The 57,671-nt window shown below is 74.6% G+C and carries 47 protein-coding genes, 1 pseudogene and 3 riboswitches (1 of these 51 running past the window's edge); of the genes and pseudogenes, 19 read left to right on the top strand and 29 right to left on the bottom strand.

Features of this window, described 5'->3' with window-relative positions:
• The 3 genes from gap to AB0L25_RS35560 all read right to left on the bottom strand — a co-directional run.
• Nucleotides 1-967 carry part of the coding region annotated (gene gap, locus AB0L25_RS35570) for a type I glyceraldehyde-3-phosphate dehydrogenase (protein WP_500177347.1) on the bottom strand (this coding region is incomplete at its 3' end). Its footprint begins 94 nt before the window's first position, so 967 of the 1,061 annotated nt are shown.
• 205 nt (nt 968-1,172) lie between these two features.
• Nucleotides 1,173-2,036 (bottom strand): hypothetical protein, encoded by an 864-nt coding sequence (locus tag AB0L25_RS35565; RefSeq protein WP_500177345.1) that lies wholly within the window; start codon nt 2,034-2,036, stop codon nt 1,173-1,175.
• Nucleotides 2,029-2,571, bottom strand: a complete 543-nt coding sequence (locus tag AB0L25_RS35560) for an RNA polymerase sigma factor (RefSeq protein ID WP_500177343.1) — start codon at nt 2,569-2,571, stop codon at nt 2,029-2,031. The genes AB0L25_RS35565 and AB0L25_RS35560 overlap by 8 nt, the downstream gene beginning before the upstream one ends.
• A 143-nt stretch (nt 2,572-2,714) precedes the next feature.
• Here AB0L25_RS35560 and AB0L25_RS35555 point away from each other — a divergent pair, with 143 nt between their 5' ends.
• From AB0L25_RS35555 to AB0L25_RS35535, 5 genes and pseudogenes are all read left to right on the top strand, one after another.
• Nucleotides 2,715-3,737, top strand: a complete 1,023-nt coding sequence (locus tag AB0L25_RS35555; protein WP_500177341.1) for a hypothetical protein — start codon at nt 2,715-2,717, stop codon at nt 3,735-3,737.
• Nucleotides 3,738-3,950: 213 nt separating this feature from the next.
• Nucleotides 3,951-4,553: pseudogene (locus tag AB0L25_RS35550) on the top strand (hypothetical protein); the annotation flags it as partial.
• Between the two features lie 92 nt (nt 4,554-4,645).
• On the top strand, nt 4,646-5,347 hold the full coding sequence (locus tag AB0L25_RS35545; RefSeq protein WP_500177339.1) for a hypothetical protein: 702 nt from the start codon (nt 4,646-4,648) through the stop codon (nt 5,345-5,347).
• Nucleotides 5,344-6,618 (top strand): DUF2062 domain-containing protein, encoded by a 1,275-nt coding sequence (locus AB0L25_RS35540; protein ID WP_500177337.1) that lies wholly within the window; start codon nt 5,344-5,346, stop codon nt 6,616-6,618. Before AB0L25_RS35545 ends, AB0L25_RS35540 begins: the two co-directional genes overlap by 4 nt.
• A complete protein-coding gene (locus tag AB0L25_RS35535; protein ID WP_500177335.1) occupies nt 6,615-7,856 on the top strand; it encodes a hypothetical protein in 1,242 nt (413 codons plus the stop codon). The genes AB0L25_RS35540 and AB0L25_RS35535 overlap by 4 nt, the downstream gene beginning before the upstream one ends.
• A 25-nt stretch (nt 7,857-7,881) precedes the next feature.
• Here AB0L25_RS35535 and whiA read toward each other — a convergent pair whose 3' ends face one another.
• From whiA to uvrC, 4 genes are all read right to left on the bottom strand, one after another.
• Nucleotides 7,882-8,862, bottom strand: coding sequence for a DNA-binding protein WhiA (whiA, locus tag AB0L25_RS35530; protein ID WP_500177334.1), 981 nt, complete (start codon nt 8,860-8,862; stop codon nt 7,882-7,884).
• 61 nt (nt 8,863-8,923) lie between these two features.
• Nucleotides 8,924-9,883 (bottom strand): gluconeogenesis factor YvcK family protein, encoded by a 960-nt coding sequence (locus tag AB0L25_RS35525; RefSeq protein ID WP_500177332.1) that lies wholly within the window; start codon nt 9,881-9,883, stop codon nt 8,924-8,926.
• Nucleotides 9,884-9,937: 54 nt separating this feature from the next.
• The gene (gene rapZ, locus AB0L25_RS35520) at nt 9,938-10,816 is read right to left on the bottom strand and encodes an RNase adapter RapZ (protein ID WP_500177330.1); all 879 of its coding nucleotides are present in this window, start codon (nt 10,814-10,816) and stop codon (nt 9,938-9,940) included.
• Complete coding sequence (gene uvrC, locus AB0L25_RS35515) at nt 10,813-12,951, bottom strand: excinuclease ABC subunit UvrC (RefSeq protein WP_500177328.1); 2,139 nt, start codon at nt 12,949-12,951, stop codon at nt 10,813-10,815. The genes rapZ and uvrC overlap by 4 nt, the downstream gene beginning before the upstream one ends.
• Nucleotides 12,952-13,152: 201 nt before the next feature.
• On the opposite strand from uvrC, the gene AB0L25_RS35510 reads away from it, so the two are divergent.
• Nucleotides 13,153-14,286, top strand: coding sequence for a mechanosensitive ion channel family protein (locus tag AB0L25_RS35510; RefSeq protein WP_500177326.1), 1,134 nt, complete (start codon nt 13,153-13,155; stop codon nt 14,284-14,286).
• Here AB0L25_RS35510 and AB0L25_RS35505 read toward each other — a convergent pair.
• The 7 genes from AB0L25_RS35505 to gcvP form a co-directional block, all read right to left on the bottom strand.
• Nucleotides 14,273-14,755, bottom strand: coding sequence for a Rieske (2Fe-2S) protein (locus AB0L25_RS35505; protein WP_500177324.1), 483 nt, complete (start codon nt 14,753-14,755; stop codon nt 14,273-14,275). The two genes, AB0L25_RS35510 and AB0L25_RS35505, sit on opposite strands and share 14 nt — an antisense overlap.
• Before the next feature lie 80 nt (nt 14,756-14,835).
• Nucleotides 14,836-15,294, bottom strand: coding sequence for a Rieske (2Fe-2S) protein (locus tag AB0L25_RS35500; protein ID WP_500177322.1), 459 nt, complete (start codon nt 15,292-15,294; stop codon nt 14,836-14,838).
• A 211-nt stretch (nt 15,295-15,505) separates the two neighbouring features.
• The gene (gene uvrA / locus AB0L25_RS35495) at nt 15,506-18,343 is read right to left on the bottom strand and encodes an excinuclease ABC subunit UvrA (RefSeq protein ID WP_500177321.1); all 2,838 of its coding nucleotides are present in this window, start codon (nt 18,341-18,343) and stop codon (nt 15,506-15,508) included.
• A 223-nt stretch (nt 18,344-18,566) separates the two neighbouring features.
• Entirely contained in the window at nt 18,567-19,733 is a 1,167-nt protein-coding gene (locus AB0L25_RS35490) for a tetratricopeptide repeat protein (protein WP_500177319.1), read from the bottom strand.
• A 133-nt stretch (nt 19,734-19,866) separates the two neighbouring features.
• Complete coding sequence (locus AB0L25_RS35485; RefSeq protein ID WP_500177349.1) at nt 19,867-20,529, bottom strand: response regulator; 663 nt, start codon at nt 20,527-20,529, stop codon at nt 19,867-19,869.
• Entirely contained in the window at nt 20,517-21,650 is a 1,134-nt protein-coding gene (locus tag AB0L25_RS35480) for a sensor histidine kinase (RefSeq protein ID WP_500177317.1), read from the bottom strand. Before AB0L25_RS35480 ends, AB0L25_RS35485 begins: the two co-directional genes overlap by 13 nt.
• A 74-nt stretch (nt 21,651-21,724) precedes the next feature.
• Nucleotides 21,725-24,613 carry an aminomethyl-transferring glycine dehydrogenase gene (gcvP, locus tag AB0L25_RS35475; protein ID WP_500177315.1) on the bottom strand — a complete coding sequence of 963 codons (2,889 nt, stop codon included), beginning with the start codon at nt 24,611-24,613 and terminating at the stop codon, nt 21,725-21,727.
• A gap of 62 nt (nt 24,614-24,675) precedes the next feature.
• Nucleotides 24,676-24,787: riboswitch (glycine riboswitch) on the bottom strand.
• Nucleotides 24,788-24,882, bottom strand: a riboswitch (glycine riboswitch).
• A gap of 313 nt (nt 24,883-25,195) precedes the next feature.
• Between gcvP and AB0L25_RS35470 the strand changes: the two genes are divergently transcribed.
• The gene (locus AB0L25_RS35470; RefSeq protein ID WP_500177313.1) at nt 25,196-27,643 is read left to right on the top strand and encodes a flippase-like domain-containing protein; all 2,448 of its coding nucleotides are present in this window, start codon (nt 25,196-25,198) and stop codon (nt 27,641-27,643) included.
• A gap of 36 nt (nt 27,644-27,679) precedes the next feature.
• On the opposite strand, the gene AB0L25_RS35465 is transcribed toward AB0L25_RS35470, so the two are convergent.
• From AB0L25_RS35465 to AB0L25_RS35440, 6 genes are all read right to left on the bottom strand, one after another.
• Nucleotides 27,680-28,279, bottom strand: a complete 600-nt coding sequence (locus tag AB0L25_RS35465) for a MerR family transcriptional regulator (RefSeq protein WP_500177311.1) — start codon at nt 28,277-28,279, stop codon at nt 27,680-27,682.
• 470 nt (nt 28,280-28,749) lie between these two features.
• The gene (locus AB0L25_RS35460; RefSeq protein ID WP_026406115.1) at nt 28,750-29,220 is read right to left on the bottom strand and encodes a bifunctional nuclease family protein; all 471 of its coding nucleotides are present in this window, start codon (nt 29,218-29,220) and stop codon (nt 28,750-28,752) included.
• A 154-nt stretch (nt 29,221-29,374) separates the two neighbouring features.
• Entirely contained in the window at nt 29,375-30,097 is a 723-nt protein-coding gene (gene ftsR, locus AB0L25_RS35455; RefSeq protein ID WP_500177309.1) for a transcriptional regulator FtsR, read from the bottom strand.
• Between the two features lie 63 nt (nt 30,098-30,160).
• Nucleotides 30,161-30,691: an FHA domain-containing protein gene (locus AB0L25_RS35450; RefSeq protein ID WP_500177307.1), complete on the bottom strand. Its 531-nt coding sequence runs from the start codon at nt 30,689-30,691 to the stop codon at nt 30,161-30,163.
• 373 nt (nt 30,692-31,064) lie between these two features.
• Nucleotides 31,065-32,621 (bottom strand): sensor histidine kinase, encoded by a 1,557-nt coding sequence (locus tag AB0L25_RS35445; protein ID WP_500177305.1) that lies wholly within the window; start codon nt 32,619-32,621, stop codon nt 31,065-31,067.
• Complete coding sequence (locus AB0L25_RS35440; RefSeq protein ID WP_500177304.1) at nt 32,621-33,334, bottom strand: response regulator transcription factor; 714 nt, start codon at nt 33,332-33,334, stop codon at nt 32,621-32,623. Before AB0L25_RS35440 ends, AB0L25_RS35445 begins: the two co-directional genes overlap by 1 nt.
• Before the next feature lie 149 nt (nt 33,335-33,483).
• Between AB0L25_RS35440 and AB0L25_RS35435 the strand changes: the two genes are divergently transcribed.
• Entirely contained in the window at nt 33,484-35,646 is a 2,163-nt protein-coding gene (locus tag AB0L25_RS35435; RefSeq protein ID WP_500177303.1) for an MMPL family transporter, read from the top strand.
• Between the two features lie 63 nt (nt 35,647-35,709).
• Here AB0L25_RS35435 and AB0L25_RS35430 read toward each other — a convergent pair whose 3' ends face one another.
• Nucleotides 35,710-36,360, bottom strand: a complete 651-nt coding sequence (locus AB0L25_RS35430; RefSeq protein WP_500177301.1) for a LysE family translocator — start codon at nt 36,358-36,360, stop codon at nt 35,710-35,712.
• A 100-nt stretch (nt 36,361-36,460) separates the two neighbouring features.
• Between AB0L25_RS35430 and AB0L25_RS35425 the strand changes: the two genes are divergently transcribed.
• Nucleotides 36,461-37,801 carry an aminotransferase-like domain-containing protein gene (locus AB0L25_RS35425; RefSeq protein WP_500177299.1) on the top strand — a complete coding sequence of 447 codons (1,341 nt, stop codon included), beginning with the start codon at nt 36,461-36,463 and terminating at the stop codon, nt 37,799-37,801.
• Between the two features lie 25 nt (nt 37,802-37,826).
• Here AB0L25_RS35425 and AB0L25_RS35420 read toward each other — a convergent pair whose 3' ends face one another.
• The 3 genes from AB0L25_RS35420 to AB0L25_RS35410 form a co-directional block, all read right to left on the bottom strand.
• Complete coding sequence (locus AB0L25_RS35420; RefSeq protein WP_500177297.1) at nt 37,827-40,325, bottom strand: sugar phosphate nucleotidyltransferase; 2,499 nt, start codon at nt 40,323-40,325, stop codon at nt 37,827-37,829.
• On the bottom strand, nt 40,322-41,059 hold the full coding sequence (gene clsA / locus AB0L25_RS35415; RefSeq protein ID WP_500177295.1) for a cardiolipin synthase ClsA: 738 nt from the start codon (nt 41,057-41,059) through the stop codon (nt 40,322-40,324). Before clsA ends, AB0L25_RS35420 begins: the two co-directional genes overlap by 4 nt.
• 91 nt (nt 41,060-41,150) lie before the next feature.
• Nucleotides 41,151-42,428 carry a sensor histidine kinase gene (locus AB0L25_RS35410; RefSeq protein ID WP_500177293.1) on the bottom strand — a complete coding sequence of 426 codons (1,278 nt, stop codon included), beginning with the start codon at nt 42,426-42,428 and terminating at the stop codon, nt 41,151-41,153.
• A gap of 273 nt (nt 42,429-42,701) precedes the next feature.
• On the opposite strand from AB0L25_RS35410, the gene gdhA reads away from it, so the two are divergent.
• From gdhA to AB0L25_RS35395, 3 genes are all read left to right on the top strand, one after another.
• Nucleotides 42,702-44,078, top strand: a complete 1,377-nt coding sequence (gene gdhA / locus AB0L25_RS35405) for an NADP-specific glutamate dehydrogenase (RefSeq protein ID WP_500177292.1) — start codon at nt 42,702-42,704, stop codon at nt 44,076-44,078.
• A gap of 173 nt (nt 44,079-44,251) precedes the next feature.
• Nucleotides 44,252-44,366: riboswitch (TPP riboswitch) on the top strand.
• Entirely contained in the window at nt 44,358-46,106 is a 1,749-nt protein-coding gene (thiC, locus tag AB0L25_RS35400) for a phosphomethylpyrimidine synthase ThiC (RefSeq protein ID WP_500177291.1), read from the top strand. It overlaps the preceding riboswitch by 9 nt.
• A 236-nt stretch (nt 46,107-46,342) precedes the next feature.
• Nucleotides 46,343-46,978: a TetR/AcrR family transcriptional regulator gene (locus tag AB0L25_RS35395; RefSeq protein ID WP_500177289.1), complete on the top strand. Its 636-nt coding sequence runs from the start codon at nt 46,343-46,345 to the stop codon at nt 46,976-46,978.
• Here the strand turns inward: AB0L25_RS35395 and AB0L25_RS35390 are convergent, their stop codons facing one another.
• From AB0L25_RS35390 to AB0L25_RS35380, 3 genes are all read right to left on the bottom strand, one after another.
• Entirely contained in the window at nt 46,979-47,821 is an 843-nt protein-coding gene (locus tag AB0L25_RS35390) for a metallophosphoesterase family protein (protein ID WP_500177288.1), read from the bottom strand.
• A 19-nt stretch (nt 47,822-47,840) separates the two neighbouring features.
• Nucleotides 47,841-48,344 carry an anthrone oxygenase family protein gene (locus tag AB0L25_RS35385; protein ID WP_500177286.1) on the bottom strand — a complete coding sequence of 168 codons (504 nt, stop codon included), beginning with the start codon at nt 48,342-48,344 and terminating at the stop codon, nt 47,841-47,843.
• Between the two features lie 90 nt (nt 48,345-48,434).
• Nucleotides 48,435-49,307, bottom strand: coding sequence for an NAD(P)H-binding protein (locus AB0L25_RS35380; protein ID WP_500177284.1), 873 nt, complete (start codon nt 49,305-49,307; stop codon nt 48,435-48,437).
• A gap of 81 nt (nt 49,308-49,388) precedes the next feature.
• On the opposite strand from AB0L25_RS35380, the gene AB0L25_RS35375 reads away from it, so the two are divergent.
• A complete protein-coding gene (locus tag AB0L25_RS35375) occupies nt 49,389-50,339 on the top strand; it encodes an AraC family transcriptional regulator (protein WP_500177283.1) in 951 nt (316 codons plus the stop codon).
• 100 nt (nt 50,340-50,439) lie between these two features.
• Here the strand turns inward: AB0L25_RS35375 and AB0L25_RS35370 are convergent, their stop codons facing one another.
• Entirely contained in the window at nt 50,440-51,570 is a 1,131-nt protein-coding gene (locus AB0L25_RS35370) for a carbohydrate kinase family protein (protein ID WP_500177281.1), read from the bottom strand.
• Nucleotides 51,571-51,714: 144 nt separating this feature from the next.
• Nucleotides 51,715-53,046, bottom strand: coding sequence for a hypothetical protein (locus AB0L25_RS35365; protein WP_500177279.1), 1,332 nt, complete (start codon nt 53,044-53,046; stop codon nt 51,715-51,717).
• Between the two features lie 184 nt (nt 53,047-53,230).
• On the opposite strand from AB0L25_RS35365, the gene AB0L25_RS35360 reads away from it, so the two are divergent.
• From AB0L25_RS35360 to AB0L25_RS35335, 6 genes are all read left to right on the top strand, one after another.
• The gene (locus tag AB0L25_RS35360) at nt 53,231-53,962 is read left to right on the top strand and encodes a GntR family transcriptional regulator (RefSeq protein WP_500177278.1); all 732 of its coding nucleotides are present in this window, start codon (nt 53,231-53,233) and stop codon (nt 53,960-53,962) included.
• A gap of 172 nt (nt 53,963-54,134) precedes the next feature.
• Nucleotides 54,135-55,592 (top strand): PTS ascorbate transporter subunit IIC, encoded by a 1,458-nt coding sequence (gene ulaA, locus AB0L25_RS35355; RefSeq protein WP_500177277.1) that lies wholly within the window; start codon nt 54,135-54,137, stop codon nt 55,590-55,592.
• A gap of 61 nt (nt 55,593-55,653) precedes the next feature.
• A complete protein-coding gene (locus AB0L25_RS35350) occupies nt 55,654-55,956 on the top strand; it encodes a PTS sugar transporter subunit IIB (protein ID WP_500177275.1) in 303 nt (100 codons plus the stop codon).
• Nucleotides 55,953-56,402 (top strand): PTS sugar transporter subunit IIA, encoded by a 450-nt coding sequence (locus AB0L25_RS35345; RefSeq protein ID WP_500177273.1) that lies wholly within the window; start codon nt 55,953-55,955, stop codon nt 56,400-56,402. Before AB0L25_RS35350 ends, AB0L25_RS35345 begins: the two co-directional genes overlap by 4 nt.
• A complete protein-coding gene (locus tag AB0L25_RS35340; RefSeq protein ID WP_500177272.1) occupies nt 56,395-57,171 on the top strand; it encodes a sugar isomerase domain-containing protein in 777 nt (258 codons plus the stop codon). Before AB0L25_RS35345 ends, AB0L25_RS35340 begins: the two co-directional genes overlap by 8 nt.
• A 135-nt stretch (nt 57,172-57,306) precedes the next feature.
• Complete coding sequence (locus AB0L25_RS35335; RefSeq protein WP_500177270.1) at nt 57,307-57,564, top strand: EF-hand domain-containing protein; 258 nt, start codon at nt 57,307-57,309, stop codon at nt 57,562-57,564.
• The last annotated feature ends 107 nt before the right edge of the window (nt 57,565-57,671 follow it).

Here is a 57,671-nt window from a genome sequence, read left to right as displayed (position 1 = left end):
CGACGAGGCGGTTGGAGTAGCCCCACTCGTTGTCGTACCAGCCGACGACCTTGACCTGGTCGCCGATGATCTTCGTCAGGCCGGCGTCGAAGATGCAGGACGCCGGGTCGGTGACGATGTCGGCCGAGACGATCGGGTCCTCGGTGTAGGTCAGGTAGCCCTTGAGCGGGCCTTCGGCGGCGGCCTTGAACGCGGCGTTGACCTCTTCGACGGTCACGTCGCGGGAGACCTTCGCGGTGAGGTCGGTGGCGGAGCCGGTCGGCACCGGGACGCGCAGCGCGTAGCCGTCGAGCTTGCCCTTCAGCTCCGGCAGGACCAGGCCGATCGCCTTGGCGGCGCCGGTGGAGGTCGGGACGACGTTCAGCGCGGCGGCGCGGGCGCGGCGCAGGTCCTTGTGCGGGGCGTCCTGCAGGTTCTGGTCCTGCGTGTAGGCGTGGATCGTCGTCATCAGGCCCTTCTCGATGACGAAGTTGTCGTGCAGGACCTTCGCCAGCGGGGCCAGGCAGTTGGTGGTGCAGGACGCGTTCGAGATGACGGTGTGGGCCGCCGGGTCGTACTTGTCCTCGTTGACGCCGAGCACGACGGTCAGGTCCTCGTTCTTGGCGGGCGCCGAGATGATGACCTTCTTCGCGCCGTTGTCGGCGTGCACCTTGGCCTTGGTGGCGTCGGTGAAGAAGCCGGTGGACTCGACCACGACGTCGACGTCGCCCCACTTGATGTTGGCGGGGTCGCGCTCGGCGAACGCCTTGATCGTCTTGCCGCCGACGACGATCTCGTCGGCCGTGGCGTGCACGTCCTCGGGGAAGCGGCCGAGGATGCTGTCGTACTTCAGCAGGTGGGCGAGCGTGGCGTTGTCGGTCAGGTCGTTGACCGCCACGATCTCGATGTCGGCCCCGCTCGCCTTCACGGCGCGGAAGAAGTTACGGCCGATCCGGCCGAACCCGTTGATGCCTACTCGGATGGTCACGGAACGGCTCTCCTCGTACGTCAATCGCCCGGCGCGTCGTCCAGGACGGTTACGGTCGGTGCAGGGATCTCCCCGGGGATCTCCCCGCCTCCGACCCTATCCAATGACCCGCCGGTAGCTTGACACCGGTCGCAGGGGAAACGCGGGGTGACCGTGTCTCCCCCGCGTGAGGGAGGCGGCGACCGCGCCGGCGCGCCGCCGGTGCTCACCCGGGGAACGGCATCGAGTCGATCACGCGGCCCCGTCCGTCCAGGGCGCGGACGACGCCGGGGCGGTTCTCCCCGCCGCCGCCGGGCGCGTCCGGGCGCGGCCGCGTGGCGAACATGAGGCGGGACCGGCCGCCCGACGTCCAGCGGTGGCAGTTCACCTCCGCCGTGCGGTCGCCGCTCCCGCAGCGGAACTCCAGCTCGGCGCCGTCGCGGTACGTCATCAGGAGGGACCTGGCGCCGGAAACCGTGGTGCCCACCCACGCCGCCGACCCGTCCTCCGCGGTCCAGCGGATCGCAGCGGACGACCGCGGCATGTGGTGGTGGGTCCGGCACTCCCGCGTCTCCGGGGCGCGCCGCATGACCAGAAGCGCCAGGCCGTCGGCGCCGCCGTCCAGGACGGCCGCCGTCCCGCCGCCGGGGATGTCGATCGACTTGCTCCCCTCCACCGGCGTCCCCCAGTTCGCGACCGCGCTCTCCAGGCACCTCCTGCGTTCCCCGATGGGCAGATCGTTCGGCCCGGGGCCGGAGGCCGGCCGCGTGGAGGCGGCCTCCGGTGCCCCGCCGCCCAGGCCGTCGGTGACGGCCGTGCCCGCGAGCACCGCGATGCCGGCCGCCGCGGCGGCGACGGCGGGGGCGGCCCGGCGACGGCGGCGGCGCCGCTCCACGTGCGCCCGGACGCCCGCCCAGGCGTCCGCGTCCGCCGCCGGGCCGGGCCCGTGGGCCCGCCGGTGCTCGTCGTCCGCGGCCCGCATGGCCGCCCGCAACCCCCGCTCGACCCCTGCGGTGCCCGCGTCCTTCATGCCGGCGTCCTTCATGCCCGCGTCCGTCCCGTCGGCGCCGGGCGTGCCCGTGTCAGTCATCCCGTCGTCCTCCTCCCATGGCGCGCTGGAGCGCGCCCAGTCCGCGCCTGATGTGCGTCTTCGCGGCGCCGAGGGACACCTGCATCGCCTCGGCCACCTCCCGGTCGTCCAGGTCGAGCCAGTAGCGCAGGACGAGCGCCTCCCGCTGCCGCCGCGACAGGCGCCCCAGCCGCGCGACCAGTTCCCGGTGGTCCTCCCGGTCCAGCACCACCGCCTCGGCGGCCGCCGCGGGCTCGGGCGGCGGGGGGTGCCGAAGCCGGACGATCCGCAGGTGCCGGAGCCGGTTGCGGGTGAGGTTGCAGACGGTCGCGCGCAGGTAGGCCGCGGCGGCCCGCGGGTCGCGCAGGGCCCCGCGCCGGTCGTGCAGGCGGGCGAACGCCTCCTGCGCGACGTCCTCGGGGTCGTCCGCGCCGAGCCAGCGGGCCAGCCCGACGAGCCGCGGGTACTGCTCGGCGAACAGGTCCTCGAACTCGGGCGGCGGGGCCGCGCGCACGTCCGGGCCGTCCTCCAGGGACTCGGCCCTCTCAGTGGTCACCACGTGTGTGGTGACACCCGGACGGCGCGCCGGATGACACCCCGGTCACGAGTTCACCGGTCGTTCTCCCGGACGTACGGGACGTTCGCCGTCCCGACATCGGCGCAGGTCATCCCTACGAGGTCTTCCGTTGTCTCTGCCGCATGATGATCCGCTACCCACGCGCGGCGACCATCGCCGCGACGGCCGCACTGCTGGTGGCCGCGTCCGGATGCCGTGACGCCGCGCCGCAGATCGCCGTACCGCCCGCGAAGGCCGTCGCCGCCGGCGCCGGCGAGGGCGTGTGCCTCGGCTACAACGGGCTCGACCGGCTGAATCCGCTCGCGGAGGCGGCGGCCGGGCGGTTCCGGACGGTTGGCAGGGACCCCGTGCGGGTCGCGTCCGGGACGGACGTCGACTGGAGCCTGAACCCGTACGGCGACCGGACCTGGCTGCTGTGGTTCCACTCCCTCGAGTGGCTCGGCGGCGCGATCGGGGAGCACGAGCGGACGGGCGACGCCGCCGCCCTCGATCTCGCCGCGGGGATCGTCCGGGACTGGCTGGCCGACAACGGCGATCCGGAGCGGTTCGGGACGGACCGGCGCGAGGCGATCGCCGAGGGGACCAAGTTCCGCCTCGCCACGCTGGTGTGCCTGCGCGCGCACCGCGCGGCGCCCTGGCTGGACGCGGCGATCGCCCGGCACGCGGCCTGGCTGGCGGATTCCGAGCACTACTCGGGCCCCTGGAACCACGGCACCGACGAGTCGATGATCCTGCTGACCGCCGCCTGCTCGATCGGCCGCGACGACCTGGCGGACCTCGCCGCGGGCAGGCTGCTGGACTCGGTGTTCGACCCGCCGGGCGGGGTCCGGCCCGCCATCGACGCGCAGGGCGCCAACAACGAGCAGTCGACGCACTACACCGTCTACAACCGGTCGCGGTGGCGGAAGGCGATGACCGTGATGCGCGCGTGCGGCCGGGCCGTCCCGCCCGAGCTGGAGCGCCGGCACGCGCTGATGGACGAGTTCATCCGGCCGGGGACCTCGTGCAGATCGGCGAGTCGCAGGCCGGGAGGGCCGAGGACACCGGGGCGTCGGGCGGCGGGCCGCTCGCCTACGTCGTCGCCCAGGGGAAGAAGGGCGCACCGCCGGACGCGCGGGCGCGCGTGTACGAGGCCGGGTACGTGATGGGCCGCTCCGGCTGGGGGAACGGCGAGCGGGCCTATGAGGAGGAGATGGCGTACACGGCGCGGTTCGGGCCCGGGCGGTACGCGCACGGCCACAACGACCACATGGCGCTGACGTTCTTCGCCCTCGGGCGCGACGTCCTCGTGCCGAGCGGGCACGTCGGCTACAACGACAAGGCGTGGCGGGAGTGGCTGCACTCGCCGCGCGCACAACACCTTCGTCGTGGAGGGCGCGGCCTTCGATCCGGGCGCCGAGACGAGGCTGACCGGGCACCGGTTCCGGGACGGCGCCGACACGTTCGCGTTCTCCGACACGGCGTTCGCCGGGACGACCCGGACCCGCTCGGTGCTCGCGGCGTCCGGTCCGGACGCGCTCGCGGTGCTCGACGAGGCCCGTTCGGCGACGTCCCGCGGCGTCACGCAGTCCTGGCATCTTCCGGCGGCGTTCACCGCGAAGGCCGAGGGGACGGGCGCGGTCGCCGAGGCGGACGGCGTCCGCGTCCACTTCGTCCGGATCCCGCTGCCGGGGGCGGCGGCCCCGGGCCCGGCCGAGGCGGTGCGGGGCAGGCCGGCCCCGCCGCAGGGCTGGATCTTCCCGGGGCCGGGGAAGAAGGTCGCCGCGCCCGTCGTCGAGTTCCGGGCCCGCGGGGCGCGGGCCCGGATCCTGACGCTGATCGCCCCGGTCCGGGGCGAGGCCCCGCCGGAGATCCGGACGGCGCCGCTGCCGGACGGCGGGGTGCGCGTGGAGGCGGTGCTGGACGGACGGCCGCTCACGTTCACGGCCGCCGCCGACGGCACGCTCGTCCGCGAGCGGTGACCGGAGCCCGCGGACGGCCGCCGCCCGTCGACCTTGGGGATATTTAGCATCCCAAACGCCTTTTATGGGGCCGCCCCCTAAGATCCCATGCCATGCTGCGGATCGCGTTCGTGCTGATGGCCGCGGTGCTGCTCGCCCTCGCGACGCCGGCCGCGGTCCTCGCCGACCCGGGCTCGAGCGCGTCCGCCGACGGGTTGCGGGCCGACCGGATCGCCCGCGCACTGCGCGAGAACCCCGTGTACGTCACCGACCACATGCTCCGTGCCGTCACGCCCGACACCGGCCCCCGCATCGCGCGGGCGCTCGACCGGCTCGACGTGCCCTACCACGTCGCCCTCCTCCCGTCGTCGCTGGAGACCTACCTCGACCAGGAGAAGTTCGCCGCGCTGCTGTACGACCGCCTGGGCCGTCCCGGGCTGTACCTCGTGCTGGACGACGACAGCGGGACGGCCCGGATGTTCGGCGGCGGGCGCTCGGTGCCCGCCGAGGACGCCTGGCGGTCCGCCGAGTCCCGGCTGCCCTCGGACGCGGGGGCGGTCGCGCTGGTGGAGAAGTTCGTCCAGGTGATCGGCGACGGCACCGCCGGGGAGTACCTGCCGGCGGATCGGCGGCCGAAGTCGCGGGTGCGCATCGAACTCGACCGGCGCGAGGGGCAGGAGGCCGCGGCGGCCGACGCCGAGCGCACCGCCCGCCTCGGCGGCGCCGCGCTGGGCGCCCTCGCCACGATCGGGCTGCTCGCCGGACTCGGCGCCGCACGGGCGCGGAGCCTCGGGAAGCGGGGCGGGAACCGATGAGAGGGACGTTCCGGCGCCTCGCCGCGCTGCTGGTGGCGCTCGCCGCCGCCGTCCTCACCGCGCCCCTCCTCGCGCCGCCCGCCCGGGCCGACGCGGACGACCCGCCGCCCCGGCTCCCCGCGCACGGCTACGCGCGCGTGGACCGGATCGGCGCCGCCCTCGCGCGCGACCCCGTCTTCGTCGACCCCGACCTGCCGACGGCGCTGCGCGGCGCGGACCTCGCCCGCGTCCGGGAGGCGGTCCGGGGCGCCGCCGCGGAGCTGGACGTCCCGGTCCGGGTGGTCGTGGTCCCCAACCCGTCGGAGTCGGAGTCGCAGGGGCAGGGCACCCTGCTCGCCCGCCTCCTGCGGGAGCGCACCGGGAAGGGCGGCCTCTACGTCGTGGCCGACGCGCGCGGGAACGTGGAGACGGTGGCGTTCGGCGTCCGCCGCCGGTTCTCGGCCCTGGACACCGAGTACGAGCCGCCGCCCGAGGGCGACCGGCTCGCCGGGCTCGGCGGGCGGATCGTCGACCGGATCCAGGAGATCCGGAACCTGCCCGTCACCGAGTCCCCGCAAGGCCACCGCCTCTACGGGCGGCTCGACCCGTTCGGCGCGGAGGACCGCCCGCTGCGCGACGTCGAACCGGAACGCGCCGGGCCGTTCTTCGTGGGGCTGCTGCTCATCGGCCCGGCCGTCGGCGCCGTCCTGTACACCGCCGTCCGGCTCGTCCTCCGGTGGCGGCGCGGCGGCCGCACGGAACGGAAGCGGCCGGAGGCCCCCGCCAGGCCGGGCACGCGGCGGCTCCGCCGGCTCGCCGAACGCGAGCTGACCGCGCTGCGCACGGCGCTCGCCGACGGCCCGGGCCCCGGCGGCGAGCGCGAGCGGCGCGCGACCGAGGCGTTCGACGCCGCGCAGATCCTGTTCGACGACGCCGGATCCGATTCCGGCCGCGCCCACGACCTGGTCGTGGTGATCGTGCTCTCCCGGGAGGGGACGGCGGCGCTCGACGGGGACGGGCGGCCGTCCCCGCCCTGCTTCGTCAACCCGCTGCACGGCCCGGCCTCCGGGCGCCGGCGGGTCCGCGCCGCCGACGGGAACGGGCGGCGGCACGTGTGCGCGCAGTGCGCCGACGCGCCGCAGGACCGGCTCGCGTCCCTGACCCTGCGGATCCCGCGCCCCGGCGGGAAGGTCCCCCACCACGACCTGCGCGGCCCGTGGGTCGCCGCCGAGTACGGTGCGCGCGCTCCCCTGGCCGCGAAGGTCCTCACCCACCTGGGAGTCGAGTCATGACCGCCCCCTCCCCCGGCGAGGAGATCGCCGCGGCCCTGCGCCGGTCCCCGCTGTACGTCGACCGGTCGCTTGAGTCGGCGCTGCCCGCGGACCGCAGGCGGCGTGTGCTGGACGCGCTGCGCCGGCAGCCGCGGCCGACGTACGTCGTCCTCGTGCCGATCATCGCGGGCGGCACCTGGCAGGAGCCCGACCAGCTCGCCGCCGTCGTCCAGTCCCGGCTGGGACGCCCCGGCGCCTTCGTCACGCTCGGGAGGTACGCCGACGACCTGTCCGCCCGGCTCCTGCCCGACGACCCGGGGAGCGACGCGGGCACCGGGGTGCGCCGCGCGGCCCTCGCGGTCTCCCTCGACCCGGACTTCCGGAAGGCGCCGCTCGCCGACCGGCTCGACCGGACGCTGGAGCTGCTGCGCACCGGTAAGGGCGACGAGGAGTACCGGCGGCAGTCGGCGGCGCTGGACGCCCGGGCCCGCGCGCGGTCCGCCACCGCGCGGCCCGGCGGCGCGGACCCGGCGGACGGCGACGGCGGGATCCTCGGTCCCGCGCTGGGCGGCGCGGCGGTCGCGGCGGCGGCCGTCGGCGGGCTGCTGCTGTGGCGGCAGCGGCGGATGGCGGCGGCCGCCGCCCGGGCACGGACGGCCGCGGCCGACGCGCTGCTGCTGCCCCGCGCGGTGTTCGCGACGGCGGACCGCGCCTCCCGCGACGAGCTGCGCGCCCAGGCGTCCGCCGAGGTCATCGCGTTCGGCGAGCTGCTGGACCGCACCGACCTGCCGGGCGGCGACCCCGCGGTCCGCGCGCCGCTGGGCCGCGCGCTGGACGCCTACTCCGCCGCCGGGAAGGTGCTCGACGCCGCCCGCGGCGTCCCCGACCTCGCGGGGGTGCTGGTGCTGGTGGACCAGGGGCGGGACGCGCTCGCCTCGGCGCGGTCCCTCGCCTCCGGCGGCCCGGAGATCCCGCCCGAGCCGCTGTGCTTCTTCAACCCGCTCCACGGCGACGCCGCCGAGCGGCTCACCTGGCGCCCGCCGGGCACCCGCCGCAGCCTGCACGTGCGGGCCTGCCGGGAGTGCGCCCGCGCCGCGAAGGACCGCATCTCCCCGAAGTACCTGCTGGACGAGCGCGGCGACCGTCCCGTCCCGTACTTCGAGGCGGACCCGGAGACGAGCGTGTGGGCCGCCACCGGGTACGGCCAGCTCCGCGACGACCTGATCGAACGGATCCTGCGCGGCGACCACGCCCGCTGACGCGCCGTCCGCCGGCGGACGCGGGTCAGGGGGCGAGCATCTCGGCGGTGAGGTTCGCCTCGGTGCCGGGGACGCCCTGGTCGCTCGCGCGCTTGTCGGCCATGGCGAGCAGACGCCTTATACGGCCGGCGATCGCGTCCTTGGTCAGCGGCGGGTCGGCGAGCTGGCCCAGCTCCTCCAGGGACGCCTGCTTGTGCTCCAGCCGGAGCCGCCCGGCGTTCACCAGGTGCTCGGGCGCGTCGTCGCCGAGGATCTCCAGCGCCCGCGCCACCCGGGCGCCCGCCGCGACCGCCGCGCGCGCCGAGCGGCGCAGGTTCGCGTCGTCGAAGTTCGCGAGCCGGTTCGCGGTGGCGCGCACCTCCCGGCGCATCCGCCGCTCCTCCCACTGCAGCACGGCGCCGTGCGCGCCGAGCCGGGTCAGCAGGGCGCTGATCGCGTCGCCGTCGCGGACGACGACGCGGTCCACGCCGCGGACCTCGCGGGCCTTCGCGTGGATCTTGAGCCGGCGGGCGGCGCCGACCAGCGCGAGCGCCGCCTCCGGCCCCGGGCACGTCACCTCCAGCGACATCGACCGGCCCGGCTCGGTCAGCGACCCGTGCGCCAGGAACGCGCCCCGCCAGGCCGACTCGGCGTCGCAGGCCGCCCCCGCGACCACGTGCCGCGGCAGCCCCCGCACCGGACGGCCGTTGTTGTCGATCAACCCCGTCTGCCGCGCCAGGGACTCGCCGTCCCGGAACACCCGGACCACGTACCGGTTGCCCTTGCGCAGCCCGCTCGGCGCGAGCACCACCACCTCCGAGGTGTGCCCGAACACCTCCGAGATGTCCTTGATGAGCCGCCGCGCGGCGACGTTCGTGTCGATCTCGGCCTCGATCACGATGCGACCGCTGACCAGGTGCAGACCCCCCGCGAAACGCAGCAGCGTCGAGACCTCCGCCTTGCGGCAGCACGGCTTCAGCACCGTGAGCCTGCTCAGCTCGTCCTTGACCACACCGGTCATCGCCATCTGTTGACCCCTCCCCCTATCGGACTTCCAGCAGTGTGGCCGAAAACGGCCGCGCCGGTCGTCACTCGCTGAATATCTGTACGAAGGCTTGGGCCAGGCGGGCGGGTTCATGACGTGCGGAACCGTCGTCGGCGGCGACCCCGGCGAGCACGAGGCGCCCGCCGAGTTCCCGGACGGCCTTGTCGAGCGCGTCGGGATCGTCCACCACGCCGTCGTCGGCCAGGACCACGTCGACCGTCAGGTCGGGGGCGTGCGCCTGGAGCACCTCGAGGTGGCGCTGGGGGGAGAAGTCGTCGGTCTCGCCGGGCTGCGGCGCCAGGTTCAGCGCGACGACGCGGCGGGCCTTGGACGAGGTCAGGGCGCGGGCGAGCGCGGGCACCTTCAGGTGCGGGAGCACGCTGGTGAACCACGAGCCGGGGCCGAACACGATCCAGTCGGCGTCCTCGACCGCGGCGATCGTCTCCGGGCAGGCGGGCGGGTCGGCCGGCACCAGCGACACGCCGAGGACGGCGCCCGGGGTGCTGGCGCACGCCACCTGGCCCCGCACCTGGCCGATCTCGTCCGGGCGGGACGGGTCGGCGCCGCGCACCTCGGCGACGATGTCCATCGGGACGGCCGCCATCGGCAGCACCCGCCCGTGCGCGCCCAGCAGCCGCCCCACCCAGTCGAGCCCGGCGACGGTCGAGTCGGGGTTCTCGGCGAGCAGCTCCCACAGCGCGACGATCAGCAGGTTCCCGACGGCGTGGCCGCGCAGGTCGCCCTCGCTGCGGAAGCGGTGCTGCACGACGTCCCGCCAGGTCTGCCCCCACTCGTCGTCGCCGCACAGCGCCGCCAGCGCCATCCGGAGATCGCCGGGCGGCAGCACGCCCAGTTCGCGGCGGAGCCGTCCGCTGGAACCGCCGTCGTCGGCGACCGTGACCACGGCGGTCAACCGGTCGGTGACGCGGCGCAGCGCCGACAGGGAGGCGTACAGTCCGTGGCCGCCGCCGAGCGCGACGACCTTCGGCCCGAGGGGCTTCACCGTGCCGTTTCTCTCCTCGTCCGGGACCCGCGCCGGGTCACCGCGGCACGGGTCTCACTCACGGCCGAGATCACGATGGGCGACCTGCACGTCGAGGCCCTCGTCCCGCAGCCGGGCGGCGATCTGTTCCGCCATGGCCACACTACGGTGTTTGCCGCCGGTACATCCCACGGCGAGCGTCACGTAGTGTTTGCCCTCACGCTCGTACCCGTCGGCGAGCAGCCGCAGGACGTCGGTGTAGGCCTCCAGGAACTCCTTCGCGCCGCGCTGCCCCAGCACGTAGTCGCGGACGGCGACGTCCCGTCCCGTCTTCGGGCGCAGCTCGGGCACCCAGTGCGGGTTCGGCAGGAACCGGCAGTCGACGACCAGGTCGGCGTCCACCGGCAGGCCGTACTTGTACCCGAACGACACCACGGTCGCCCGCAGCCGCGACTCCCCGGTGTCCGTCCCGAAGTAGCCGATGATCTTCGCGCGGAGCTCGTGCACGTTCAGCCCGCTGGTGTCGATCACCAGGTCGGCCTCGGCCCGCACCTCGCGGACCAGCTCCCGCTCCCGGGCGATGCCGTCGACGAGCCGCCCGTCGCCCTGCAGCGGGTGCGGGCGCCGCACGCTCTCGAACCGCCGCACCAGGTCGGCGTCGCTCGCCTCCAGGAACACCACCCGCGGGTGGACGCCCCGCGCCTCGAGCTCGGCGATCGAGGAGTGGAGGTCCTCGGTGAACGCGCGGCTGCGCACGTCCACCACGACCGCGATGCGCGGCACCGCGTCCTTCACCCGCCCGCCGAGGTCGGCCATGGTGGCCAGCAGGCCCGGCGGGAGGTTGTCGACCACGAACCAGTCGAGGTCCTCCAGCGACTTGGCCGCGGTGCTGCGGCCCGCCCCGGACATCCCGGTGACGATGACGATGTCCGGAATCTTGGTCTCGCTGGTCACGCCCGTCTCCCCCTGTGCTCCCCGTCGGCCGCGGACCCGCCCGCGTCCGTGTTCCCGGGCGCTTCGCCCGGTTCCTTCCCCGTCGTGCCCCCCGGGCCCGTGCCCGGGGCCGTGCCGTGCTCTGTAGTTCCGTGCTCTGTAGTTCCGTGCTCTGCCGTGCCGTGCCCTGCCGTGCCGGGCCGGGTGGTTCCGCGGCCCGTCGTGCCGTGCAGCGCGGCGACGATGCTCTCGGCGCTGCGCAGCCCGATGCCCGGGACCTCGGCGACCTGCTCCGGCGTCGCCTCCTTCAGCCGCTTCACCGAGCCGAAGTGCTTCAGCAGCGCCGAGCGCCGCGCCGGGCCCAGACCGGGAACATTATCGAGTTCGCTGAACGTCATGGCCTTGGAACGCCGCTGCCGGTGGAACGTGATGGCGAACCGGTGCGCCTCGTCGCGGAGCCGCTGGACGAGGAACATGCCCTCGCTGTTGCGGGCGAGGATCACCGGGTCGTCCTCCCCGGGCAGCCAGATCTCCTCCAGCCGCTTGGCGATGCCGCAGACCGGGATGTCCTCGATGCCCAGCTCGTCCAGGGCCCGCTGCGCCGCCGCGACCTGCGGCGGGCCGCCGTCCACCACCACCAGGTTCGGCGGGTAGGCGAACTTGCGCGGCTTCCCGGTCTCCGGGTCGATCGGCGTCCCCCCGCCCGGCGCCTCCCCGGTCTCGGCCTCCGGATCGCCGAGCGAGTCCAGCTCGCCGGTCCGCTCGCTCTCGGCCAGGTAGCGGCGGAACCGGCGGGTGATCACCTCGTGCACGGACCGGACGTCGTCCTGCCCCTCCACCGCCTTGATCGTGAACCGCCGGTACTCGCGCTTGCGGGCCAGCCCGTCCTCGAACACGACCATGGACGCCACGACGTTCGTGCCCTGCAGGTTCGACACGTCGTAGCACTCGATCCGCAGCGGCGCCTCGTCCAGCTCCAGGGCCTCCTGGAGCTCGCGGAGCGCCACGCTGCGGGTCGTCAGGTCGCCGGCGCGGCGGGTCTTGTGCTGCTTGAGCGCCTCGTGCGCGTTGCGCTCGACCGTCTCCAGCAGCGCCTTCTTGTCGCCCCGCCGCGGCACCCGCAGCCGGACGGGCCCGCCGCGGCGCTCGGCCAGCAGCTCGGCCATCGGGTCGGGCTCGGGCGGCAGCTCCGGGACGAGCACCTCGCGCGGCACCGAGTCGCTCTCCCCGTAGATCTGGATGAGGAAGTGCTCGACGAGATCGGCGGTCGTGACCGCCTCGACCTTGTCGACGACCCAGCCGCGCTGCCCGCGGATGCGGCCGCCGCGCACGTAGAACACCTGGACGGCCGCGACCAGCTCGTCCTCGGCGAACGCGATCATGTCGCAGTCGGTGCTGTCGGGCAGCACCACCGCCTGCTTCTCCAGCGCCCGCTCGAGGGCGCGCATGTCGTCGCGGAGCCGCGCGGCGCGCTCGTACTCCTGCTCGGCGGCGGCCTCGCGCATCGCCGCCTCGATGCTCTTGATGAACCGGCCCGTCTCGCCCGCCATGAAGGAGCAGAAGTCCTCGGCGAGGGCCCGGTGCTCGTCGGGCGACACGCGGCCGACGCAGGGCGCCGAGCACTTGCCGATGTCGCCGAGCAGGCACGGCCGGCCGAGCTGGTGCTGCCGCTTGAACACCCCGGGGCTGCACGTCCGGACGGGGAACACGCGCAGGAGCTGGTCGACCGTCTCCCGGATCGCCCACGCGTGGGAGTACGGCCCGAAGTAGCGCACGCCCTTGCGTTTGGCGCCCCGCATCACCATCACCCTCGGGAAGTCCTCGCCGAGCGTGACCGCGAGATAGGGATAGGACTTGTCGTCGCGGTAACGGACGTTGAACCGCGGATCGAACTCCTTGATCCAGGAGTACTCGAGCTGCAGGGCCTCGACCTCGGTGCCGACGACCGTCCAGTCGACCCGCGCCGCGGTCCGCACCATCGTCTGGGTGCGCGGGTGCAGGGCCGTGAAGTCGGCGAAGTACGAGTTCAGCCGCGAGCGCAGGTTCTTCGCCTTGCCGACGTAGATGACGCGGCCGTGTTCGTCGCGGAACCGGTACACGCCCGGGGACTCCGGGATGGAGCCGGGTGCTGGTCGGTAGGTCGCCGGATCTGCCACGCTCGAAATGCTAGTGGGCGGTGCCGACACGCCGTGCGCTTCCGGGTCCGTCCAGGGGGAACCGGAGGCCGCAGGTTCCCCCTGGACGGGACCGCGCGGCCGGTGACGGAGATCTCGGCGGCGCACGCGTATAACGGCAAAGCCGTCGGAAAGTATCGTTGAACTGCTCTTTTCGCACTCTCCGAGGGGGTCGAAGCGACCGTGTCCGCTTTCTGGGCCTGGATCGTGCTGGCCGCCGCCGTCGCCGTCTGCGTCATCGTCGTGGAGGCCGTACGGCGGCTGCTGGCCGGACGGCTGTCCGAGCGCTGGCCGGCCGCCGGCAACGTCGCCCGCCGCTGCGCGGCGCCGGCGTTCGTGTTCGCGGTGGTCACGAGCCTCGGCGGCGCGATGCCGTACGAGCACCTGTGGGACGGCGGCGAGCGGGGCGTGTCGCACGCGCTGCGCATCGCGGCGATCGGCGCGACCACCTGGCTGGTGCTCCGCATCATCTACGCGCTGACCGACGCGCCGCTGGACCGCCTCATGGAGGTCGGCGGCGACCGCAACCGGCGGGCCCGGCGGACCCGCACCCAGATGCTGCTGCTGCGCCGCATCGGGGCCGCCGTCCTGATCGTGCTGGCGGTCGGCGCCGCGCTGTTCACCTTCCCGGCCGTCCGCGCGGTCGGCGCCGGGGTGCTGGCCTCCGCGGGCATCGCGGGCGTCGTCGTCGGCATCGCCGCCAAGCCGGCCGTGGGCAACCTGCTCGCGGGGCTCCAGCTGGCGTTCGGCGACGCGCTGCGCCTGGACGACGTCGTGGTCGCCGGCGGCGAATGGGGGCGCGTGGAGGAGCTGACGCTCTCCTACGTGGTGGTGCGGCTCTGGGACGACCGCCGGATGATCTTCCCGGTGTCGTACTTCACCGAGCAGCCGTTCGAGAACTGGACCCGGTACTCCACCCGCCTGTACGGCTCGGTGGAGCTGGCCGTCGACTGGTCGGTCCCCCTGGACGAGCTGCGCGAGTCGCTGCACGCGTACCTGCGCGAGCACCGGCTGTGGGACGGCCGCGACTGGGCCCTGCAGGCCACCGACGTCCTCCCGAACGGCCTGGTGAAGCTGCGCGCGATCATGACCGCCGCGGACTCGACCGCCACGTGGGACCTCCGCTGCGACGTCCGGGAGCACCTGATCTCCTACGTGCGCACGCACCACCCGGACGCGCTCCCCCGCTTCCGCACCGGCCCGGACGACCTCGTCCCCGGCGGTCCCGATGCGGGGAGCGCCGGGGACGGTGACGGGGCCGGCGACGGGGCCGCACCGAACTCGGACGGCCGCGTGCACATCGTCAAGCCACGGTGATGTTCCCGCCCTGAACGGTCACGTTCCTGCGGGGCAGCGGCTCCTCCGCGGGCGGCTGCACCACCGATCCGTCGGTGATGCTGAACTTGCTGTTGTGGCAGGGGCAGACGATCGCCCCGCCGGACACGGACTTGACGCTGCACCCCTTGTGGGTGCACTCCGCCGAGAACGCCGTGAACTCGCCCTGCGAGGGCTGGCACACGACGACCTTCGCGTCCTCGAACACCTTCCCGCCGCCGACCGGGATCTCCGCCGTCGTGGCGAGCGCCTGCCCGCCGCCCGTCCCGCCCGGCTGAGCGGCGCCGGACTCGCCGCCGCCCGTCCCGCCCGCCCGGCCGCCGCCGGCGTCGCCGGACCCGCCCGCCGCGTCGTCGTCTCCGCCGCACGCCGCCGCGAGACCGGCGACGCCCGCGAGGCCCGCGCCGACGAGCAGCGTCCGGCGCGTGTGTTCCGTCGTCTCCTGTGCCATGTCGAGCCCTCCGGTGCTTGTGGTTCGTTCACCGGAGAGCACGTGGCCGGACGCCGGACGGTTCAAATCCGAACGACGGATCAGCCGACGACGATGATCGAGTCGCCCCGGACCTGGACCGGGTACTCCTGGAGGGGCTTGTCGGCGGGGCCCTTCTGCACCGACCCGTCGGTGATCTTGAACTCGCTGCCGTGGCACGCGCAGTTGATCAGGCCGTTCGCCACGCGCCCGACCGTGCACCCCTGGTGGGTGCACACGGCGGTGAACGCCTTGAACTGCCCCTGCGCCGGCTGAGTCACCACCAGCTTGATGTCGCCGATCGTCTTGCCGCCGCCCACCGGGATCTCGGAGACCTTCGCGATCTCCTGCCCCTTCAGCTCCTCCGCCGTCTTCGTCTCCCCGCCGGACCCGCAGCCCGCGAGCACGGCCGTGGCGCCGGCGGCGCCCGCGCCGCACAGCACCGCGCGCCGCCCGATCCCCCCGCTCCCGGCGGACCGAGCGTCCTCGCACGCGGCTCCGGGCGTCTGTTCGTTGCTCATGCCCCAATCCTCGTGGACGCCCCGCGGAACACCGCACCGACCCCCGTCCTCGGGCCCGCCCGGTGCGCCGTCCCCGCCCGACCGGCTTCGGGCCCGCCGCCGCGCCCCGGGAGGTCCCGCCGCCGTGTGCGCAGGCCAGGGGGACGCGAACGCCCGCCCCGTCCGCCGGAGAGCGGACGGGGCGGGCGTTCGGGAGCCGGGGCCGGGCGGGTCAGCCGAGGAGCTTGGCGAGGAACTGGCCGGTGTGGCTGCCCTCGACCTTCGCGACGTCCTCGGGGGTGCCCTCGGCGACGACCGTGCCGCCGCGGGAGCCGCCCTCGGGGCCCATGTCGATGATCCAGTCGGCGGTCTTGATCACGTCGAGGTTGTGCTCGATGACGATGACCGAGTTGCCCTTGTCGACGAGGCCGTTGAGGACGCCGAGGAGCTTGTTGATGTCCTCGAAGTGCAGGCCGGTCGTCGGCTCGTCCAGCACGTAGACGGTCCGGCCGGTGGAGCGCTTCTGCAGCTCGGCCGCGAGCTTGACCCGCTGCGCCTCGCCGCCCGACAGGGTCGGCGCGGGCTGGCCGAGCCGGACGTAGCCGAGACCGACGTCGTTGAGCGTCTTCAGGTGCCGGTGGATCGCGCTGATCGGCTCGAAGAACGCGGTGGCCTGCTCGATCGGCATGTCGAGCACCTCGGAGATCGTCTTGCCCTTGTAGTGGACCTCGAGCGTCTCGCGGTTGTAGCGGGCGCCGTGGCACACCTCGCACGGGACGTAGACGTCCGGCAGGAAGTTCATCTCGATCTTGATGGTGCCGTCGCCGGAGCAGTTCTCGCAGCGGCCGCCCTTGACGTTGAACGAGAACCGGCCCGGCTGGTAGCCGCGGACCTTCGCCTCGGTCGTCTGCGCGAACAGCTTGCGGATGTGGTCGAACACGCCGGTGTAGGTCGCCGGGTTGGAGCGCGGGGTGCGCCCGATCGGCGACTGGTCGACGTGCACGACCTTGTCGAGCTGGTCGATGCCGTTCACCCGGCGGTGCTTGCCGGGGACGGTCTTGGCGCCGTTCACCTTCTTGGCGAGCGAGTTGTAGAGGATGTCGTTGACCAGCGTGGACTTGCCCGACCCGGACACGCCGGTCACCACCGTGAGGACGCCGAGGGGGAAGGCCACGTCGACGTTCTGCAGGTTGTTCTGCTGGGCGCCCTTGACGGTGATCTCACGGCCCTTGGTGCGGGGCCGGCGGATCTCCGGCACGGCGATCGCCCGGCGGCCCGACAGGTACGCGCCGGTGAGCGACTTCTCCGACTTCAGCAGCTCGTCCACGGTGCCGGACACGACGATCTCGCCGCCGTGCTCGCCCGCGCGGGGGCCGATGTCGACGACCCAGTCGGCCGCGGCGATCGTGTCCTCGTCGTGCTCGACGACGATCAGCGTGTTGCCCATGTCGCGCAGCCGCAGGAGCGTCTCCAGCAGCCGGTGGTTGTCGCGCTGGTGGAGGCCGATGGAGGGTTCGTCCAGCACGTACAGGACGCCGACGAGACCGGAGCCGATCTGCGTCGCCAGCCGGATCCGCTGCGCCTCGCCGCCCGCGAGCGTCGCGGACGCCCGGTCGAGCGTGAGGTAGTCGAGGCCGACGTCGAGGAGGAACCCGAGCCGGGCGTTGATCTCCTTGAGCACCCGCTCGGCGATCTGCTTCTCGCGGTCGTTCAGCTCCATCGCGAGCAGGAACTTGGCGCACTCGCCGATGGGCAGCGCGGCCACCTCGGCAATCGACATGCCGCCCATGGTGACGGACAAGATCTCGGGCTTGAGCCGCGCGCCCTTGCAGGTCGGGCACGGGATCTCCCGCATGTAGCCCTCGAACTTGTCCCGGCTGTAGTCGCTCTCGGACTCGGCGTGCCGGCGCTGGATGTAGGGGATCACGCCCTCGAACGCCGTGTAGTACGAGCGCGTCCGTCCGTACCGGTTCTTGTAGCGGACGTGGACCTGCGTCTCGTGCCCGTTCAGGACGGCCTTGCGCGCCTTGTTCGGCAGCCGGTTCCAGGGGGTGTTGAGGTCGAAGCCCATGGCATCGCCGAGGGCGGAGAGCAGGCGCAGGAAGTAGTCGCTGACGTGGCCGCCGGACCACGGCTGGACGGCGCCCTCGCCGAGCGTCAGCTCGCCGTCGGGGATCACCAGTTCGGGGTCGACCTCCATGCGCGTCCCGAGGCCGGTGCAGTCGGGGCAGGCGCCGTAGGGCGAGTTGAACGAGAAAGACCGGGGCTCGAGCTCCTCGAACGACAGGTCGTCGTACGGGCAGTAGAGGTGCTCGGAGAACATCCGGGTGCGCTGCTCGTCGTCCTCGGGCAGGTCGACGAAGTCGAGGAAGATCGTGCCGCCGGCGAGGCCGAGGGCCGTCTCCACCGAGTCGGCGAGGCGCTGCCGGGCGGAGGGCTTGACGGAGAGCCGGTCGACCACGACGGAGATGTCGTGCTTCTCCTGCTTCTTGAGCTTCGGCGGCTCGTCCAGCCGCACCATCGCGCCGTCCACCAGCGCCCGCGAGAAGCCCTTCGACTGCAGCTCGCGGAACAGCTCGAGGTACTCGCCCTTGCGGCCGCGGATAACGGGGGCCAGCACCTGGAACCGGGTGCCCTCCTCCATCTCGAGCACCCGGTCCACGATCTGCTGCGGCGCCTGCCTGCTGATCGGCCGCCCGCACTCGGGACAGTGCGGATGGCCGATGCGCGCGTACAGCAGGCGCAGGTAGTCGTAGACCTCGGTGATCGTCCCGACCGTCGACCGCGGGTTCTTGCTGGTCGACTTCTGGTCGATGGACACGGCGGGCGACAGGCCCTCGATGAAGTCGACGTCCGGCTTGTCCATCTGGCCGAGGAACTGGCGCGCGTACGCCGACAGCGACTCGACGTACCTGCGCTGGCCCTCGGCGAAGATCGTGTCGAACGCCAGGCTGGACTTCCCGGAACCCGACAGACCGGTGAACACGATCATGGAGTCCCGCGGGAGGTCGAGCGAGACGTCCTTCAGGTTGTGCTCGCGTGCTCCACGCACGATGAGTCGGTCATGCACGGCGTTTCCCGGTTCCCCTTCTGGGCGCGGCGATGCGGAGTGGGAGGACGCACCGTCCCCGGAATCCATAACAGCGCTGGTCGCCGCCGCATTTCCTAGAGTCCCCCGCCCGTCCCGCAGGGAGCGGACGGCACCAATAGACCGTACACGTGTTCGAACACCCCCGCCACCGGAACGCACACCGGCGCCCGTGCCGGGAGCAGGGCGCGCCGCCGGGCCGGGATCAGCGGTCGACGGGGTCGGCGGGGTCCTCGGCCAGCCGGAGGCGTTCGGCGAAGCTCTCCTCCAGCAGCGGGCCCCACGGGTAGCCGGCCGGGACGTCCATCGCGCGGCCCAGCACCTCGCGGGTCTCGCCCGGACGGTGCTCGCGCGGGTCGCCCGCGCGGCGGGCGGCGAGCAGCGCGTACATGTGGTCGAGCGCGCCGAACGCCTCGCCGGTGAGGGCCGGGAGCGTCCCGTCGGTGACGGCCTGCTCCACGACGGGCTCCCACCACAGGTCGGCGGGATCGGCGTCCTCGTCGTCGCCGCCGAAGTCGCGGCGGAGCCGGGCCCGCACCTGCGGCGCCGTCCCCGGGTCGGCCAGGCCGCGCCGCCACACCTCGCGCGCCTCGGCGTCGCGGCCGCGCAGCGGCAGGGTGCGGGCGAGCAGTTCGGTGGCGAGCGGGCCGGCCTCGGGGTCGGCGGGCTCCCCCGGGTCGCCGAGGGCCGCGCCGAACGCGGCGACGGCCTGGTCGAGGCAGGCGATGCCGAGGGTGACGGCGAGGCGCGCGTGCGCGTACGGGGCGGCGGCCCGGTCGATCAGCTTGAGCCCGGCCGTCAGGACGCGCTGCGCGCGGACGGGGTCGCCGCGCTCGAGGTGCCGCTGGGCGAGGTCGTGCGCGGCGGGCGGCCCGTGCTCGGGGTCGCCGGTGGCCAGCACGGCCTCCCAGTGGCCGCGGGCGGCGTCGAAGTCGCCGGCGTCGTCGGCGAGCCGGGCGAGGGCGAGGTGCGCGGGCGGCAGGTAGGCGGGGTTGCCGAAGTCGACGACGACACGCCAGGCGGGCGCGGCGAGGTCGTGCTCCCCGGCCCGCTCGTAGGTGAGGGCCAGGTGGTAGGCGGCGCGCGGGCCGTACTCGGGGTCGCCGGTGGCGATGGCGGCCCGGTCGGCCTCCCGCGCGCGCTCGGTGTCCCCGGCGTCGTCGAGGACGACCGCGAGCCCGAGCGCGGCCTGCGCCCGGTGCGGGGTGTCGCCGAGGGCGAGCACCTCGTCGAACAGCGCCGCGGCGCGCGCCGACTCGCCGCGCTCGGCGAGGTCGCGGGCCTGCTCGCACAGCAGGGCCGGGTCCGGCCCGTGCTCGTCGGGCACGGTGCGCTCGGTGGCCGCGGGTACGGGATCCGGGGACTCGCTCATCGGTCCTCTGCCCTCTGGGGGTCGGGGTCGGGACCGAGCCTAGCGATCCGGCGGCGCCGCGTCCCGTGGCGACACCCGTCACCTTTTGCGGCGACTTCTGGGGTGTTCGCCCGATGCCGGGCCCGGGGACGTCTCAGGCGAGTCCCGCGTCGTGGGCGAGCAGCGCGATCTGGGTCCGGTTGCCGAGGCCCAGCTTGTCGAGGACGGTCGAGACGTGGGCCTTCACCGTGGCCAGGCTCACGAACAGTTCGGCGGCGATCTCGGCGTTGGAGCGTCCCCGGGCGACGGCGACGACGACGTCCCGCTCGCGGGGGGTGAGGACCTCCAGCGCGGTGCGGGCCCGCTCGTAGGCCCCCGCCTGGACGACCGCGCGGTCCATCAGCCGCCGGGTGACCTGCGGGGACAGGATCGGGTCCCCGGCCGCGACCCGGTGCACGGCCTGGACGAGCCGCTCGGGCGGGGTGTCCTTCAGCAGGAACCCGGCGGCCCCGGCGCGCAGCGCGCGCAGGATGTTCTCGTCGCTGTCGAAGGTGGTGAGCACCGCGACCTCGGGCGGGGCGGCGCGGCTGCGCAGCCGGCGGGTGGCGGTGATGCCGTCCACCCGCGGCATCCGCAGGTCCATCAGCACCACGTCGGGGGCGTGCGCGTCGGCGGCGGCGGAGACCTCGTCGCCGTCGGCGGCCTCCGCGACGACGGCGATGCCCTCGGCGCCGTCGAGCATCATCGTCAGCCCGGCGCGGACCATCGGCTCGTCGTCGACGATGAGCACGCGCACGGGCCGGGTCACGCGGGCCATGGTAGCCGTGCGCACAGCCGGAACTCCCCGGACGCGGCCTCGTGGTCGAGCCGCCCGCCCGCGAGGCGGACCCGTTCGGTGAGGCCGACGAGCCCGGTCCCGGAGCCGGTGACGAGCGCCGGGGCGCCGTCCGGCGGCAGCGGGTTGCGGACGTCGATGACCAGTTCGGCGCCGGGCCGTCCCTCCAGGGTCACCCGGACGGGCAGCCCGGCGGCGTGCTTGCGGGCGTTGGTGAGCGCCTCCTGGAGGACGCGGTAGGCGGCGCGGCCCGCGGCCGGCGGCAGGGCGTCGGGCGCGTCGACCTCGTCGCGCAGCGCGACGGTCGCGCCCGCGTCCCGGGACTCCGCCACCAGGCGCGGCACGTCGGCCAGGACGGGCTGCGGCCGGTCGCCGAAGTCGCGGTCCTCGTCGCGCAGCACGCCGATGACCTCGCGGAGCTCCTCCAGGGCCTGGTGCACCCCGGCGCGGACGACGCCCGCGGCGTGCGCGAGCCGCTCGGGCGGGGCGTCCGGGCGGTACTCCAGCGCGCCCGCGTAGGTGGCGAGCAGCGACAGCCGGTGCGCGAGGACGTCGTGCATCTCCCGGGCCATCCGCGTCCGCTCGAGCATCCGCGCCTCGGCGATCCGGCGGCCCTGCTCGGCCTCGGCGCGGCGGGCGCGCTCGTGCAGCGAGGCGATGAGCGCCAGGCGCGCCCGGACGAGGGCGCCCCACCCGGCCAGCGCGCCGTACGCGACGACGATCAGCACGAGCCACCAGCCGAGGGAGATGCCCGCGCTGAGCCGCCACAGCCCCTGCGCCGCGTGCGCCGCGACGCCGGTCCCGGCGACCGCGGCGGCGACCGGGAACCGGCGGCACCGCGCGGCCTGCAGGGCGCCCGCCGTGGCGGCCGGGGTGGCCGCCGGCGACAGGGCCGCGAGCAGGCCGAGCCCCAGCGCGCCGCCGACCGGCCGCCACAGCAGGACGGGCGACGCCGCGCAGCTCGCGACGGCGACGGCGATGTCGAGGCCGAGCAGATGGCGGGCCGCGTCGCTCTGGGCCGTGCTCCACACGGTGAGCCCGGCGAGGACGCCGGTCGCGGCGACCATCACGGCGGCCGCCCGGCCCTGGTTTCGCCTGTTCACGGGCCCAAGGTAGCCGCGGCCGGGGCGGCGGCGGCACCTACCGAAGTAGGGGTCCCGCCGCCGCTCCCGGACGGTCAGTCCTCGAACGCCTCGGGCGGCGGGCAGGAGCACACGAGGTTGCGGTCGCCGTACGCCTGGTCGATGCGGCGGACGGGCGGCCAGTACTTGCCCTCGCGCAGCGCGGGCAGCGGGTAGGCGGCCTCCTCGCGGGTGTACGGGTGCTTCCAGCCGTCGCCGATCAGCTGCGCGGCGGTGTGCGGCGCGTTCTTCAGCGGGTTGTCGTCGCGGTCGTAGCCGCCGTCGGCGACCCGCTGGATCTCCCGCCGGATCTCGATCATCGCGTCGCAGAACCGGTCGAGCTCGGCGAGGTCCTCGCTCTCGGTCGGCTCGATCATCAGGGTGCCGGCGACCGGGAACGACAGGGTCGGGGCGTGGAAGCCGTAGTCGATGAGCCGCTTGGCGACGTCCTCCGCGGTGACCCCGGTCTCCTTGGTGATCTTGCGGAGGTCGGCGATGCACTCGTGCGCGACCAGCCCGTTCCGGCCCGTGTAGAGGATCGGGTAGTGCGGGGCGAGGCGCGCGGCGAGGTAGTTCGCGGCGATGATCGCGCCCTCGGTGGCGGCGCGCAGCCCGTCCGGCCCCATCATCGCGATGTACGCCCAGGAGATCGGCAGGATGCCCGCCGAGCCCCACGGCGCCGCCGAGATCGGCCCCACGCCGGTTTCGGACGGCCCGGCCTCCGGGCGCAGCGGGTGGCTCGGCAGGAACGGCGCGAGGTGCTCGCGGACGCCGATCGGGCCGACGCCCGGGCCGCCGCCGCCGTGCGGGATGCAGAACGTCTTGTGCAGGTTGAGGTGCGAGACGTCCGAGCCGAACTCGCCGGGACGGGCGAGGCCGACGAGGGCGTTGAGGTTGGCGCCGTCCACGTAGACCTGGCCGCCCGCCGCGTGCACGGCTTCGCACACCTCGGTGATCGTCTCCTCGAACACGCCGTGCGTGGACGGGTACGTCACCATGATCGCGGCGAGCCGGTCGCCGTGCTTCTCGATCTTCGCGTGCAGGTCGTCCAGGGCGACGTTGCCGCCGTCGTCGCACGACACGACCACGACGCGCATCCCGGCCATGACGGCGCTCGCGGCGTTGGTGCCGTGCGCGGACGACGGGATCAGGCAGACGTCGCGGTGCTCCTCGCCGCGCGACGCGTGGTAGCCGCGGATGGCGAGCAGCCCGGCCAGTTCGCCCTGCGACCCGGCGTTCGGCTGCACCGACACCTTCGCGTACCCGGTGATCTCGGCGAGGTTCGCCTCGAGCTCGCCGATCAGCTCGACGTACCCGGCGGCCTGGTCCAGCGGCGCGAACGGGTGGACGTTCGCGAACTCCGGCCAGGTGATCGGCTCCATCTCGGCGGTCGCGTTGAGCTTCATCGTGCAGGAGCCGAGCGGGATCATCGACCGGTCGAGCGCGATGTCCTTGTCCTGGAGGCGGCGCAGGTAGCGCAGCATCGCGGTCTCGGAGCGGTGCGCGTGGAAGACGGGGTGCGTCAGGTAGGGGCTCTCGCGCCGCAGGCCGTCGGGGAGCGCGTCGGCGACGCCGCCCGCCTCCCCGGCGCCGCCCGCGGCGACGCCGAACGCCTCGAGGACGGCGGTGACGTGCTCGGGCAGCGTCGTCTCGTCGCAGGCGACGCCGACGCGGTCGGGGCCGTCCTGCCGCAGGTTCACCCCGCGCTCGCGGGCGGCGGCGACGACCTCGGCGGCGCGGCCGGGGACGCGGGCGAGGACCGTGTCGAAGAACGCGCCGTGCACGACCTCGACGCCGCCGCGGCGCAGGCCGTCGGCGAGCTCGGCGGCCCGGCGGTGCGCGCGCTGCGCGATCGCGGCGAGCCCCTCGGGGCCGTGGTAGACGGCGTACATGCTCGCCATCACCGCGAGGAGCACCTGCGCGGTGCAGATGTTGCTGGTGGCCTTCTCGCGGCGGATGTGCTGCTCGCGGGTCTGCAGGGCGAGCCGGTAGGCGGCCGCCCCGTCCGCGTCGACGGACACGCCGACGAGCCGTCCGGGCAGCTGCCGCCGCAGGTCGTCGCCGACCGCCATGTACCCGGCGTGCGGGCCGCCGAAGCCGTACGGGACGCCGAACCGCTGGGCGGATCCGACCGCGATGTCGGCGCCCGACTCCCCCGGCGGGCGCAGCAGCGTCAGCGCGAGCAGGTCGGCGGCGACGACGACCGTCGCGCCCCGCTCGCGGGCCTGCGCGGACAGCGGCGCCAGGTCGCGGACGGCACCGGACGCGCCCGGGTACTGCAGCAGCACGCCGAAGAAGTCGCCGTCGGGCAGTCCGCCGGACACGTCGGCGACCACCACCTCGATGCCGAGCGGGACGGCCCGGGTGCGGACGACCTCGATCGTCTGCGGGAGCGCGTCGGCGTCCACGAGGAACCGGCCGGGCTCCTTGCGCCGGGACGCGCGGTGCGCGAGCGCCATCGCCTCGGCGGCGGCCGTGCCCTCGTCCAGCATGGAGGCGTTCGCGACCGGCAGCCCGGTCAGGTCGGCGACGGCGGTCTGGAAGTTCAGCAGCGCCTCCAGGCGCCCCTGGGAGATCTCCGGCTGGTACGGGGTGTAGGCGGTGTACCAGCCGGGGTTCTCCAGGACGTTCCGCATGATCACGCCCGGCGTGATCGTGCCGTGGTAGCCGAGGCCGATCATGGAGGTGAGGACGGTGTTGCGGGCGGCGAGCTCGCGGAGCCGGTCGAGCGCGGCGGTCTCGCTCAGCGCGGGCGGCAGGTCCAGCGGGCGGGCGGTGCGGATCGCGGCGGGGACCGCCTCGTCGATCAGCGCCTCCGCGCCCGAGTAGCCGATGGCGGCCAGCATCCGGTCGCGGTCGGCCGGCGACGGCCCGATGTGCCGGTCGGCGAACGCGGCGCGGGGATGCTGCGGCGCGGCCACGGGGGCGAAGAACTGGGCGGTCATGGAGGAGCCTCCTGGCAGCTGCGGTCGCTCAGGTCCACCATCGGCACGCGGGCCGACGGCCGGTCTCCCCCTCTGTCATCGGCACCTGAGAGCTTCACCCGCGCGCGGGGTTTTCCCCTTCGGTGAGCCGCCGTTCCCGTTCCGCCGGGATCGACGCCTGCTTTCCAGAGGTGCCTCGCCCGAGCGGTCCTTTTGCCTGAGAGGTTCCGGGGAGGTTGCCCCTTCGGCGCCCCACGCCGGCTGCGTGAGGTCTCTCCCGCACAGGGTCGACGGCATGTCCGGGACAAACCCTACCCAACCGCGACGGCCCGCGATCGTCCCGGTCCCGTAACGGGATGTTCACCGCCGTGACCTCGGCGACGGCGCCGTACCGGCGAGTACCCCGGACAGTACGATATGACCGTCCCGCCGGGGACGCGACGGGACGGACGACGAGGGGCGACGGGTGGACGGAGCGACGGCCGGACGGGGGTCCGCCGCTCGACCGAGCGCGGCCGGTTCTGGGACGCTGATCACGGCAGCGTTGATCGAGACGACGGACGGCCGGGGCGGCGACGGGTGACGCGGACGCACGATGAGGCGGTGCGCCCGAGGCGGGGCGCGTCCGCGGGCGTGCCGGTCGACGAGCCCGCGCAGCCGGACCGCATCCGCCGTCCGTCCGACGCCATCCGGTTCGGCGTCTCCTGCGCCGGGCTGGCCGCGGTCATGCTGCTGGTGTCGTTCGCGCAGCAGACCACGCACGGCATCCAGACCGACATCGCCGAGGGCACCGCCCACGCGCCCGAGCTGCTGCTGGCGCTGGCCACCCTGGCGTCGAGCTTCGGCGTGCTGGCCGTCCCGATCGCGTTCGCCGTCGAGCGGCTGTTCCACAAGGACGGCATGCGGGTCGCCATCGCGCTGCTCGCCGCGATGATCGCGTTCGCCGTCACGATCACCCTGGACGACCTGGTCGTGCAGGCCGCGCCCGGCGGCGTGCTGGACTCGCTGATCTGGGGCGGCACCGACACGGCCCCCGTGCACACCGACATCGCCCCCGTGATCGCGTTCGTCAGCGTGGTCGGGATGGCCGGGCGGACCCGCTGGCAGACGGCCACCTGGTCCATGATCGGGCTGGCCGCGCTCACCGGCCTGACCGCCGCCTACGCGTCGGTGTCGGCGCTCGCGGCGACGTACTTCCTGGGCCGCGCGATCGGGCACGGCACCCTGTACGCGGTCGGCACCCCGAACCCGCGCCCGACCGGCATGACGGTGGTGACGGCCCTGGAGCGGCTGGGGCTGTGCCCGCGGCGGGCGGCGCGGCTCGACGATCCCGCGGACGGCGGCGAGGATGCGCGCCGCTACGGCGTCGTGCTGGCCGCCTCTCCCGCCGGGGACGGCCCGCTCCCGGCGCCCGGGGACGGCTCCGGCGGCTGGGATCTGGAGCTGCGGGTCCTGGACCGCGACCAGCAGACCGCCGGGCTGCCGTACCGGCTGTGGCGGATGCTGCGGCTGCGGCGCACCACGGCCGGGCGGACGCTGCGGTCGCTGCGCCGGTCGCTGGAGCAGGAGTCGCTCACCGCGTACGCCGCCGCCGCGGCGGGCGCCCGGACCCCGCGGCTGGTCGGCACGCTCGAGGTGGGGACGCAGGCGGCGCTGCTCGCGTACGAGCACGTGCCGGGGCGGCGGCTGCGGGACGTCCCCGCGGAGGAGATCACCGACGAGCTGCTGACGGACGTGTGGCGGCAGTTCGGGCGGCTGCAGAAGGGCCGGCTGGCGCACCGCCGGCTGGAGGAGGACGCGGTCCTGGTCGGCGACGACGGCGCCGCCCACCTCGTCGACCTGTGGTCGGGGGAGATCGCGGCGGGCGACCTGGCGCTGCGGCTCGACCTCGCGCAGCTGCTCACCACCCTGGCGCTGCGGGCCGGCCCGGAGCGCGCCGTGCGGACCGCGGTGCCGGTGCTCGGCGAGGAGGCGCTGGCAGCGGCGGTGCCGATGCTGCAGCGGGTGGCGCTGTCGCGGGCGACGCGGCAGGCGGTTCGGCGGGACCGGGACCTGCTGCCCCGCATCCGGGACGAGATCGTCCGGCTGAAGCCCGAGTCGGAGGCCGCGCCCGTTCGGCTGGAGCGGTTCCGGCCGCGGACGATCTTCAGCATCGTGGCGCTGTCGATCGCCGCCTACATCGTGATCCCGCAGTTCGGCAGCGTCGACCTGGTGCAGCTGTTCGCGAAGGCGACCTGGTGGTGGGCGGGGGTGGCGCTCGGCGCGGCGGGGCTGACCTACCTGGCGGCGGCGTTCATGCTGATGGGCTTCGTCCCCGAACGGCTCCCCCTGTGGCGGACGGTGCTGGTGCAGGTCGCGGCGTCGTTCGTGAAGCTGGTGGCGCCGGCGGCGGTCGGCGGCGTCGCGGTCAACACCCGGTACCTGCAGCGGTCGGGCGTCCGGCCGGGCCCGGCGGTGGCGAGCGTCGGCGCGTCCCAGCTCGTCGGGCTGGTGGCGCACGTCCTGCTGCTGGTGCTGTTCGGCTTCCTGACCGGTTCGACGGGCACCGCGACGCAGGACCTGGCGCCGTCCCGCACCGTCGTGATCGCGGTGCTGCTGCTCGGGCTGGTCGCGGGGCTGACGCTGACGGTCCCGCGGGTGCGGCGGGTGGTCACCGGCCGGCTGCGCAGCATGTTCTCGGGCGTGGTGCCGCGGCTGGTGGACGTCCTGCAGTCGCCGCGGAAGCTGTTCACCGGGATCGGCGGGACGCTCCTGCTGACAGTGGGCTTCGTGCTGTGCCTGGACGCCTCGATCCGCGCGTTCGGCGGTTCGCTGCCGTGGACGACGGTGGTGGTGGTGTTCCTGACGGCCAACGCGGTGGGGTCGGCGGTGCCGACGCCGGGCGGCCTCGGCGCCGTGGAGGGGGCGCTGACGCTGGCGCTGACGATCTCGGGGCTGGCGGCGGAGACGGCGGCGTCGGCGGTCCTGCTCTACCGCCTGCTGACGCTGTGGCTGCCGGTGCTGCCCGGCTGGGCGGCGTTCGCGTACCTCCAGCGCAAGGAGGCGCTCTAGCCGCCCGCCGGGCCGCCGGACGGCCGGCCGGTGCGGCTAGCCGGTGCGGCGGGCGCGCCGCCGGTCGGCGAGTTCGTCGTGGGGGTGGTCGCCGCGGTCGTTCGTGGCGGCCCGTTCCGCGGGCAGTTCGGCGAGGCTCCCCTCGACCTCCTGCCACACCCGTCCGAGCGCGATGCCGAACACGCCCTGGCCGCCCTGGAGGAGGTCGACGACCTCGTCGGGCGAGGTGCACTCGTAGACGCTGACGCCGTCGCTCATGAGCGTGATCTGCGCGAGGTCCTGGACGCCGCGGTCGCGCAGGTGGGTCACGGCGGTGCGGATCTGCTGCAGCGACACGCCCGTGTCCAGGAGCCGCTTCACGACCTTGAGGACGAGGATGTCGCGGAAGCTGTACAGCCGCTGGCTGCCGGATCCGTGCGCCGACCGCACGCTGGGCTCGACGAGTTTGGTGCGGGCCCAGTAGTCCAGCTGACGGTAGGTGATGCCCGCCGCCGAGCAGGCCGTCGGGCCGCGGTAGCCGACGTCCTCCGGCGGAGCCGACACCTGCGTGTCGAAGAGCAGGCCCTGCTCTCCGGCACGCCGGGACGCGACGTGCCTGTCGGGGGTGGCCTTGCCCTCGCCGCTGCTCACCGCCACGCGGACCTCCGGCTTCTATCAGCCCGTGCCGGTTCGTCAAGGGGGTTTGACGAATTACACCACGGGTGTTCCACCAGCACGGTAGGTGCCGGTCAGGGTGTGGTCAACGTTCGCCGTCGGCGCGTCGCATGCCCGGATGAACCGGCTTCACGTGGGCAAACCGCGCACCTTTTCCGCCACTGCGGTCCTACCCCGCCGGACGCCCCCCGGAAACCGCCACTTCCCAGGACGATGCACGACCGATGGCGTCAGACCTCGAATATACCTCGCGAAGTGACATTCCCCACGGGCGCCCCCGTCCCAGGCGTACCTACCCCGCTCCGGCGGCGCAAACGACCCCGCGTCTTTCAAGATCGTTGAGGGGGTTCGTGAAGCCCGGGTCAGCGGCGGGCGCGCGCGTCCGTCCGCGCGGGAACGCGTCGACGGGCGGCGCGGAGGGCGTGCCGAATGTTCGAGGGGCGCGGCGCGGGTCAGCCGGCGCGGCCGAAGTCCTCGGGGGTGATGGTGTCGAGGAACTCCCGGAACTTCTCGACCTCGTCCTCCTGCTCGTCCGGGATGGCGACGCCGGCCTCCTCGAGGATGTCCTCGCTGGCGAAGATCGTGGCGCCGGTGCGCAGGGCGAGCGCGATGGAGTCGGACGGGCGGGCGCTGACCTCGACGCCGTTGGAGAACACCAGGTCGGCAAAAAAGATGCCCTCGCGGAGCGCGGTGATGTTCACGGTGCTCAGCTGGACGCTCAGCGCGTCGAGGACGTCGCGGAACAGGTCGTGGGTGAGGGGGCGCGCGGGCAGCACGCCCTGCTGGGCGAAGGCGATCGCCGTGGCCTCGACGGCCCCGATCCAGATGGGCAGGTACCGCTCGCCCTCCGTCTCCTTCAACAGGACGATCGGCTGATTGGAGGGCATCTCGACCCGGACGCCGACGACCTCCATCTGCTTCACTGCGGCTCCCTGCTCGTTCGCTGTCTCGATCATCCGCATGCGGCCGGACCGATTCCCGCCGAGCCCGAAACCCGAGCCCTGTAGCCAACGTACACCCACGTTCGGACGGAACGCCGCGCCCCGGGGGCGGCAAAATCCTGCCGGGCGGGGGTGATCAGTGGTCGAGGCTTTCCCGGAGGCTCGCCGCCAGCAGGGCGGCGTGCAGCTTCACCGACAGCGCGGCGATCTCGCGGGCGGTCTCGGCGGCCTGCTCGTGGGCGTCCGGGCTGCGGCGGCGCAGCTGGGGCGCGACGGTCTGCTCGATGAGCCCGGCCTGCCGGTCGGCGGCGGCCTTGACGGCCCGCAGGTGCCGCACCTCGAAGCCGTACTCGCCGAGCGCGGCGGCGGTGCGGGCGACGGTGAGGGCCTCCGCCTCGTAGTGGGCGCCGCGGCGGCGGATCAGCCCGTACTCCTCCAGGCGGGCGAGGAGCGCCTCGTCGATCCCGGCGCCGTCGAGGAGCTGGCGGCGGGTGAGCCGGACCGCGGCGGTCTCGGCCGTCCCGTCGGCGGCGACGAGGGTGCGGGGGCGGCTCCGGTCCGGCTCGGGGCGGCGGGCGCCGAGCGGCGGGACGGGCTCGCCGCGGTCGCGGGCCTCGAGGTGCTGCCGGATGGCGCGCAGCGGCATGTAGTGGTCGCGCTGCGCGGTGAGGACGAACCGGAGGCGCTCGACGTCTCCCGCGCCGAACTTGCGGTAGCCCGAGGGGCTGCGCTGCGGTTCGATCAGCCCCTCGGACTCCAGGAACCTGATCTTGGAGATGGTGATGTCGGGGAAGTCGGGCCGGAGCAGCCCGAGGACGTCCCCGATCGTCATCAGGGACCTGGCCGGTTGCGCGTTCAAGGCCCCTCCCATCGTGGTCCCGTCATGGCCGCGTCAGGTTCGCCTCCGGGTCGCCGGTTCCGGTCAGCCGTGCTGCGGATTGGTGAGGAAGACCAGCCGGAACTTGCCGATCTGGACCTCGTCGCCGCCCGCCAGGGCGGCGTGGTCGATCCGCTGCCGGTTGACGTAGGTGCCGTTCAGCGCCCCGACGTCGCGGACGGAGAACGTCCCGCCCTGGCGCAGGAACTCGGCGTGCTTGCGGGACACGGTCACGTCGTCCAGGAAGATGTCGCTCTCCGGGTGCCGGCCGCAGGAGGTGCGGTCCTGGTCGAGCAGGAACCGGCTGCCGGCGTTCGGGCCGCGCTTGACCACGAGCAGGGCGGTGCCGGGAGGCAGCGCGTCCACGCCCATCTGGTCGGACGGGACGGGCGGCTCCTCGGCGCCCGTGTCGGCGTCCAGCGCCTCGATCCCCCCGATGGAGATCGTGGACGTGGACTCGCCGGGCGACTCGCGAGGAGGCGGCGCGTTCCGCGTCAGCGGGGTGCCGCAGTAGGAGCAGAAGCGGGCATCATCCGGGTTGGCGTGACCGCACTGCGTGCAGTAGACGCTCGGCATCGATCGGCTCGGCCTCCTACCTCGGCGTGCCGCTCGCGGACCTCCGCTCGCCGCGGGAGCCGCGCGCGTCACGCGCATCCTTCAACCAACCCACGCCGGGGACCCGCCCCCGACCACGGTCCGAACTCACCGCCCGCGCTCGCCACGGTCGCCGCAACCGACGGTCGCCGCAACTTACGCGGGTATGACCCGAGGGGTCAACCGGGGCCGGCGAGACCCCAAACTACCTCCGCCGATGATCGCAGGTCCATGCCGCCGCGCGGCACGCCTCCGGTCATGACGCACCGGCCGGGTCTCCGGTTCACCGCGTCCCCCGTGTTCCCCTCAGGACACGACCGTATCGCGCCCGGGGCGGTCCTCGCGCCCGGGGTGATCAACTTGTCGGAAGGGTCACGTCCGCGGGCGTTTCCCCGTCCTTCACCCGGGCTCCCCCGGCCGGCAGCGCGACGGTCAGGACGGCCCCGCCGCCGGGGGCGTCCGCCGCGCTCGCCCGGCCGCCGTGCGCGCGGGCGACGGCGGCGACGATGGACAGGCCGAGCCCGGCCCCGCCGTGGTCCGGGGCGCGGCCGGGCGCCCGATCGGGGGCGCCGTCCCCGGACGGGCCGCGGTGGAACCGCTCGAAGACCCGGTCCCCGGCGCCCCGCAGGCCGGGCCCGCGGTCCGCGACCTCGACGACGGCCTCGCCGTCCCGCGCGGCGACCCGGACGGTCGCGGCGGTTCCCGGGGGCGTGTGGGCGCGCACGTTCGCCAGGAGGTTGTCGAGGACCTGGCGGAGCCGCGCGGCGTCCCCCGGGACGACGACCGGCCCGGCGGCGCGCAGCGTCAGCGGGCGCCCGGGATCCACGACGGCGGCGTCGGCGACGGCCTCGGCGGCGAGCGCGGCGAGGTCGACGGGCCCGCGTTCGAAGGGCCGTCCCTCGTCGAGGCGGGCGAGCAGCAGCATCTCGTCGACGAGCCGGCCCATCCGCGCGGCCTCGGACTCGATGCGGCGCATCGCGGTGGCCAGGTCGGCGGGACGGTCGGCGGCGCCGCGCCGGAACAGCTCGGCGTAGCCGCGGACGGTCGCGACGGGGGTGCGCAGCTCGTGCGAGGCGTCCGCGACGAACCGGCGGAGCCGTTCGCGGGACTCCTCGCGCTCGCGGAACGCGGCCTCGATCTGCGCGAGCATCGCGTTGAGCGCCGCGGCGAGCCGCCGCACCTCGGTCCCGGCGGCGGGGGCGGGTTCGGGGACGCGGCGGGCGAGGCCGCCGGTCCCGGTGGCGGCGCCGACGCGGCCGGCGGCCGCGGCGATCTCCGCCAGCGGCCGGGTGGCGCGCCGGACGGCGAGGCCGCCGAGCAGCCCGACGCCGAGCAGGACGGCGGCGGTGACGGCGACCTGGGTGCCGAGGGCGCGGCCGAACAGCTCGTCCTGCTCGCCGGTGCGCATGGCGGTGACCAGGATCGCGCGGCGGTCGGGCGTCCAGGCGGCGCGGACGATCCAGTCGGGGGCGTCGCGCCCGAACGGGCCCGCGGCGTCCTCCTCGGCGGGGTCCTCGACGCGGACGAACCGTTCGCCGTCCGGGTTCCCGCGGGTGACCGGTTCCGGCCGGAGGCCGCGCGGCAGCGGGGGCGTCCCGGCGAGCGCGACGGTCTGCACGACGGCGCCGTCCGGGGCGCGGACCTGGAAGTACAGGGGCAGCCCGCCGTCCTCGCCCGCGGCCCGCCAGAGGCGCGGCAGCGCGGTCTCGTCGGGCGGCAGCCGCGGGGTCGCGCCCTCGGCGGGCCGGGCCGCGAGGATCTCCCCCGCCGCGCGTCCGGCGGCGCTCAGCCGGGCCCGCTCGGCGCCGGACTTCCAGTCGTACAGGGCGGCGAAGGTGGACGCGGCGGCGATGGCGAGCCCGAGGGCGAGCAGGCCCGCCTGGACGAGGACGAGGCGCCTGCGCAGCGACATCAGTCCTCGCCCTCTTCCGGCCGGGGCAGGCGCATGATGTAGCCGACGCGCGGCACGGTGCGGATCAGCCGGGGGCCGTGCCCGTCGAGCTTGCGGCGCAGGTAGCTGACGTAGGTCTGCACGACGCCGTCGCCGCCGCCGAAGTCGTACTGCCAGACGTGGTCGAGGATCTGCCGCTTGGTGAGGACGCGTCCGGCGTTCAGCGTCAGGTAGCGCAGCAGCTTGAACTCGGTGGGGGTCAGCTCGACGCGGCGGCCGCCCCGCCGCACCTCGTAGGTGGACTCGTCGATCTCCAGGTCGGCGAACGCGATGCGCTCCGGCTCCGGCCCGGCGGGCCGGGTGCGGCGCAGCACGGCGCGGACGCGGGCGATGAGCTCCTCGAGGCTGAACGGCTTGGTGACGTAGTCGTCGCCGCCGACGGTGAGGCCCTTGATCCGGTCCTCGACGGCGTCGCGGGCGGTGAGGAACACGACGGGGGCGCGGCAGCCGTCGCGGCGCAGCCGCACGCAGGCGTCGATGCCGGACCCGTCGGGGAGCATCACGTCCAGGACGATCAGGTCCGGGGGCAGCCGGCGGACGCGGGCCAGCGCCTCGGCGCCCGTGCCCGCCGTCTCGGTCGCGAAGCCCTCGTAGCGGAGGGCGGTCGAGACGAGGTCGGCCAGATACGTCTCGTCGTCGACGACGAGGATTCTCGTGGGGGGCGTCACGGTCACCAGTGTCCTGGGCGGGCGCCGGGTGCGCACTGGGCGAATCCTGTGGGAGTTCTGTGAGATCGCTGTGAACGCCGTCCCGGCGGCCGGTTCACAGCGATCTCCGAGGGCGTTCGCACGGCGTTCCGAGAGCGGGCCGCTGTGGTGGTCGCATGAACAGATTCTCCGGATTCGTGCTCCGGCACAGGCTCCTGGTGGGGCTGCTGTGGCTGGCCGCGGCGTGCGCGGGCGTCTTCGCCGTGACGCAGGTCCCCGACCGGCTCGCCGAGGACTTCGCGCCGCCGGGGTCGGCGGCGCGGGACGCCAACGCCGCGATCGCGGCGGCGTACCGTTCCGGCGGCGACGAGAAGCCCGTCGTCCCCGTGGTGACGCTGCCGCCCGGCGCGTCCGCCGACGATCCGGCCGTCCGCGCGGCGCTCCGGGAGGCGTTCGCGGCGGCCGGGACGGCGGTCGGCGGCCGGGCCGTCTCGTACCCGCGGACCGGCGACCGCGGTTTCGTCGGCGACGACGGCCGCACCGTGTTCGGGCTGGTCTTCCCGCACGCGGCGCCGGGCGGGAGCGACATGGACGACGGCCCGGATCCGGCGCGGGCGCTCGAGGGCGCGATGCGTCCCGCCCTCCCGGACGGCGCGTCGCTGCGGATCACCGGGATGGACGGGCTCGAGGAGGACGCGGGCGGCGAGGGCCCGAGCGTCCTCGTCGAGACGCTCGTGGGCGGGCTCGGCGCGCTGGTGGTGCTCGCGTTCGTGTTCGGGTCGCTGCTGGCGGTCGTGCCGCTGCTGATCGCGGCGGTGTCGATCCTGACCTCGTTCGTCCTGGTGTACGCGATCACGGGCGTCACCGAGGTGAACTTCATGGTGCAGTTCGTGGTGGCGCTCATCGGCCTCGGCGTGGCCGTCGACTACTCGCTGCTGGTCGTCACGCGCTGGCGGGAGGAGCGGGCGCGCGGGCACGACGGCGCGGAGGCGACGCGGCGGGCGATGGCCACGGCGGGCGGCGCGGTGGTGTTCAGCGCGGCGGCGGTCGCGATCGGGCTGATCGCGATGGTGGCGGTGCCGGTGGGGTTCCTGCGCAGCGTCGCCTACGGCGGGATGATCATTCCGGCGGTGAGCGCGCTGGCGACGCTGACGCTGCTGCCGGTCGTGCTGGTCACGGCCGGGCCCGCGCTCGACCGGATCGGGCCGCGGCGGCGCGCGGACGGGGCCCGGGCGGGACGGGCGTGGACGGCGTGGGCGCGGCGGGTGATCCGGTTCCGGGTCCCGGCCGTCCTGGCGTCCGCCGCCGTGCTCGGCGCGCTCGCGTTCGCGGCGGCGGGGATGAACCTCGGCGAGGCGCACAGCGGGGCGCTGGCCGGGTCCGGCCCGGCGCGCGAGGGTCTGTCGGCCCTGCAGCGCGCGGGCGTCCCCTCGGGCGTCCTGACGCCCGTGGACGTGCTCGTGCCGCGCGGCGCCGACCCCGAGGCGGTCGCCGGACGGCTGCGCGACGTCCCGGGCGTGCGGGCGGTGGCGGCGCCCGACGCGGCCGCGTGGCGGCGCGACGGCACGGCGGTGATCACCGTGCTGCCGGTGGCCGAGGGCGGGACGGACGACGGCAGGGCCGCCGTCGCGGCCGTGCGGGCCGCGGTGCCGCCGGGCGTGCTGGTCGGGAGCGAGACGGCCGCCGACATGGACTTCACCGACACCGTGTACGGGATCTTCCCGTACATGCTCGGGCTGGTGTGCCTGCTGACGTTCGTCCTGCTGGCGCGGGCGTTCCGGTCGCTGCTGCTGGCCGCGAAGGCCGTGCTGCTGAACCTGCTGTCGCTCGCGGCCGTGCTCGGGGCGATCGTCCTGGTCTGGCAGCACGGGTACGGCGGCGACCTCGTGTGGGGCGTCGCGGCGACGGGCTCGATCGCGGCGTTCGTCCCGGCGATGGTGTTCGCGTTCCTGTACGGGCTGTCGATGGATTACGAGGTGTTCATCCTCGCCCGGATGCGGGAGGAGTACGACCGCACCGGCTCCACCTCTGCGGCGATCGTCGAGGGGATCGGCCGGACGGGACGGCTGGTGACGAGCGCGGCGCTCGTCCTGTTCCTGGCGTTCGCGTCGCTGGCCGCCGTGCCGATCATCGAGGTGAAGATCTTCGCGACGGGGCTTGGCCTCGGGATCCTGCTGGACGCGACCGTGGTGCGGGCGCTGCTGGTCCCGGCGCTGGTGTCGCTGTTCGGCCGGTGGAACTGGTGGCTGCCCGGGTGGGCGGCGCGGGTGCTGCGGGTCGCGCCGTCCCCGCCGCCGGCGCCGAAGGACGGCCCGGAGCGGGTCGCGGCGGGCGTCTGACGGCGGCCGTCCAACGGCGGTCGTCTAATGGCGGTCGGCCGGTCCCGGTCCCGCCGTCGACCGCTACGGGCGGGCGACGGCGGGGCCGGACCGGTCGAGGCCGACGTGCAGGGCGAGCCCGGCGAGCACGGACCCCATGAAGTACCGCTGGGCGCGCTGCCAGGCGGGCCGCCGCGCGAGGAACGCCGCGAAGCTCCCGGCGCCGAGCATGATGAGGCCGTTCACGGTGATCGCGATGCCGATCTGGACGAGCCCGAGGAGCAGGCTCTGCAGGGCGACGTGCCCGCGTTCGGGCTCGACGAACTGCGGCAGCAGCGACACGTACAGGATCGCGATCTTCGGGTTGAGCAGGTTCGTGACGAGGCCCATGAGGAAGAGCCGGTGCGGCGGGTCGGCCGGGAGCTCCTGCGGCTCGAACGCCGACCGGCCGCCGGGCCGGACCGCCTGCCAGGCCAGCCACAGCAGGTACAGCGCCCCGGCGACCTTCAGGACGGTGTAGAGGGGCGGGACGAGCCCGAACACGGCGGTGATCCCGGCGGTCGCGGCGAGGACGTAGGCGACGAACCCGGTCGCGACGCCCGCGAGCGAGATCAGCCCGGCGCGGCGGCCCTGGGTGATCGAGCGCGACACCAGGTAGATCATGTTCGGGCCCGGGGTGAGGACCAGTCCGAGGGAGACGAGGGCGATGGCGGCCACCGCGGTCGACGAGATCAATCCGTGCTCCTGCCGTGAGTGTTGCACCGATCGTAAATCTCGGAGCAATCTGCCACAATACGGATATTGATCTCGGTGCAATCCGGTGCGAGGGCGGACGATGGACGACTACCGGCGCGTGGCCGACACGGTGGCCGCCGACATCGCGGCCGGACGGCTGCGCCCCGGCGACCGCCTGCCGCCGCAGCGCGCGTTCGCCCGCGAGCGCGGCATCGCACCGTCCACCGCGAGCCGCGTGTACCGGGAGCTGGCGCTGCGCGGGCTGGTCGTCGGCGAGGTCGGCCGCGGCACGTTCGTCCGCGCGGCCCGCCCGGCGCCCGCCCCGCCGCTGGGCGAACCGGTCGCCGCGCCGGTCGACCTGGAGGTCGGGCACCCGGTGACGCCCGGGCAGGGCGCGCTGCTGGCGCCGGGGCTGGCGCGAGCGGCCGAAGCGGCGCTCGTCCCGGCCCGCGTCGCCGGGACCCCGGACGTCCGGGCCGCCGCGGCGGCCCTGCTGGCCGTGCCGGGCTGGGCCCCCGCGCCGGACGACGTGCTGTTCGCCGCGGGCGGCCGGCAGGCGATCGCGGGGGCGGTGGCGGCGCTGGTCCCGCCGGGCGGGCGGCTGGCGGTGGAGGAGCTCACGTACCCGGTGGTCAAGGCGATCGCCGCGCGGCTCGGCGTCGCGCTCGTCCCGGTCGCGGCGGACGGGCACGGCCTGCGCCCGGACGCGCTCGCCGACGCGCACCGCAGGACCCCGTTCGCGGCCGTCTTCCTGCAGCCCACGCTGCACAACCCGACCGGGACGACGATGCCCGCGCGGCGGCGGGCGGAGGTCGCGGACGTCCTCGAGCGGACCGGCGTGCACGCCGTCGAGGACCGGGTGTGGTCCTTCCTGGTCGAGGACGGGCCGCCCCCGCTGGCGGCGTTCGCGCCCGCGCGCACGATCGCCGTCGACGGCCTCGCCAAGCGGCTCGCGCCCGGCCTGGGCGTCGGGTTCGCGGTCGCGCCGCCGTCCCTGCGCGGGCGCGTCGCGGGCGCGCTGCGCTCGGGGGCGTGGGGCCCGGCCGGGTACGCGCTGGCGGCGGCCGCCGCCTGGATCACCGACGGGACGGCCGCCGCCGTGGCCCGCGCGAAGCGGGCGGACGCCGCGGAGCGGCAGCAGATCGCGGCCGCCCGGCTGGCGGACGGGCGGGCGGGGAGCGGCACCGTCCGCGCCGACCCGCGGTCGTACTTCTGCTGGTGGGAGCTGCCCGCACCGTGGCGCGCGGAGACATTCGTCGCGGCGGCGGGACGGCGCGGGATCGCGGTCACGCCCGGCGCGGCGTTCGCCGCCGGCGCCGGCGCGGCGCCGCGCGCGGTCCGGCTCATGCTGGCGTCGCCGCCCCCGGACGGGCTGGCGCGGGCGCTCGGCGTCCTCGCCGACATCGCCGCCGGCAGCCCCGACGACTCCCCCGTCGACTGACCCACGGCGCCGCGGGCGGGCGGCGTCAGGACCCGGCGCGCTCCACGACGACCGCCCACTCCTCGAGCAGGGCCTGCGCGGCGTCCGCGTCGGGCCCCTCCGCCCACAGGTGCGTGACGGGCTCGGACGGGTCGGGCAGGACGAGCGCCCAGCGGCCGTCGTCCTCGACGACGCGGACGCCGTCGGTGGTGTCGACCGTCCGGTCGCCCGCGGCCTCCACGATGTGCCGCATGACGCTGCCCTTCGCGGCCCACGGCGTCGGGACGGAGCGGCGCAGCAGGTGCGCGTCGGGGATGCGGCGGTCGATCTGCGAGAGCGTCAGCCGGGTGCGGGCGACGAGCCCGACGAGCCGTACGAATGCCGCGATCCCGTCCACGGTGCCGCTGAACTCCGGCATGAGGAACCCGCCGCGGCCGTCCCCCGCGAAGATCACTCCGGGCCGGGCGGCGGCCTTGGTGAGGACGTCCTGCGACGTGGAGGTCCACTCGACCTGGACGCCGTGGAACCGGCACACCTGCTCGGCGACGCGGGTGGTGGTGACGGGCAGCGCGACCCGGCCGCCGCGCCGCTCGGCGGCCACCAGGTCGAGCATGACCAGCAGCGCGCGGTCGTCCCCGACCAGCTCCCCGTTCTCGTCCACCAGGGAGATCCGCTCCCCCACCGGGTCGAACCGGACGCCGAACGCGGCCCGCGACGACGACACCAGCTCGCCGAGCCGCTCCAGGTCGCGCATCCGCTCGGCGAGGGTCTCGGTGGGGTTGGCCTCGTCCAGGCCGTGGTTGCGGGTGAGGACCTCCACCCCGATCTGCCCCAGCAGGGCGGGCAGGACGAGCGAGGACACCCCGCCCGCGCAGTCCAGCACGATCTTCAGCCCGGCCTCGCGGACGCCGCTGATGTCGACGCCGCGCAGCAGCTCGCGGGTGTAGGTCTCCACGACCCGCGGCGGGTAGGTCAGCTCGGCGATCTCGCCGGGGAACGCGCGGCGGTACTCCTGGCGGCCGAACACCCGCTCGAGCTTGCGCTGCGCGGCCTGCGACAGGTCGGCGCCGCCGGGGTCCAGGAAGAGGATGTCGACGCCCTGCGGGTCGCCGAGCGTGGTGCGGATGTAGATCCCGCCCGCCGACTCGGCGCGGCCGGTCTCGAACCGGGCGACGGTCAGCGGCGCGGCCTCCAGGTCGCGCACGTTGATGGCGCTGGACGTCAGCGCGCTGATCACCGCGCGCTTGAGCGTGCGGGCGGCCCGCGACACGTCCCGTCCGGTGACGACCGTGGCGCCCTTCTTCAGCGTGGTCGCGTAGGCGCTGGCGAGCCGCACCGCCAGCTCCGGGGTGATCTCCACGTTGATCAGGCCGGACACGCCGCGCGGCCCGAACAGGTTGCGCTGCCCCCGCGACTCCCAGATGACGCTGGTGTTGACGACGGCGCCGGCCTCGATCGTCTTGAACGGGTAGACCTTCACGCCGCTGGACACGTACGCCTCGGCCTCGATGACGCACTCGTCGCCGACGACCGCGCCCTCCTCGACCCGCGCGCCCGTCATGATGTCGGTGTTCTTGCCGATCACGCACCCGCGCAGGTTCGTGGAGGGCGCGACGAACACGTTGTCGTGGACGACGGCGCGGTGCAGGAACGCGCCCTCCTTCACGACCACGTTGCTGCCGAGCACCGTGTACTCGCGCAGTTCGACGCCCGCCTCGACCTTCGCGTAGTCGCCGATGTAGAGCGGGCCCTTCAGGACGGCCTCGGCGTCGACCTCGGCGCCCTCGGCGACCCACACGCCGGGCGACATCTCGAACCCGCCGAGGTCGATCCCGACCTGCCCCGACAGCATGTCGGCCTGCGCCTTCAGGTAGCTCTCGTGGGTGCCGACGTCCTCCCAGTAGCAGTCGGCGACGTACCCGAACAGCGGCGCGCCCTCGGCGAGGAGCTTGGGGAACACGTCGCCGGACCAGTCGACCGACTCCCCCGGCGCGACGTGCTCGAGGACCTCCGGCTCCATGACGTAGATGCCGGTGTTGACGGTGTCGGAGAACACCTGCCCCCACGTCGGCTTCTCCAGGAACCGCTGCACGCGGCCCTCGTCGTCCACGATGATGATCCCGAACTCCAGGGGGTTCGGGACCCGCTTGAGCCCGATGGTGACCAGCGCGCCGTTCTCCTCGTGGAAGCGCACCATGTCGGTCAGGTCGATGTCGGTGAGCGCGTCGCCGGAGATGACCAGGAACCGGTCGTCGCGCAGGGCCTCCTCGGCGTTCTTGACGCTGCCGGCGGTGCCGAGCGGGATCTCCTCGGTGGCGTAGCTCAGCGACATGCCGAGCTCCTCGCCGTCCCCGAAGTAGTTGCGGATGAGCGCGGCCAGGAACTGGACGGTGACGACGGTCTCGGTGAACCCGTGCCGCTTCAGCAGGCGCAGCACGTGCTCCATGATGGGCCGGTTGACGAGCGGGAGCAGGGGCTTGGGCTGGTTGGCGGTCATCGGACGCAGCCGCGTCCCCTCGCCTCCCGCCATCACGACGGCCTTCATCGGGGGGTCTCAGCTCCCTTCTGGTCGCCGGCCGGGGGGTCCGCGGCGGGGGCGCGCGAGGGATCGGACGAGGGGTCGCCCGGCGGACCGGGCGCGTCGCCGGCCGGCGGCCCCGGCGGCGAGCCGCGGCCGGCCGACATGAGTCGCCGCGTCTGCGCCCAGTACAGGACGGCCGCCCACCAGTACAGGGCCGTCCCCCAGATCGCGAAGGACCATCCGATGATCTTCGCCGCGGTCGCCGCGCCGCCGTCGTGGTCGCCCAGCAGCAGCAGCGGGAACGCGTACAGCAGGCAGAACGTCGCCGTCTTGCCGATGAAGTGGACGGGGAGCGTGCCGTTGTAGCCGAGCCGCCGGACGAGCGGCGCGATCGGGACGATCGCGAGTTCGCGCGCGACCAGCAGCGCGACCAGCCAGAGCGGGATGATCTCGCGGATGGTGAGCCCGACGAGGGTGGCGAGGATGTAGAGCCGGTCGGCGGCGGGGTCCAGGACCATGCCGAGCCTGCTCGTCTGGTTGAGCGCCCGCGCGAGCTTGCCGTCCAGCCAGTCCGACAGCCCGGCCGCCACCAGCAGGCCGAGCGCCCACCAGTCGGCCTCGATCAGGACCAGCCACAGGAACAGCGGGACGCCCACGAGCCGCGCCATGCTGAGGACGTTGGGCACCGTGAGGACCCGTTCGGCCGCCTCGGACGTCGTCCCCGTCTCCGTGCTCACCGGCGCGCTCGCCTCCCCCATGCCCTTGATGTTGACCTTACAGGTCAACCTTGGAAAGACCCCGACGCGGATCATGTGAGCGCGGTTACGTCGCGCGGAGCGTCCGCCGAGGTCAGGAAGGGGCGTCGGCCGAGGCGTCGGCGGAGGGGACCGGGCGGCCCGCGGGGAGGACCGCGGTGACCGCGAACCCGCCGCCGGGAGCGGGACCGGCGTCGAGCGTCCCGCCGACGCTGCGGGCCCGCTCGATCATCCCGAGCACGCCGAACCCGGAGGAACCGCCCTCGCCGTCGCCGGGGGCGTTCCCGGACGGGCCCGCGCTGAGGCCGCGCCCGTCGTCGGCGACCCGCACGACGAGGGCGCCGTCGGCGCGGGTGAGGCTCACGTCGGCCGACGCCGCGCCCGCGTGCTTGACGACGTTGGTGAGCGCCTCCTGGACGATCCGGTAGGCCGCGACGCCCACGTCGGACGGCGGGCGCTCCCCGCCGGGCCCGGCCGACTCGTCCACGAACGTCACCCTGATCCCGCCGCCGCGGGCGGCCGCCACCAGCTCGCCGATCCCGTCCAGCCCGGGCGGCCGCCCGGAGACGGGCGCGTCCGTCCCGCGGAGGACCTGCAGGGTGCCGCGCAGCTCGACGCGGGCGTCCCGGCACGTCGCGGCGATGGACGCGAGCGCGTCGGCCAGCTCGGTGCGGTCCAGCGGCCGGTCCCCGCGCACGAGGTGGGCGGCGGCGCCGGCCTGCACCCCGATCACGGTGATGCTGTGCGCGAGGAGGTCGTGCAGGTCGCGGGCGATGCGCAGCCGCTCCTCGGCGACGCGGCGCCGGGCCTCCTCCTCGCGGGTCCGCTCGGCCCGCTCGGCGCGCTCGGTGATCGCCGCGAGCCTGGTCCGGTGCGACCGCCAGACCTGCACCGCGATCACCACCGCGACGACGGCCTCGATCACCGCGATCTGCTCGCGGACGCCGCTCCCGCCGGCCCGCATCGCCATCCCGACGACGCAGACCGTCAGCAGGGACGCCACCACGCCCAGCACCACCCGCACGCGCCGCCCGTACACGGCGTAGGCGAACAGCGCGACGACCTCGGCCGGGACGAGCGCGTGGTGCTGGTACTGCAGCAGGTGGTACGGCACCGCCAGGACGACCAGGGCCGCGAGCCCGGGCGCCGGACGGCGCCGGATGACGGCCAGCGGGAGGTGCGCGGCGGCGAGCAGCACGGCTCCGGGCGCGTCGAGGGGCCGCACGCCCGGCCACGCCAGGGCCGCGGCGACGGCCGCCGCCGCCAGCAGCAGCGCGAGGACCGCGTCGCGCGCGGCGATCCCGCCGCCGGCGTCGGTCCCGCCGCCCGCGAGGCGCTTCGGAAGTCCGCCGAGCCGGGAGAGGGTCACCACGCGACCATCTTCCCCGACCGCCGGCGGGGCGCGCATCCGGCCCGCTCCGGACGCGGGACGCCGGGTTTGAGCGGCGGATCGGCGTGGAATGTCCCTGACGGCGCAGATGTTGGCAAACGAGACAGCGTAGCAGCGTCCTGCGTACGGCGATCACGTTTTAGAGTGAGAAGGCCGCTTGAGGCCGTGGCGTCCCGGCAATGGGGCCGCGGGAGGTGAACGTCTCGGTCGCCGGCGTCACCCGCACGATCATCGTTCGCCGAAAGGAACCACCACATGCCCCTGTCCCCCCGTCTGCCCGGCTCGCCCGACGTCCTGGCCGCGCTCGAGGAGACCTACGACGGCGTGCTGCGGCGCGACCCCGGCGAGCCGGAGTTCCACCAGGCCGTCCACGAGGTGCTCGAGTCGCTGCCCGCCGCGCTGTCCGCGCGGCCCCGGCTGGCCGCGAGCAGGCTGATCGAGCGGCTGATCGAGCCCGAGCGGCAGATCATGTTCCGCGTGCCGTGGCAGGACGACGCCGGCCGGGTGCACGTCAACCGCGGGTTCCGCGTCGAGTTCAACGGCGCGCTCGGCCCGTACAAGGGCGGCCTGCGGTTCCACCCCACGGTGAACCTGGGCATCGTGAAGTTCCTCGGCTTCGAGCAGATCTTCAAGAACGCGCTCACCGGGCTCGGCATCGGCGGCGGCAAGGGCGGCAGCGACTTCGACCCGCACGGGCGGTCCGACGACGAGATCATGCGGTTCTGCCAGTCGTTCATGACCGAGCTGTACCGGCACGTGGGCGAGCACACCGACGTCCCGGCGGGCGACATCGGCGTCGGCGGCCGCGAGATCGGCTACCTGTTCGGCCAGTACCGGCGCGTCACCAACCGCTGGGAGGCCGGCGTCCTCACCGGCAAGGGGCAGGGCTGGGGCGGCTCCGCGGGCCGCACCGAGGCGACCGGGTACGGCAGCGTGCTGTTCACCGCCGAGATGCTGAAGCGGCGCGGCGAGGACCTCGACGGGCAGCAGGTCGTGGTGTCCGGCTCCGGCAACGTCGCGATCTACTCGATCGAGAAGGCGCAGGCGCTCGGCGCGAACGTCATCACCGTGTCCGACTCGGGCGGCTACGTCGTCGACGAGAAGGGCATCGACCTCGACCTGCTCAAGCACGTCAAGGAGGTCGACCGGGGCCGCGTCTCCGACTACGCCGAACTGCGCGGCGCCTCGGCCCGGTTCGTCCCGGCGGGGCGGGTCTGGGAGGTCCCGGCCGACATCGCGCTGCCGTCGGCGACCCAGAACGAGCTGGACGCCGAGTCCGCCCGGATCCTCGTCCGCAACGGGGTCAAGGCGGTGGCGGAGGGCGCGAACATGCCGACGACGCCCGAGGCCGTCCACATCCTGCAGGACGCCGGCGTGGCGTTCGGGCCCGGGAAGGCGGCGAACGCGGGCGGCGTGGCGGTCAGCGCGCTGGAGATGCGGCAGAACGCGGGCCGCGAGTCCTGGACGTTCGAGCAGGTCGAGAACGAGCTGGCGCGGATCATGCGCGACATCCACGACACCTGCTTCGAGACCGCCGAGCGGTACGGCGCGCCCGGCGACTACGTCGTCGGCGCCAACATCGCCGGCTTCGAGCGGGTCGCCGACGCGATGCTCGCCCAGGGCCTGATCTGACCCGCCCCGCGTGACGGCGGGAGGAGCGCCGGCGGCGGTGTAGGACGCCGGCGGCCCCGGGCCGTCACCGATCCCGGACGCGCGTGCCGTCCCCGTCGATCGGGGACGGCACGCGCGCGTCTACCCCACTCACCCCGGTTGCGGCAACCGGGGCGGTGGGGGTTACCGTCGATCACGACCGACGCGGGGGCCCGGCGAACCGGGCTGAGATAGCGGCTGGCACGGCCGCTGACCGCATGAACCTGACCGGGTAATGCCGGCGTAGGGAGAGATCGAGTCGTGAACGAATCCGTGGTTCCAGCCGCCCGGAAGACGTACCTGCAGGGCTCCCGGCCCGACGTGCGGGTGCCGATGCGGGAGGTGCCGCTCACCAACGGCGACGCCGTCGTCCTGTACGACACGTCGGGACCGTACACCGACCCCGCCTTCGAGACCGACGTCCGCCGGGGCCTGCCGGCCCTCCGGGACGCGTGGATCGCCGAGCGCGGCGACACCGCCGCCTACGACGGGCGCGCCGCGCGCCCCGAGGACGACGGGCGCCGGTCCGGCGATCCGCTGCGGGAGGGCGCGGCGTTCCCCGTGCGGCGGCCGCGCCGGGCGTCCGGCGGGGCCGTCACCCAGCGCGCCTACGCGCGGCGCGGGGAGATCACCCCCGAGATGGAGTTCGTCGCGCTGCGCGAGGGCGTCGCGCCGGAGTTCGTCCGGGACGAGCTGGCGGCGGGCCGCGCGGTGCTGCCGGCGAACGTCAACCATCCCGAGATCGAGCCGATGATCATCGGCCGGAACTTCCTGGTGAAGGTGAACGCCAACATCGGGAACTCGGCGGTGGCGTCCTCGATCGAGGACGAGGTGGAGAAGATGACGTGGGCGACCCGCTGGGGCGCCGACACGATCATGGACCTGTCGACGGGCCGCGACATCCACACCACCCGCGAGTGGATCCTGCGGAACTCGCCCGTCCCGGTGGGGACCGTCCCGCTGTACCAGGCGGTGGAGAAGGTCGGCGGCGACCCGGCCGAGCTGACCTGGGAGGTCTTCCGCGACACCGTGATCGAGCAGGCCGAGCAGGGCGTCGACTACATGACCGTCCACGCGGGCGTGCTGCTGCGGTACGTCCCGCTGACGGCGCGCCGCAAGACCGGCATCGTGTCGCGCGGCGGGTCGATCATGGCGGCGTGGTGCCTGGCGCACCACGAGGAGAACTTCCTGTACACGCACTTCCGGGAGCTGTGCGAGATCTTCGCGGCCTACGACGTCACGTGGTCGCTCGGGGACGGGCTGCGGCCCGGCTCGATCGCCGACGCCAACGACGAGGCGCAGTTCGCGGAGCTGCGCACCCAGGGCGAGCTGACGCGCATCGCGGCCGAGTACGACAACCAGGTCATGAACGAGGGCCCGGGGCACGTCCCGATGCACAAGATCAAGGAGAACGTCGACCTGCAGCAGGAGTGGTGCGACGGCGCCCCGTTCTACACGCTCGGGCCGCTGACCACCGACATCGCGCCCGGCTACGACCACATCACCTCGGCGATCGGCGCCGCGATGATCGGCTGGCACGGCACCGCGATGCTCTGCTACGTCACGCCGAAGGAGCATCTCGGGCTGCCCGACCGCGACGACGTCAAGGCGGGCGTCATCGCCTACAAGATCGCCGCGCACGCCGCGGACGTCGCCAAGGGCCACCCGGGCGCGCAGGCGTGGGACGACGCGCTGTCGGACGCCCGGTTCGACTTCCGCTGGGAGGACCAGTTCAACCTGTCGCTGGACCCCGACACCGCGCGGGCCTTCCACGACGCGACGCTGCCGGCGGCCCCGGCGAAGACCGCGCACTTCTGCTCGATGTGCGGCCCGCACTTCTGCTCGATGAAGATCACCCGGGACGTCCGCCGGTACGCCGACGAGCGCGGCCTGGACGGCGACGAGGCGATCGCCGCCGGGATGCGGGAGAAGGCGGGCGAGTTCAAGGCGGCCGGGGGACGCGTGTACCTCCCGGTCACGAGCGGCGGGCAGGCGCCGAACGGCTCCTGACCTGGTCCGCGGGCCGGGTCCGGCGCGGGGCGTCCACGCTCCCGCCGGGCCCGGCCCGCGGCCGTCCGCGGGGCGGTTTCCGGGGCCGGGGCGGGCCGCCGGCCGGGGCCGTCGACGTGCACGTTGAGCTGGGCGGACGCATGGTCCCGGCGGGGCGCGGATAGTATCGAAGGACCGTTCCAAACTGTGGGAACGGCCGCACACCGAACCCATGCCGAAAGGACAGCGGACCCAAGGTGACCAGCGACGGCGCGTCCCGGCCCCGCCCCCGCGCGGAGCGGTCCGACGTGCGCCGCAACCGCGCGCGGCTGCTCGCCGCGGCGCGCGAGGTGTTCCAGCGGGAGGGCGCGGGCGCCTCGCTGGAGGCCGTCGCGCGGCGCGCGGAGGTCGGCATCGGGACCCTGTACCGGCACTTCCCCACCCGCCAGGACCTGCTCGAGGCGCTCCTCGCGGGCGCCTACGACGACCTCGCCGCGCGCGCCCGCGAGCTGGCGGACTCGCCCGCCCCCGGCGACGCCCTGCTCGCCTGGCTGCGCGCGTTCATCGCGCGGGTCACGACGTTCCGCGGGCTGGCCGCGTCGGCCGTGGTGTCGCTGCGGGACGAGCGGACGGCGCTGCTCGACTCCTCGCGGGCGATGCGCGCCGCGGGCCAGCGGCTGTTCGTCCGCGCGCAGCAGGCGGGCGACGTCGCCCCCGGGGCCGACTTCGCCGACGTGCTGCGGCTGGCGGGCGCCATCGCGACGGTCACCGAGCAGGAGCCCGCGGCGGCCGACCGGCTGCTGGCGCTCGCCGCCTGGGGCGTCGCGCCCCGCGCGGACGGCCTGGACGGCAAGGACGGCCCGGACGGCGCGGCGGGCGCGGACCGCGGCTAGCTAGCCGGCGCCCTCCGCGGGCGGGGGCAGGACGCGGCGCGGGCCGGGCGGCGCGCCCCGGTGCCGCCGCCACTCGCGCGGGTAACCGACCGACACCTCGACGTGCGGGACGCCGTCCGCCCAGATCGTCCGGGGAATGTGCAGGTGGCCGTACACCACCGACACCGCGCCGAACCGGACGTGCCAGTCGGCGGTGCGCTCGCTGCCGCACCACTGGGCGAACTCGGGGTACCAGAGCACGCGGGTGGGCTCGCGGATCAGCGGCCAGTGGTTGACGAGCACGGTCCGGGTGCCGGGCTCCAGCTCCGCCATCCTCCGCTCGGTGTAGGCGATGCGGGCGTCGCACCAGGCGTCCCGGGTGGGGTGCGGGTCGGGGTGGAGGTAGACCTCGTCGGTGCACACGACGCCCGCCTCGTGCGCGATCTCCAGGGCCTCCTCCTTGGTGGCGGCCCCGTCCGGCCGGAACGTGTAGTCGTACAGGACGAACAGCGGCGCGATCGTCACCGGGCCGCCGTCGCCCGTCCACACGGGGTAGGGGTCCTCGGGGGTGGCGACGCCGTGGGCGCGGCACATGTCCACCAGGCGGCGGTAGCGGGCCTCGCCGCGCAGCGCCACGGGGTCGTCCTTGATCGTCCAGAGTTCGTGGTTGCCGGGCGTCCAGATCACCTTCGCGAAACGCCCGGCCAGGGTGCGCAGCGTCCACTCGACGTCGTCGAAGCGCTCGGCGACGTCCCCGGCCACGATCAGCCAGTCGCCGCCGGACGCGGGGCGCAGCCCCTCCACGAACGCGCGGTTGTCGGGGAATCCCACGTGCAGGTCGCTGATGGCGTAGAGACCGCTCATGCCGTGATCGTAGGCGGCGTCAGGCGTCCCGGCCCCACAGGTACGCCCCGGCGGCCATCGCGAGCACGCTCGCCCAGCCGGCGACCGCCCGGACGGAGTTCCAGGTCGTCCAGCGGCCGGAGTAGTCGGCCCACACACGCGCGGCCTCGCCGGGGTCCGCCGGGATCTCGGTCTTGTCCAGGGTCTCGTTCAGCGGGATGTTGACGGCGAAGCTCGGGAACAGCGCGCCGAGGACGTACACCCCGGCGGCGACGAAGAACAGGATCGCCGCGGCCTTCTGGTCGAGCGTCAGCAGCAGGACCGCGGTCACGACGGCGATGACCGGCGTCAGCACGAACATCGCGATGAACAGCGGGTTCTGGATCTTCTGGTTGATGCCCTGCATGGCGTCGATCGCCGCGGACGGCCGGGCCGCGTTCAGCCCCGGCATGACGCCGGTGGAGAACCCGAAGAAGGCTCCGGCCATGCCCGCGGCCCCCACGAAGGACACGGCGGCACAGACGATGGTGAACAGGTTTTTCACGGTCGATCTCCGATCGGTCGGGACGTTCATGATCATTTCAGGCGGGTTCGGGCGGCCCGGCCCCGGACGGCCGGGGCCGGGCCGCAGTGGTCACGCGTTCCAGATGCCGCTGGCCGCGGTCTCGCGGGCGTAGTCGGCGAAGTCGCGGGCCTCCCGGCCGAGCGCGCGCCGCACGCCGTCGCCGGGCTCGCTGTTGCGGCCGTCCAGGATCGTGCCGAACAGGTACGTCAGCAGATCGGCGACCTCGCCGGGCACGCCGTGCTCCCGCACCGCGGCGGCGTAGTCCGCCACGCCGACCCGCACGTAGGCGATGTCGCGCCCGGCGGCGCGGCCGATCTCGGCGACCGCCTCGGGGAAGGACAGCGCGCGCCGCCCGGTCACCTCGTACACCCGCCCCGCGTGCCCGTCCGCCGTGAGCGCCGCGACCGCGACGTCGGCGATGTCGTCGGCGTCCGCGAACGGCTCTAGCACGTCGCCCGCCGGGAGGACGACCTCGCCGGCGCGGATCGGGTCGAGGAGGTAGTCCTCGCTGAAGTTCTGCGCGAACCAGCTCGCGCGGACGACCGTCCACTCCAGCCCCGAGCCGCGGACGATCTCCTCGCAGGCGACGGCCTCCTCCTCGCCGCGTCCCGACAGCAGGACCACCCGCCGCACGCCCGCGTCCCGCGCCGCGGCCGTGAACGCCCGGATGACGTCCGGCGCGCCGGGGACGGCCAGGTCGGGGGCGTACGCGAGGTAGACGGCGTCGACGTCCCGCAGGACCCGCGGCCAGCCGGCCTCGTCCGTCCAGTCGAAGGCCGGGTCCGCGGAGCGGGAGCCCATCCGCACGGGCGCGTCCATGGCCTCGAGCCGCTCCACGACGCGCCGGCCGGTCTTGCCGGTGCCGCCCAGGACGAGCGTGAGACCCGTGTCGATCTTCGTTCCGGCGGTCGCCGCGATGGTGTTCGTTTCGGTGTTCGTCATGTCCTCGAGTCAATCGGCGGACGGGTCCGGCCACCATCGTCGAGAAGCTCGCCCGCATTCGCGAGCGTCTACGCTGGCGGGGTGGACGCGCTCACCGACCTCCTCGACGGCCCCCGGGCGCGCGGCGCGTTCCTGCTCCGCGCCATGCTGAGCCCGCCGTGGTCGGTGCGGATCCGCGACGAGGCCCCGCTGACCCTCGTCGCGATGATCAGGGATGACGCGTGGGTGCTGCCCGACGGGGGCGCGCCGCGGGCCGTCCGGGCCGGGGACGTCCTGCTCGTCAAGGGGCCGGAGCCGTACACGATGGCCGACGACCCGGCGACCGCGCCGCAGATCGTCATCCACCCCGGCCAGCGGTGCACCGCGCCCGACGGCACGAGCCTGTCGGACGCGATGGACCTCGGCGTGCGGGCCTGGGGGAACGACCCGGACGGGTCGGCGGTCATGCTGATCGGCACCTACCAGATGCGCGGGGCCGTGACCCGCCGGCTGCTGGCCGCGCTGCCGCAGCTCGCGATCGTCCGCGGCGACGCCTGGAACTCGCCGCTGGTCGGCCTGCTCGGCGACGAGATCGGCAAGGACGAGCCCGGCCAGGACGTCGTGCTCGACCGGCTGCTGGACCTGCTGCTCATCGCCGCGCTGCGCGCCTGGTTCGCGCGGGACGGCGCGGAGCGGCCCGGCTGGTACCGCGCGCACGGCGACCCGGTGGTGGGACCGGCGATGCGGCTGCTGCACGACGATCCGGCGCACCCCTGGACGGTCGCGGACCTCGCCGCCCGCGTCGGGGTGTCCCGCGCCGCGCTGGCCCAGCGGTTCGGGCGGCTGCTCGGGGAGCCGCCGATGTCCTACCTGACGGGCCTGCGCCTCGCGCAGGCCGCCGACCTGCTGCGGGAGAGCGACGCGACGCTCGAGACGGTGGCGCGGCGCGTCGGCTACGGCACCGCGTTCGCGCTCAGCACCGCGTTCAAGCGCGAGCACGGCGTCAGCCCGCAGGAGTACCGCGCGACCCGCCCGCCGGTCGCCTCCCCGTGACCCGCCCCCGCCCGTGACGTCCCGCCCGCCGCCGTCCGGTCCACCACCGGTCGGCGCGCCGTGGGCCGTTCACCGGCGGTCGGCGCGCTCCGGTCCGGCGCTACTGGTCGGTTCGGAGGGTGGGTTCGGCGCGGACGACCGTGTTCTCCGCCATCTCCGGGACGAACGGGATCACGAACGCGTAGTCGGCCAGGACCGACTCGGGCACCTCGCCCGATTCCCCGAACGCGGCGATCTCGCCCCAGCACGGCGAGCCGAGCGAACCGCTGCGGTGCCGGACCGACAGCCCCGCGCACAGGTTCGCGAACCGCAGCCGCTCGACGAGCGGCAGGCCCGCGAGCGTCCCGAACACGAACCCGGCCGCGAACACGTCGCCGGCGCCGGTGGCGTCCAGCGCCCGGACGGGCAGGGCGGGGGCCTCGGCTCGCTCCCCCGTGGTGCGGTCCAGCGCGATGGCGCCGTCCGCGCCGCACTTGACGACCACGACCGGCGCGCGTTCGGCGAGGGCCTCGGCGGCGGACGGCGGGTCGCCGGTGCGGGTGTAGGCCATCGCCTCGGCGGCGTTCGGCAGGAACACGTCGACGTGCGCGAGCCGGTCGAGGACCTCGGCGGACCAGGCGCCGGTGGGGTCCCAGCCGAGGTCGGCGAAGATCAGCGCGCCGCGCTCGCGGGCGCCCGCCGCCCACGCGGGGACGGGCCGGTCGACGTCGATGAAGCAGGCGCGGGCGTCCGGCGGGGCGCCGCCCGGCGGCTCCTCGGCCTGCGGCGGGACTGGGCGCGCGAACGTCACCATGCTGCGGTCGGAGTCGTAGGCCATCGACACCGTGACCGGCGTCGACCAGCCGGGGACGCGGCGGGACGCCCGCAGGTCGACGCCCTCCTGCTCGGCGAGCGTCCGCCACAGGTAGGCGCCGAACATGTCGTCGCCGAACGGCGCGGCGAGGCCGACGCGCAGGCCGAGCCGGCTCATCGCGACCGCGATGTTGGCGACGCCGCCCGGCGCCGAGCCGAGCCCGTCGGTGACGATCTCGGTGCCGGGCGGCGGCAGCCCGGGCAGCCCGGTGAAGATCATGTCCATGAAGACCCGGCCGGACAGGAACACGTCCAGGCCGGGGCCGGGCCCGCCGCCGTGCAGCCGCTCCCCCGCCGGTTCCCGCGCGTCGCACGGGTCGGCGAGGGACGGCTCGGGCGGCCGGCCCGGCGCGTCCGGCTCGATGGCCGGGCGGGTCACGAGGCCCCCCGGCGCGGGGCCGCGGCGCCGCGGCCGGGCGGTTCGCCGGTCCGCGGGGCCGCAGCGATGCATGCTCCCGCCGTCATGGGGCCCACGATATAGGCGATGCCCGGCCCGCGCGGACGTGTCGGCGGGGTCCCGGTCCTACCGGCGCGGGACGTACAGGCGGACGTCGTCCACCTTCGCGCCGCCCTCGTAGAAGTTCATGTGCGGATCACCGATCATGAACCGGTCGGGGTAGGCGGACCCGGCGGGCCAGGTGTCGCGGTCGACGAGCGTGCCGCCCGGGCCCTGCCAGGTCCAGTCGGCGTTGAACCGGCCGTCGTACTCCTCCGGCTTCTGGTTGTAGTGCCAGATGGGCTCCCCGTCCTCGACGAACGCGCGGGTGTAGCGGTAGGTGGCCTGGCCGACGTGGGCGAAGACGCCCGAGATCTCCATCGTGTACGCGCCGTCGCGCCGCTCGATCGCGAACCGGTACGGCTTGTCGGGCAGCAGCTCGGGCCGCATGTCGGCGGCCGAGACGATCGCGCCGCCCTTGGCGAACCCGCACTCGCTCTCCATCAGGTACTCGGTGCCGGGCATCGTGGCGTACCTGCGGTCGTCGGTCATGAACAGCGCGTTGACGCCGTTGCCGGTGCCGGCCTCGTACGGCTCGTACTCGCCGGTCGCGGGGTTGCAGTACCGCAGCCCCGCCTTGTCGTACTTGTACCGGTTGTAGCCGTCCATGGCGACCTTGCGGTGCGCGTGGATGAACACGTTGTTGTGCGGCGCGACCCGCTCGTAGTCCATGATCGACATGTAGTAGAAGCCGTTGGAGTCGGTGCGGACGTCCGCCCACTCGCACTCGGGCCGGGAGAAGTCCCCGCCGGACGCCCAGGGGAAGTTCGTCTTGCAGCCGTCGGGCGAGTAGCCGTTGATCCGGCCGTCCGGGTAGTCCCACACCCCGTTCCGCTCGCCGCCGAACTCCAGGCCGCGCAGCGTCATCTCCACCCGGTACTCGGCGGGCAGGTCGCGGGTGGAGCGGATCACGACGCCGGCCTGGTGGGCGGGCTCCTCCATCCGCGCGACGCCCTTCCCGGAGGTGAGCGTCGGCGGGGCGTCGGGACGGCCGTCGCCGTCGGCGTCGCGGGCCGCGAGCTCGGCCGTCAGCCAGCCCTTCTTGCCGAACGTGAACGACTGCCGGTACGTCTCCATCTTCGCGAGCTGCTCGCGGAACGCGGGGCCGCCGACGGTGTCGAAGTAGGCGCCGTCGTTGTCGTACATGTCGACGTTGTAGGGACTCGACGGGCCGTCGCCGTCCCGGAACCAGGGGTGCCGCCTGCTGTCGAGGTGCCGGTCGAACGACTCGGCGGCGACCAGCCGCCACCCGTCCCGGTCCCGGGGCGGCCCGCTCGCCTCGGCCGGGACGGCGCACAGCGTCGCCGCCAGGACCAGGGGCGACGCCACCGCCAGGGCGCCCCGCACGACTCTTCTCATCTCGCCGCCTTCCTCGCCGCGCGCCCCGCGCGCGGCCCTCCGCGGTCATTCCGACGATCGGGGCGACCGTAAACCGCGGGCGGGCTCGCCCGCCATGGCAAACATCGACAAAGTGGTATTGACCAATTCCGATGAGGCACATAACGTGAGGCCACACGACATGGCAGGGCAGGAGGTCGGACCGTTGCGTTCCGCCGGTGAGGCCCGTTCCGGGCACACGAAGCGGCAGGCCGTGCAGCGTCGGCTGCTGGAGATGCTGGACGGGCTCGACGTCGGCGACGCGCTCCCGTCCGAGCGTCGGCTGGCGACCGAGCTCGGCGTCTCCCGTCCGACGTTGCGGCAGGCCATCGACGGCCTGGTCGCCGAGGGGCGGCTGGACCGGCGGCACGGCAGCGGCACCTATGTCGCCGAGCCCCGGATCGCCGTGCCGCTGACCATGACCTCGTTCACCGAGGACATGATCCGGCGCGGGATGCGGCCCGGGGGCCGGGTGCTGTCGTTCCGCACGGAGACCGCGGGGGCGCGGATCGGCAGGCGCCTGGCCCTGTCACCGGCCGAAGAGGTATTTACCATTCGGCGGCTCCGGCTCGCGGACGGCGCCACGATGGCCATCGAGACGCTGTACATGCCGCGCGCCCTGCTGCCGGACCTGCGGCGCCAGGACCTCGAGGGCGGCTCGTTCTACGAGCTGCTGCGCGCCGACGGCGTCGAGATCGCCTCGGGCACCGAGACGATCGAGCCGACCGTCACCACCGAGGAGGAGTCCGCCGAGCTGGGCGTGCCGGTGCACATGCCGGCGTTCCTGTTCGAGCGGGTCACCCGCGACGCCGGGGGCAGGCCGCTGGAGTACGTCCGGTCGGTCTACCGCGGCGACCGCTACCGGCTGGAGCTCGACCTGCGGCCGCCCGCCCACTGACCGACCTCCGGTCCCGGCCCGCCGGGACCGGCCGACCCACCCGAACACCCACGAGATGCGACGCACCCACCACGACCGACCGGCGTCCCCCGGGCCCCGCCCGGGACCGGCCACCCGCGCTGACGGGGGCGACAGCGCACCACACACCCCCGAGAAGTGAGGCGATCTCACCATGGACGTCATCAAGGACATCCTCACGTTCCTGGCCGACAACGTGTTCGGCCAGGTGCCCATCCTCATCGGGCTCATCACGCTCGCCGGGCTGATCCTGCAGCGCAAACGTTTCGAGGACGTGTTCGCCGGCGCGCTGCGCGCGACGATCGGCGTGGTGATCCTCTTCATCGGCATCGAGATCTTCAGCGGCGGGCTCACCAGCTTCCAGACGGTGCTGGCGAGCGCGATGAACACCGATCCGCCGAAGGCGGAACGCACCCTGGACGGGTTCCTGCAGGACCAGGGCGGCACGATCGCCCTGGTGATCACGGTGGCGTTCCTGCTGCACGTCGTGATCGTCCGGATCTTCCCGGCGGCCCGGTACCTCTACCTGACCGGCCACCTGATGTTCTGGATCAGCACGGTCACCGTGGCGTCGCTGGTGACGGTCGCGCCCGGCTCGAACCAGCTCACGCTCGTGCTGTGCGGCGCCGGCTTCGTCGCCGCGTACTGGACGCTGCAGCCGCTGTGGATGCGCCCGCTGATGCGCCGCGTCATGCCGGACGACCGGTTCGGCTTCGCGCACACCAGCTCGCTCGCCGCGCTGATCACCGGCTACGCGGCGCGCCCGCTGGGCAGCCGGGAGAAGCACGACACCGAGAAGCTGAAGCTGCCGCGGCAGCTGTCGTTCTTCAAGGACGTCAACGTCAGCACCGCCCTGATCATCTGCGTGATCATGCTGATCGGGGTCGCGCTCGCCGACGACAAGGTCGTCAACGAGGCCGCCGCCGCCATGGACGCCAAGCTGTCGCCGTGGGTGTGGGCGCTGCTGGTCGGCCTGCGCTTCGCGGGCGGCATCGCGATCCTGCTGTTCGGCGTGCGGATGTTCCTCGGCGAGATCGTCCCGGCGTTCAAGGGCTTCAGCGACCGGGTCATCCCGGGCACCCGGCCCGCGCTGGACGCGCCGACCGTCTTCCCCGTCGCGCCGACCGCGGTCATGCTCGGTTTCGTGGCCTCCACCGTGGTGTTCCTGGCCTGCCTGGGCGTCTTCGCCGCGGCCGGCTGGTTCACGCTCGTCCCGCCCATGATCATGCTGTTCTTCGTGGGCGGCGCGGCCGGGCTGTTCGGCAACGTCGTGGCGGGCTGGCGCGGCGCCGTCCTCGGCGGCGTGGTCAGCGGCCTGATCCTGGCGGTCGGGCAGGCCGTCACGTGGGGACTGTTCGAGAAGACCGCGCCCGAGCTGGCCACCCTGGCCGACCCGGACTGGTACGCGATCGCGTGGCTGCTGAAGGCCGCCGACCCGGTGCTCGGCACCGGCACGGTGTGGCTGGTGCCCGTGGTGGCGCTCGCCGCGACCGTCGCGTCGCTGCTGCTCGTCCACCGCGGGGAGAAGCGCCGCGCGGTGGAGGACGGCGAGGCCGGCGGCGGGGACGGCCCGGAGAAGACCGGCGGCGCCGTGTCGACCGAGAAGGCCTGACGGCGCCCCGGCGCACCGAGAGGGCGCGACGACGCGCCCCTATGACGACAAGGAGATCGACATGGCACTGGACCGGCAACTGGAGATCCTCGCGGTGTGCGGGGTCGGGATGGGGTCCAGCCTGATGCTGAAGATGACCGCCGAGGACGCGCTGCGCTCGATCGGCGTGGACGCCCGGGTGGAGAACACCGACGTGTCCACCGCGCGCGGCATGAGCCCGGACGTGGTCATCGGGCAGGGCATGCACACCGAGGAGATCGCCGACCTCGCCCCCGTGGTGATCACGATCAGCGACTTCCTGGACAAGGACGGCCTCGCGGCGCAGCTGCGGGACCGGCTCGGCGAGCAGGGGTGGCTGGCGTGACCGTCCCCGCGCCCATCGTCGTCGCGGCCGACGGGGTCGCCGCCGCCGACTGGCGGGAGGCCGTCCGCGCGGCGGCGTCCGGGCTGGTCGAGGCGGGCGCCGCCGGCGCGGGCTACCCGGACGCGTGCGTGCGGGTCGTCGAGGACAACGGCCCGTACATCGTGCTGACGAAGGGCCTGGCGCTGGTGCACGCGCGCCCGGAGGAGGGCGGGCTGGCCGTCGGCGTCGGCGCGACCCGCCTCGCCGCGCCGGTCGAGTTCGGCCACCCCGACAACGACCCGGTGGACCTGCTGCTCGCGTTCTGCACGCCCGACCCCGACGTGCACGTCGGCACGCTGTCCGGGCTGGCGCGCGCGCTGTCGGGCGGCCTCGCCGACCGGCTCCGCGCCGCGTCCGGCCAGGACGAACTGGCGCGCACCCTGAAGGAGGCCGTTCCCGATGCCTGACCCGTCGACGCCCGCGTCCGCCCCGGCGAACCTCCCCGGGCTCCCCGCCCGGGTGCGGACGCTGCTCGACGAACTGGACGACGTCACCGGCCCGGCGATCGGGGAGGCCGCCGGGCTGCTGCTGGCGGCGATCGAGGCCGGCGGCATCGTGCACGTCGCCGGGGCGGGGCACTCCCTCGCGATGGTGTGCGAGACGTTCTACCGGGCGGGCGGCCTCGCCCCCGTCCGGCCGGTGTTCGACCCCGCGGTGTTCCCGCTCGACGACGCGCTGCGCAGCACCCGCGTCGAGCGGGAGCCCGGGGTGGGGCGGGCCGTGGTGCAGGAGGCGGCGCCCGCGCCGCCGGACGTCGCGGTGGTGTTCTCCACCAGCGGCCGCAACCCGTACCCGGTCGAGGTGGCGCGGGAGTGCGCGGCGCGGGACGTCCCGGTGATCGCGGTCACCTCGGCGCGGGCGTCGCGCGGCGCGGCGGCCCGGACGGACACGAGCCTCGCCGACCACGCGACGCTCGTCCTGGACACGCGGGTCCCGCCGGGCGACGTCCTGCACCCGGCGGGACGGCCGCGGACGGCGGCGGTGTCGACGGTGCTGGCCGCCTACACGTGGGCGCGCGTCCTGGCCGACCTGGACGATCTCGCGGCGGAGCGGGGCGTGGACCTGCCGCGCTGGACGAGCGCGAACGTGCCGGGCGGCGACGAGGTCAACGCCGCGCTGCTCGCCCGGTACCGGCACCGCGTCCCCGAGCTGACCGGCGGGTCCGCGGGGGATTGAGGCGGTCCGGAACGCACCGGACGGTCGTCCGCCACGGGGCGCCGGGGAACCGGTTCTTCGCCGGCGGCGTTTCTCATGGGGACCGGCTCGCACCTATGGCATGATGCGGGCACATCGGACCAGACGAGGAGCGAGATGACGACCAAGCCGACCGAGGACGATCTTCACGCCGTGTTCACGCGGGCGGACCTCGGCGGTGACGACAAGCTCGATCTGATGGAGTTCACGCTCGTCCTGGAGCACCTCGGGCTCGCCTGGACGCGGGCCGAGACGCAGCACCGGTTCGAGCAGGCCGACACGAACTTCGACGGCTTCATCTCCTACTCCGAGCTTCGCGCCGTCCTGGACTCGGAGGGCTGGGCGGGGGGCGTCGCCCCCGGCGCCCGGGCCTGACCGCAGACGACACGGGAGCGGGGGGGGCGGGCGGGGGGGGGGGGGCGGGGCCGGGTTGGGGGGGGGCGCGCGGGCCGGGGGGGGCCCCCCGCCCGCGCCCCGGCGCG

Source organism: Spirillospora sp. NPDC052242, assembly GCF_040679555.1.
Taxonomy (GTDB): domain Bacteria; phylum Actinomycetota; class Actinomycetes; order Streptosporangiales; family Streptosporangiaceae; genus Spirillospora.
The sequence above is the reverse complement of the archived record's forward strand: the minus strand, read 5'-3'. Positions and strand labels throughout refer to the sequence as shown.

What these genes read in the sequence shown, in the direction of transcription:
- AB0L25_RS35565 (WP_500177345.1), bottom strand. Translation starts at nt 2,036, where the DNA reads ATGACTGACACGGGCACGCCCGGCGCCGACGGGACGGACGCGGGCATG.
- AB0L25_RS35555 (WP_500177341.1), top strand. Translation starts at nt 2,715, where the DNA reads ATGATGATCCGCTACCCACGCGCGGCGACCATCGCCGCGACGGCCGCA.
- AB0L25_RS35545 (WP_500177339.1), top strand. Translation starts at nt 4,646, where the DNA reads ATGCTGCGGATCGCGTTCGTGCTGATGGCCGCGGTGCTGCTCGCCCTC.
- AB0L25_RS35540 (WP_500177337.1), top strand. Translation starts at nt 5,344, where the DNA reads ATGAGAGGGACGTTCCGGCGCCTCGCCGCGCTGCTGGTGGCGCTCGCC.
- AB0L25_RS35535 (WP_500177335.1), top strand. Translation starts at nt 6,615, where the DNA reads ATGACCGCCCCCTCCCCCGGCGAGGAGATCGCCGCGGCCCTGCGCCGG.
- whiA (WP_500177334.1), bottom strand. Translation starts at nt 8,862, where the DNA reads ATGGCGATGACCGGTGTGGTCAAGGACGAGCTGAGCAGGCTCACGGTG.
- AB0L25_RS35505 (WP_500177324.1), bottom strand. Translation starts at nt 14,755, where the DNA reads ATGGCACAGGAGACGACGGAACACACGCGCCGGACGCTGCTCGTCGGC.
- AB0L25_RS35500 (WP_500177322.1), bottom strand. Translation starts at nt 15,294, where the DNA reads ATGAGCAACGAACAGACGCCCGGAGCCGCGTGCGAGGACGCTCGGTCC.
- AB0L25_RS35490 (WP_500177319.1), bottom strand. Translation starts at nt 19,733, where the DNA reads ATGAGCGAGTCCCCGGATCCCGTACCCGCGGCCACCGAGCGCACCGTG.
- AB0L25_RS35485 (WP_500177349.1), bottom strand. Translation starts at nt 20,529, where the DNA reads ATGGCCCGCGTGACCCGGCCCGTGCGCGTGCTCATCGTCGACGACGAG.
- gcvP (WP_500177315.1), bottom strand. Translation starts at nt 24,613, where the DNA reads ATGACCGCCCAGTTCTTCGCCCCCGTGGCCGCGCCGCAGCATCCCCGC.
- AB0L25_RS35450 (WP_500177307.1), bottom strand. Translation starts at nt 30,691, where the DNA reads ATGCCGAGCGTCTACTGCACGCAGTGCGGTCACGCCAACCCGGATGAT.
- AB0L25_RS35445 (WP_500177305.1), bottom strand. Translation starts at nt 32,621, where the DNA reads ATGTCGCTGCGCAGGCGCCTCGTCCTCGTCCAGGCGGGCCTGCTCGCC.
- AB0L25_RS35435 (WP_500177303.1), top strand. Translation starts at nt 33,484, where the DNA reads ATGAACAGATTCTCCGGATTCGTGCTCCGGCACAGGCTCCTGGTGGGG.
- AB0L25_RS35425 (WP_500177299.1), top strand. Translation starts at nt 36,461, where the DNA reads ATGGACGACTACCGGCGCGTGGCCGACACGGTGGCCGCCGACATCGCG.
- AB0L25_RS35420 (WP_500177297.1), bottom strand. Translation starts at nt 40,325, where the DNA reads ATGAAGGCCGTCGTGATGGCGGGAGGCGAGGGGACGCGGCTGCGTCCG.
- clsA (WP_500177295.1), bottom strand. Translation starts at nt 41,059, where the DNA reads ATGGGGGAGGCGAGCGCGCCGGTGAGCACGGAGACGGGGACGACGTCC.
- gdhA (WP_500177292.1), top strand. Translation starts at nt 42,702, where the DNA reads ATGCCCCTGTCCCCCCGTCTGCCCGGCTCGCCCGACGTCCTGGCCGCG.
- AB0L25_RS35390 (WP_500177288.1), bottom strand. Translation starts at nt 47,821, where the DNA reads ATGAGCGGTCTCTACGCCATCAGCGACCTGCACGTGGGATTCCCCGAC.
- AB0L25_RS35380 (WP_500177284.1), bottom strand. Translation starts at nt 49,307, where the DNA reads ATGACGAACACCGAAACGAACACCATCGCGGCGACCGCCGGAACGAAG.
- AB0L25_RS35365 (WP_500177279.1), bottom strand. Translation starts at nt 53,046, where the DNA reads ATGAGAAGAGTCGTGCGGGGCGCCCTGGCGGTGGCGTCGCCCCTGGTC.
- ulaA (WP_500177277.1), top strand. Translation starts at nt 54,135, where the DNA reads ATGGACGTCATCAAGGACATCCTCACGTTCCTGGCCGACAACGTGTTC.
- AB0L25_RS35350 (WP_500177275.1), top strand. Translation starts at nt 55,654, where the DNA reads ATGGCACTGGACCGGCAACTGGAGATCCTCGCGGTGTGCGGGGTCGGG.
- AB0L25_RS35340 (WP_500177272.1), top strand. Translation starts at nt 56,395, where the DNA reads ATGCCTGACCCGTCGACGCCCGCGTCCGCCCCGGCGAACCTCCCCGGG.
- AB0L25_RS35335 (WP_500177270.1), top strand. Translation starts at nt 57,307, where the DNA reads ATGACGACCAAGCCGACCGAGGACGATCTTCACGCCGTGTTCACGCGG.